This window comes from Streptomyces sp. LUP30, assembly GCF_001746365.1.
Classification (GTDB): Bacteria; Actinomycetota; Actinomycetes; order Streptomycetales; family Streptomycetaceae; genus Streptomyces.
The window spans coordinates 1-55,537 of record NZ_MJAJ01000016.1; the positions used below are offsets into that span (position 1 = coordinate 1).

Sequence of the window (55,537 nt, forward strand, 5' to 3'; positions counted from 1 at the left end):
GGGTGCCGCGGGCGTCCCCCGGCAGCCCGCCGCACCCCTCGCTCCCGTCGCCCCGGCCACCCCGGTCGCCCCCGCAGGCCCCGGTGGCGGGCAGCCCTCCTGGGCGCAGCAGGTGCACCGGCTCGCGGGGGCCGAGGACGGGCCCGTCGCGCCCTGGAAGCCGCCGGTGGACGACATCTTCCAGGCGGCGGCCCGGCGTCAGGCCTCGGCCCGTCCGGCGGGCCTCGGCAAGCGGCTGGTCGCCCGTCTCGTCGACACGCTGGTCCTCGCGGCCGTCACCGGCGCGGCCGCGGTACCGCTCGGTGTGCGGGCACTCGACCACGTCCACCAGAAGATCGACGCGGCCAAGCTGACCGGGGAGACCGTGACCGTCTGGCTGCTCGACGGCACGACATCGGTGTACCTGGGGATCGTCCTCGCCGTCCTGCTGGTGTTCGGGATCGTGTACGAGGCCCTGCCGACCGCCAGGTGGGGCCGCACGCTGGGCAAGAAGCTGCTCGGTCTCGACGTGCGGGACATCGAGGGCGGCGAGCCCCCGACCTTCGGGGCGGCCTTGCGACGCTGGCTCGTCTACAGCGTTCCCGGTCTGCTCGCCGTCGGCGTCGTGGGCGTCGTCTGGGGCCTGTTCGACAAGCCGTGGCGCCAGTGCTGGCACGACAAGGCGGCGCACACGTTCGTCGCGGGCTGACCGCACACCCGGCCCCGCTCGATCCGCCTCGGCCCTCCCGGGCCCCCGCCCCGGGACCGCGCTTTGCGCGCCCTCCCGCCCGCGCGCCCTCCCGCCTGTGCCGGGTACCCCGTACGGCCGCTCGCCGGATGCGGAGCGCGGGGGTTCGGGGTCGACTCGGGGGCATGACCACCGAACCGCCCCCCGGCTCCGGCGGCGGCGAGCCGCCGGAGGACGACCCGTTCAGGAAACGGCCGCCGCAGCAGCCCCCGCAGGGCTCGCCGTACGATGCCCCGCAGGGTCCGCAGGGTCCGCAGGGGCCGTACGGCGGAGGCGCCGGGCAGCCCCCGCCCCCCGGCGGAGGCCCGTACGGCGGAGGCCCGTACGGCGGTGATCCCTACGGTGGTGACCCGTACGGCGGCCGTCCCACCGACCCGCTCGCCGGGATGCCCCCGCTCGCCGAGAGCGGCAGGCGCACGCTCGCCCGGATCATCGACATGGTCATCGTCTTCATCGTCGTGACGCTGCTGGCGTGGGCCTTCGGGGTCGCGCAGTACACCATGAACGCGGACAAGATCGAGTTCGGCAAGACCTTCGGCCGGGAGCTCCTCGCCGTGATCCTGTACGTCGCGTACGACACGGTCCTGACCGCCAGATCGGGCCGGACGCTGGGCAAGAAGTGGCTCGGCATGCGCGTGGCCGACCTCGACAACGGTGCGACGCCCTCCGTGCAGACGTCGCTGATCCGCGCGCTGGTGCTGTGGGTGCCGTTCGCGTTCTGCTGCGCCTGTCTGTGGACGGCGATCTGCGGCGGCTGGAGCTACTTCGACAAGCCGTACAAGCAGGGCCTGCACGACAAGGCGGCCAAGACGGTGGTGGTCAGCACCGGCTGACGTACCGCCGACGACGGCGCCCGTCCCCCTGCGCCGCCGGGTTGGCCGAAACCTCAACTACCGTCACTCGAAACACAGTTGATGTGCATCCCCCTGGTTGGCAGACTCGCCCCGCCGGCGTGCCGAGTCAGTGGCGTCGGCAACGGGTCACTCCATCTCTCAGGGGGACGTCAATGTCACTCAGCACGCCCGAACGCGCCGTGGCCCGCACCGCGGCCGTCCTCGTACTGGCCCTGGGCATGGCCACCGGCACGACCGGCCTGCTGTCCGGCGCCGAGGCGCACGCCGTGCCCGTCACTCAAGGATCCTTCAGCTTCGGGGGCGACGAGGGGGACTACATCAGCGGCGGGAGGTCCTACGCCTACACGACCGCGTCCCAGGACCGTATGAGCATCTCCGCCGACGGCGCCGACAACGCGGTCCACCTCCAGGCGGACGGAGCGAACGGCGACTGGTGGTCGCTGGACCTCGCGGCGCCCTCCGGCGAGGTCCTCGCGCCGGGCACCTACACCGGCGCCACCCGCCACCCGTTCAACACGCCGACCGAACCGGGGCTGGACCTCAGCGGCAACGGGCGTGGCTGCAACACGCTCACCGGCCGATTCACCGTCCTCGACGTGGAGTTCGGCCCGCAGGGCTACGTGAAGAAGCTGGACGCCACCTTCGAGCAGCACTGCGAGGGAGGCGCGGCCGCGGCGCGCGGTGAGGTCCACATCGACAACCCGGCCCCGCCGGCCGAGCTCGGCCTCGGCCTCGCGGTGGCACTGGACGGCACCGCGTCCACCCTGAACGGCAAGGCCGCCCTGCACGGGACGGTGAGCTGCAGCAAGCCGGTGAGGGTGGACGTGTCCGGCAACGTCACCCAGGTGAAGAGGCAGAAGCTCATCCGCGGCTCCTTCACCGCGTCGGTGTCCTGTAGGCCGGGCGCGCCCATGGCCTGGAACGCGACGGCCGTGCCCACCGGGGACACCCCCTTCCAGCGCGGAGACGTCGAGGTGGAGGCGCGGGCCACGGCGACGGACCCGGACTACGCACAGCCGGTCACCGCGGCCGAGACGGTGGCGGTCCACCTCGAGCGCGCCTGAGCCGGGGGCCACGGTCCGGGGCCGCCCGCACCCGGGGTCCCCGGACCGTCCGCTCCGGCGCGTGCCGTGAGTGGGCGGACACGCCGACGGCCCGCACACCCCCGAGGGGGCGTGCGGGCCGTCGGCACGCAGGCTTTCGGTGTCTCGTCGGTCAGGGAGCGGTGTGCTCCCTGACGGGTTCGGACGCCGAGGCGACCGAAGCCGGCACGGGCGCCTGCAGGGGCGTGTGCGCGGGAACGGTGACAGGGACGGCGACGGGGACGGACCGGGGCCGGCTCGCGGCAGTGCTCGCGGCGGAACGGGCCACAACGATCCTCGACGGCTTCGACGTCGGCACCGTCATGGCGACGAGCACGCCGAGCGCGACCGCGGCGACGACGATGACGGCGATCCCGGGGCCCGAACTCGTCTGTGACAGCAGCAGCATGGCGAGCGTCGAGAAGATGACGGTGCAGGAACCGTACGTGAGCTGTGCAACAGTCGGACGAGGCATGGCAATCGTGTCCTCGGAAGCGGGGGCGGTCTCGACTTCTCTTCGCCTGCATGCCCGAGTGGGACGAGCGGTAAGCGTGACCTAACCCACGGTGCCGGTGCACAGGGGGCGCACGGAGTCATGGCGTCCATCAGGTGGACGGTCCCGCGCGCCCGCCGCCGTCCTTCATGGTCCGTCATGTTGCCGTCATATGTCCGCAATACGAACACCGGCTCCCGATAATGCATTTGACTTGTCCAAGTCAAGGTCTGTCTTTTCTCGCAAACCAGTAGTCAAATGGCGTCACTTGACTACACGCGTATAACAGCGCGCGGACCTTCCTTGACAGGGATCCCCCCTTTCCGCGCGCACGGGCGCGTGCGTGGGAGGACATCAAGTGAGCAGTAGATCCTGGACGTATCGGACGGTCGCGACCGTCGTCGCCCTGGCCGCGGCCTCGGCGACGTACACCACGTTCGCCGTGGCGCAGGCCGCCGAGAACGGCGCGGCCAAGGCCCCGGCGGTGGACCGGCGCGACCCGCAGCCGGCCAAGGCCAAGGAGCACGACTTCGACGGGCCGATGAGCAAGACGCAGGACGCCCAGCGCGAGGAGGCGCTCAAGCAGGTCATATCCGGCAAGGCGTCGGTCAAGGACCGTAACGGGTCCAAGGTCGTCCAGCTCAAGAGCCGCAAGGGCGACAGCAAGTACGTCGAGCTGGGACGCGAGAAGACCGACAAGATCTTCACGATCCTGGTCGAGTTCGGCGACCAGGTCGACTCCCGCTACGGCGGCACGGCCGGCCCGCTGCACAACCGGATAGCCGCGCCGGACCGGGCCAAGGACAACTCCACGGCCTGGCAGGCGGACTACAACCAGAAGCACTTCCAGGACCTGTACTTCGGCGCCGGCAAGAACACCGAGTCGCTGAAGAAGTACTACGAGAAGCAGTCCTCGGGCCGCTACTCGGTTCAGGGCGAGGTCACCGACTGGGTCAAGGTCCCCTACAACGAGGCCCGTTACGGCTCCAACAAGGCCTCCACCGGCGCCTGGTACGCGGTCCAGGACGGCGTCAACGCCTGGGTCGCCCAGCGCAAGGCCGCGGGCGCCACCGCCGCCCAGATCAAGACGGAGCTGGCCCAGTTCGACCAGTGGGACCGCTACGACTACGACGGCGACGGCAACTTCAACGAGCCCGACGGCTACATCGACCACTTCCAGATCGTGCACGCCGGCGAGGACGAGTCCGCGGGCGGCGGCGCGCAGGGCGAGGACGCCATCTGGGCCCACCGCTGGTACGCCTTCGGCACCGACGCCGGCTCCACCGGCCCGGACACCAACAAGCTCGGCGGCACCCAGGTCGGCGACACGGGCATCTGGGTCGGCGACTACACCATCCAGCCGGAGAACGGCGGACTCGGCGTCTACGCGCACGAGTACGGCCACGACCTCGGCCTGCCGGACGAGTACGACACCTCCGGCGGCGGCGAGAACTCCACCGGCTTCTGGACGCTGATGTCCTCCGGTTCCTGGCTCGGCACCGGCAGGAAGGCCATCGGCGACCTGCCCGGCGACATGAACGCCTGGGACAAGCTCCAGCTGGGCTGGCTGGACTACGACGTCGCCGCGGCGGGCCGCAAGTCCAGCCACACGCTGGGCGTCGCGGAGTACAACACCAAGAACGCCCAGGCCCTCGTGGTCCAGTTGCCGGAGAAGAAGGTCACCACCGAGGTGGTCGCCCCGGCCGAGGGCGCCACGCAGTGGTGGAGCGGCAGCGGCAACGACCTGCGCAACACGCTCACCCGCGACGTCGACCTGACCGGCAAGTCCTCCGCCGCCCTCACGATGGACGCCTGGTGGGACACCGAGAAGGACTACGACTACGGGTACGTCGAGGTCTCCACGGACGGCGGCGCCAACTACACGCCCGTCGACGGCACGCTGGCCGACGGCACCGCGATCCCGCGTGACGGCAGCGGCAAGCCCGCGCTGACCGGCACGGTCGCCTCGTACCAGAAGCTGACGTTCCCGCTGGACGCCTACGCCGGCAAGAAGATCAGCCTGCGCTTCCGTTACGCCACCGACGGCGGCGTGGCCCAGAAGGGCTTCACGGCCGACGAGATCAAGGTGACGGCCGACGGCGCCGCGCTCTTCTCCGACAACGCGGAGAGCGCAGACCCGGCCTGGAAGGCGACCGGGTTCTCCCGCATCGGCGGATCCGTCAGCGACGACTACGCGCAGTACTACATCGCCGAGAACCGCCAGTACGTGTCGTACGACAAGACCCTCCAGGTCGGCCCGTACAACTTCGGTTTCACGACGACGCGCCCCGACTGGGTCGAGCACTACGCGTACCAGAACGGCCTGTTGATCTGGAAGTGGGACACCTCCCAGGCGGACAACAACACCAGCGCGCACCCGGGCGAGGGCCAGATCCTTCCGGTCGACTCGCACCCGACCCCGCTGAAGTGGGCCGACGGCACCGCGATGAACGCCCGTCTGCAGAGCTTCGACTCGACCTTCAGCACGTACCGGACGGACGCGATCACGCTGCACAAGGCGGACGTCGCGGTCAAGATCAAGTCCCGTCCGGGCGTCCCGGTCTTCGACGACGGCAAGTCGACGTACTACGACGCCTCGACCCCGCTGTCGGGCGTGAAGATCACTGACACCAACACCTCGATCAAGATCGTCAGCGAGCCGAAGAGCGGCTCCACGATCAAGGTGAAGGTCGGCCCCTCGGCGAAGTAGCCGACGTTTTAGCAGGTCAGACGCGTATCGGCGGCAACCCCTGGCGGGTTGCCGCCGATCGTGTTTAGGTGCCTCCTGTGCCCTACTTATTGACACCGACCTCGACACCGACGCGCACGGGGGTGTGACCGCATGGCCGCAGGAGGCTTCTGCAAGCTGCCCGACGGCATGGTGGTGGTGGCGCTGAACCTGCCCCGCCCCGCCGCCCGAGAGGGCCTCCCGGGCCCCGCCGCGGACGTCCGCGTCCTCGTCCACGCCCAGAACCGGGCGCGCGCCCTGACCAGGCTGCGCAACCTGGGCCTGCGCGCCGTCTACCTGCGCGGCAACGCGGCCCCGCCGACCCCGGACGAGATCACCGCGGTCCTGCACCATCCCGACGGCCTGATATGGCGCACCCCGCCCGACAACGGCGTCCCGGCGGGCGTCACGGCCGGCCCGGAGCTGTGGCGGCCCATCAGGGCCCTGCTGAGGAGCGCGGCCGCGTAGGGCCGCTCAGTACGCCTCGACGACGCGCACGTCCTCCTCGGTGACCTCGCCGTCCAGGATGCGGAACGAGCGGAACTGGAACTCGCCGAGGCCGTCGGTGTCGGCGGTGGAGACCAGGACGTAGTGCGCGCCGGGCTCGTTCGCGTACGAGATGTCCGTGCGGGACGGGTACGCCTCCGTCGCCGTGTGGGAGTGGTAGACGATCACCGGCTCCTCGTCGCGGTCGTCCATCTCGCGGTAGAGCTTGAGCAGGTCGCCCGAGTCGAACTCGTAGAACGTGGGGGACATGGCCGCGTTCAGCATCGGGAGGAAGCGCTCGGGGCGGTCCGTGCCCGCCGGGCCCGCGACGACTCCGCAGGCCTCGTCGGGGTGGTCCTTGCGGGCGTGGGCGACGATCTGGTCGTGCAGGGCCCGGGTGATGGTCAGCATGGTCGCCAGGATAAGCAACCGGCGTGGCGCCGCGCGGCGGCGTTCCGTCGGCGGGACGGCCAGCGAGCGGCGGGCCGCCCCGCACCGGTGGACGGTACGGAACGGCCCGCGTGGCGGACGTCCTGAGCGGCCGCCGGAGGGGGCGCCACGAGTGCTCCCTGCGGCCGGACGCCCCGGGGGTGGCCGGCGAACGGTCAGCCGACCTTCTCGAGCTCCGGCTCGCGCCGGTCGGCGATCTGCGGGTTGCGGCGCTTGAGGACCGCCCAGCCGACGCCGAGGGCGGCGGCCCAGCCCGCCATCACGTACAGACACACGCGCGAGTCGGCGTCGTAGGCGATCAGGCCGGTGACGAAGAGCAGGAACACGATGGCCACCCAGCTGAACGCGGAGCCGCCCGGTGCCGGGAAGCTGGACGCGGGCAGCCGGCCCGCGACGACCGCGCGGCGGTACAGGATGTGGCTGATCAGGATCATCAGCCAGGTCCAGATGCCGGCCGCGGTGGCCACCGAGGTGACGTAGCCGAACGCCTTCTCCGGGACGACGTAGTTCAGGACCACGCCGATGCCCATGAACAGCACGGAGACCGTGATGCCGAGGGCGGGCGTCTTCGTCGACGACAGCTTCCGGAAGGCCGCGGGCGCCTCGCCGCTGTCGGCCAGGTTCCGCAGCATGCGGCCGGTGGAGTACATGCCCGAGTTGCAGGAGGACAGGGCCGCGGTCAGCACGACGAAGTTGACGATGCCGGCGCCGGCCGGGATGCCGATCTTCGCGAACGCCTCGACGAAGGGCGAGACGCCCGGTGCGAACTCGGTCCACTTCACCACGCACAGGATGACGGTCAGCGCGCCGACGTAGAACAGCGCGATCCGCCAGGGCAGCGTGTTGATCGCCTTGGGCAGGGTCTTCTCGGGGTTCTCGGACTCGCCCGCCGTGACACCGACGAGCTCGACGGCGAGGTAGGCGAACATGACGCCCTGCAGGGTCATCAGGGACGAGCCGACGCCCTTGGGGAAGAAGCCGTCGAAGGCCCAGAGGTTGGAGACCGCGGCCGTGTCGCCGGCGCTGCTGAAGCCGAAGGTGAGCACGCCCAGGCCGATCACGATCATGCCGATCAGGGCGGTGACCTTGACCATCGAGAACCAGAACTCCAGCTCGCCGAAGAGCTTCACGGAGATCAGGTTGACCCCGAAGAGGATCACCAGGAAGACCAGGGCGGTGACCCACCGCGGGACGGCCGGGAACCAGTAGTTGACGTAGATCGCGGCGGCCGTCAGTTCGGCCATGCCGGTGACGACCCACATCAGCCAGTACGTCCAGCCGGTGAAGTAGCCGAAGAACGGCCCGAGGAACTCCCGCGAGTACTCCGCGAAGGAGCCCGAGACCGGGCGGTAGAGCAGCAGCTCGCCCAGCGCCCGCATGATGAAGAAGATGATCCCGCCGGCGAGGGCGTACATCAGGATGAGACTGGGGCCGGCCTTGGCGATGTTCGCCCCGGCGCCCAGGAACAGCCCGACGCCGATGGCGCCGCCGATCGCGATCATCTGGACCTGGCGGCTGCCGAGTCCGCGTTCGTATCCCTCTTCGGGAGTGTCGGTGACAGCGGTGTCGGTGACCTTCTCAGAGGTCATGTGTGGTGCGCCTTTCTCCATGCCGAACCGGGCCTCTCGTCGGCCGCGGATCGGGTTTCGATCCCCCCGGATTGATGGAGCGATGCCTGGCCGGCGATCAACCGGCTCGGTGGCGCACCCGGCCGAACATACGGGTGGTGTTCGCCGGGCGGTCGTGAAGATTTATCACGCCCGCCATACTGATCAACCGGCGGCCGTGTGGCGCACGACACAAGAAGAAGTGGATGAACGAGACACAAAGAGGACACTCCCGGCCGCCGCGGTAATGCGATCGTTATCCGGATTTGAGCGTCCTCTGAGCGAACAAGAAGGCGGACGAACTACGGCATAAGGGTCGCGACGAGGGTCTCCTGAAGCCCGCCCAGCCACAGATACGCCATCACCATCGGCTTACGCGGGTCCTCGTCCGGCAACCGGTAGAGAAGATCGGTGTCGTCCTCGTCGGTGATCTCCAACCGGGAGCCGATCGCGAGCCGCAGGTCGTTCAGCGCCCGCAGCCAGGCCTGTGACTCCTGCGGCGACAGTTTCAGCACCGCCCCGCCCGCGTCGGCCGCCTCCGCGGCCAGCGCGTCCAGCGAGCGGACCACCGTGAGGGCGTTGTCGCGCTTGCCGGCCCGCAGGTCGTTCTCGGTGTAGCGGCGGAACTCGGCGGAGTGCGCCTTCTGCTCGTCCGCGCCCTTGGCGCCCGAAGCGCCCTCCGGGGCGGTGTAGGCGTCCGGGAAGAGCCTTCTGAGCACCGGGTCGGAGGGCGGCTCGCTCGGTCCCTCGGCGAAGAGCTCGGCGAGCGGATCGTCGGAGGCGTCCTCGGCGGGGCCGGGGCCGATCAGCTCCAGGAGCTGCACGGCCAGCGACCGGATGATGGAGATCTCGACGTCGTCGAGCGCGACGGCCGCGCCGCCGCCGGGGAGCGGTTCGAAGTGTCCAGGCATAGGAGGGCAGGCTACTTCCGGTCCTGCTGGAGGGTGGCCCACAGGCCGTAGCCGTGCATGGCCTGCACGTCGCGTTCCATCTCCTCGCGGGAGCCGCTGGAGACGACCGCCCGGCCCTTGTGGTGGACGTCCATCATGAGCTTGGTGGCCTTGTCCTTGGAGTACCCGAAGTACGTCTGGAAGACGTACGTCACGTAGCTCATGAGGTTGACCGGATCGTTGTGGACGATCGTGACCCAGGGGACGTCCGGCTCGGGTACGGCGAAGACCTCCTCCGCCGACTCGGTGCGTTCGATCTCAAGGGGAGCGGGTGACGTCACACCGTCCATGCTGCCACGCGCCATGGAAATCGTCACACCGACGAAAAGGGAGTAGCATCCCTTGCCATGCTGCACGCACCGGGGGACGGCCCCCGGACCCCTGGCCGCGCCCGGGGTAACGGAGAGTCACGGACAGGGTGAGGCAAGTGGACGTAGCGGACCTTGGGCTGCCGGTGGAAGTTCCGTCGACGGCGCTCTTCACGGACCAGTACGAGCTGACGATGCTGCAGGCCGCGTTGAAGGCGGGCACCGCCGAACGGCGCAGCGTGTTCGAGGTCTTCACCCGGCGGCTCCCGGACGGCCGGCGCTACGGCGTCGTCGCGGGCACCGGGCGGGTCCTGGACGCGGTGGAGAACTTCCGCTTCGACGCGAACGTCCTGCGCTTCCTGCGCGAGCGCGACATCGTCGACGAGGAGACCCTGGCCTGGCTCGCCCGGTACCGCTTCTCGGGTGACATCTGGGGCTACCCCGAGGGCGAGGTCTACTTCCCCGGCTCGCCGATCCTGCGCGTCGAGGGCTCCTTCGCCGAGTGCGTCCTGCTGGAGACCGTGATCCTCTCCATCCTCAACCACGACTCCGCCATCGCCGCCGCCGCATCCCGGATGTCCTCCGCCGCGGGCGAGCGCCCCCTGATCGAGATGGGCGCCCGCCGCACCCACGAACTCGCCGCGGTCGCCGCCGCCCGCGCCGCCTACGTCGGAGGCTTCACCACCACCTCCGACCTGGCCGCCGGCTTCCGCTACGGCATCCCCACCGTGGGCACCAGCGCCCACGCCTTCACCCTCCTGCACGACAATGAGCGGGACGCCTTCCGCGCCCAGGTCGAATCCCTCGGCCGGGGCACCACCCTCCTGGTGGACACCTACGACGTCACCGAGGCCGTCCGGCTCGCCGTGGAGGTCGCCGGCCCCGAGCTCGGCGCCGTCCGCATCGACTCCGGCGACCTCCTCCTCGTCGCCCACCGGGTCCGCCAGCAGCTCGACGAGCTCGGCGCGACCGACACCCGCATCATCGTCACCTCCGACCTCGACGAATACGCCATCGCCTCCCTGGCCGCCGCCCCCGTGGACGCCTACGGCGTCGGCACCCAGCTGGTCACCGGCTCCGGACACCCGACGGCCTCCATGGTCTACAAACTGGTCGCCCGCGCCGAGTCCGACGACCCCGAGGCGCCCCTCGTGCCGGTGGCGAAGAAGTCCACCGGCGGCAAGACCTCCGTCGGCGGCCGCAAGTGGGCGGCACGCCGGCTGGACGCGTACGGCGCCGCCGAGGCCGAGGTCGTCGGCACCGGCGCGGTGCCCGCCGGACTGACCGACGGGCTGCTGCTCGTCGAGCTCGTCAAGGGCGGCGCCGTCGTCGCCCGCGAGGCCCTGGACGTCGCCCGCGACCGGCACGCCGCCGCCCGCGCCGGCCTGCCCCTGTCGGCGACCCAGCTCTCACGGGGCGAACCCGTCATTCCCACGGAGTATGTCCACGACGGGTCGGGTAGCTAGGGCGTATGCCCGGCGACCGCCGGGCGCCGCCCCCTCCCGCCCGACCGGCAAAGTCTCTAGGCTCGATTACTTCACCTCCCCCGCGACCGACAGAGCCGGGGGACCGCCATCGAAGGACACCGCCCATGCGCCGCGCCTTGATCGTCGTTGACGTGCAGAACGACTTCTGCGAGGGAGGCAGCCTCGCGGTGACCGGCGGCGCCGACGTGGCCGCCGCGATCACCGAACTGATCGGGCAGGCCCCCGCCGGATACCGGCACGTCGTCGCCACCCGCGACCACCACATCGCGCCCGGCGGCCACTTCGCCGACAACCCCGACTACGTCCACTCCTGGCCCGCGCACTGCGTCGCCGGCACGGAAGGCGTCGGCTTCCACCCCAACTTCGCCCCGGCCGTCGCCTCCGGCGCCGTCGACGCCGTCTTCAGCAAGGGCGACTACGCGGCCGCCTACAGCGGCTTCGAGGGCGCCGACGAGAACGGCGTCACGCTCGGCGACTGGCTGCGGTCCCGCCAGATCGACGAGGTGGACGTCGTCGGCATCGCCACCGACCACTGCGTACGCGCCACCGCCCTGGACGCGGCCCGCGAAGGCTTCCGCACCCAGGTCCTGCTGGACCTCACCGCGGGCGTCGCCGAGGGCACCACCGTCCGGGCCCTGGAGGACATGCGCGCGGCGGGCATCGAACTGACGGGAAAACCAGTCGTCTGACCCACCCCCCGACCGGTTACCGTCTCCGGAAGCGCACCCACAACTCGCCCCCACGGAGACGGTGTTGATCCCGAGCTCGCCCGCACGACGCCCCACGCTCGACGACGTCGCCCGGCGGTCGGGAGTCTCCAAGTCCACCGTCTCGCGGGTGATCAACGGGGAGGCCCGGGTCCGGGCGGAGGTCGTCGACCGGGTCCGCCGTGTCGTCTCCGAGCTGGGATACGTCCCCAACCAGGCCGCCCGGCAACTGGTCACCCACCGCACCGGCGCCGTCGCCGTGGTCGCCGCCCAGCCCGAGAACCGGCCCTTCCTCGACCCCTTCTTCGACCTCCTGCTGCGCGGCATCCGCCGCGAACTCGCCCTCCACGGCGCCCAGGCCGTCCTGCTCTTCGTGGACGAGCCCGACGACTACCCGCGCGTGGCCGACTACCTCGGCGGCGGCCATGTCGACGGCGCGATCCTGTTCTCCCTGCGCCCGGGCGACCGGCTGCACGAGATGACCGGCCGCCTCGGCCTGCCCGCCGTCTTCGGCGGCCGCCCCCTCCTGCGCGACGGCGACACCGTCCGCGGCCACGCCTACGTCGACGGCGACAACCGAGGCGGAGCCCGCCAGGCCGTCCGGCACCTCGTCTCCCTCGGACGCCGCCGGATCGCGACCGTCACCGGGCCCCACGACCAGGAGAACTCCGCGGCCGACCGGCTCGCCGGCTACCGGGACGTCCTGCCCGACGCCCCGGCCGACCTCGTCGAGCGGGCCGACTACACCCGGGAGGGCGGAGCCGGCGCCATGACCGCGCTGCTGGCCCGCCGCCCCGACCTGGACGCCGTCTTCGTCGCCTCCGACCTGATGGCGTCCGGCGCGCTGCGGGTCCTGCGCGAGCACGGCCGCAGTGTGCCGGACGACGTCGCCGTCGTCGGCTTCGACGATCTCGTCTCCATCGCCGGGACGACCGACCCGCCCCTGACCACCGTCCACCAGGACGTCCCCGAGATGGGCCGGCTGATGGCGCGTCTGCTCATGCGGCAGAGCGCCGCGCAGCCGCCCACGGCGATCGTCCCGACCCGCCTGGTGCGCCGTGCGTCGGCCTAGGCCCGCGAGCCCCGACCACCGCACGCGGGCCGGCATCCGGGCCGAGCCGGCCGGGCCGGGCCGCGCCGGGCCGCGACCGGTCGGCAGCCGGGGGCATCTCACTCACCGACCGGAATACGTCCATCATGTGGGATCACATTCCGGAAGACGGACCGGGAATCGATACGATGAGCCCATGGTTCTGAACGACGTGAGCACGAAGACGCCGGGCGCACTGCTCGTGGCGCGGCTGCACGTCGACCTGTGCAGGCTCGCCAGCGCCATCTGTTGACGCAGGCCCTGCCGCCGCACGGCCGTGAGCCGCGGCGCCTCACACGCACGTATCCGCGCTGCCCACACCATCCGACAGGAGCCCACAGCCATGGCCATCGAGGTCCGCATCCCGACCATCCTCCGCCAGTACACCGAAGGTCAGAAGGCGGTGGAGGGCAGCGGTGAGACCCTCGCCGACCTGTTCACCGACCTCGAGACCCGGCATGCGGGCATCCACGCCCGCATCGTGGACGACGGCAAGCTGCGCCGCTTCGTGAACGTGTACCTCAACGACGAGGACGTCCGCTTCGTCGACGGCATCGACACCAAGCTGACCGACGGCGACACCGTGACGATCCTGCCGGCCGTGGCCGGCGGCATGGCCTGATCGGCCGCCGACCCCGATGCGCTACGACTCCCCGCTGGCCGCGGTGGGCAACACCCCTCTGGTGCGCCTGCCGCGGCTCTCGCCGTCCTCCGACGTCCGCATCTGGGCGAAGCTGGAGGACCGCAATCCCACCGGCTCGATCAAGGACCGGCCCGCCCTGCACATGGTCGAGCAGGCGGAGAAGGACGGCCGCCTCACCCCCGGCTGCACCATCCTGGAGCCGACGAGCGGCAACACCGGCATCTCCCTCGCCATGGCGGCGAAGCTCAAGGGCTACCGCATGGTCTGCGTGATGCCGGAGAACACCTCCCAGGAACGCCGGGACCTGCTCGCCATGTGGGGCGCCGAGATCATCCCCTCCCCGGCCGCGGGCGGCTCCAACACCGCCGTGCGCGTCGCCAAGGAACTCGCCGCCGAGCATCCCGACTGGGTGATGCTCTACCAGTACGGCAACCCCGACAACGCCGGCGCCCACTACGCCGGCACCGGCCCGGAGATCCTCGCCGATCTGCCGTCGATCACCCACTTCGTCGCCGGCCTCGGCACCACCGGCACCCTGATGGGCGTCGGCCGCTACCTGCGCGAGCACAAGCCCGACGTCAAGATCGTCGCCGCCGAGCCGCGCTACGACGACCTGGTCTACGGCCTGCGCAACCTCGACGAGGGCTTCGTGCCCGAGCTGTACGACGCCTCCGTCCTCACCACCCGCTTCTCGGTCGGCTCGGCGGACGCCGTCACCCGCACCCGCGAACTCCTCCAGCAGGAGGGCATCTTCGCGGGCGTCTCCACGGGCGCGGCCCTGCACGCCGCGATCGGCGTCGGCAACAAGGCCGTCAAGGCGGGGGAGAGCGCCGACATCGTGTTCGTCGTGGCGGACGGCGGCTGGAAGTACCTGTCGACCGGCGTCTACACCGCGACCACGACCGAGGAGGCCATCGAAACCCTGCAGGGCCAGCTCTGGGCCTAGGCGAGCAGGGGCGCGGGACCGACAGCGCGCGGGGGCCGACCAGCCCGGGCGACTCGATCCCCCGAGCAGGCCCCGCACCCCGCCCTCCACCGGGAAAAACCTGCACCCCGCCCTCCGGCGGGCTGGGCCCGCTTCGGCCGGGTCTCCCGGGCCGGCTCGGTCACGGCCGGTCGGTCGTCGGCTGGGCCCGCCCGTCGGCCGGTGGTCGTCCGCCGTGCCGGCCTCGTCTCGGTCGGGTCTTCGCAGGGCTGGGCCCGCTTCGGCCGGGCCCTCGCCGGGCCGGCTCCGTCACGGTGAGTCGTGCGCCGGGCTGGGCCCGTCCAGCCCGGCCCTCCGTCCGCCCCGCCTTGGTGAGTCGTACGCCGGGCCGGGCCTCGCCTCGGCCGGGCCGGTTCCGTCTCGGCCGGGCCGGGTCTGTCTCGGCTTGGTCTCAGGCGGGTCGGCCCCGCCTCAGCCGATCACTCCGTCGGCCCCGCCTCGGCCGATCACTCCGCCGGCCCCGCCTCGGTCGGTCGTCGTCGGCCCCGCCTCGGTCGGTCGTCCGTCGGGACGGGGTCCGTCTCGGCGCGTCTCAGGTGGCCAGGTGCCGGACCTGGTCCCACAGGGCGCGGTCCACCATGCCCACCCGGCGCCGGAAGTCGCTCAGGCGCACCTGGCGCAGCTCGTCCGTCTCCAGATAGCTCGGCCGGCCGCGCGCGTCGCCGACGGCGCCCGGCGGGAGGGGGATCACCCCGGGCCGCTCGTCGTGGTACTTGCTGGTGATCTTCACGACCGTCACCCGGTCACCGCGCACCACCAGCACCAGACACGGCCGGTCCTTCGCGCCGGGCCCGTCCTCGAACGGCACGTCCGCCCACCAGATCTCCGCGGGCCGGGGCCGCCCGGGCGCGCCACGACCGCGAGCCGGCCGCCCCGTCGGACGATCCGTCGAACGGCCTGTCGGGCGGCCCGTGCGCCGACCGGGCGGCCTGGTCCCGGGGCGCCGCGGTCGCCGCCCCCGTCCCCAGCCGTCCACGAGCGCCGCGACCAGCGCGAGCAGTACCACGGCCGCGAGCGCGAGCCACCAGGACGTGTGCATACGACGACGTTACCGGGCGCGCGCTTGCCGCTGCGCGCCCTCTCCACACCTCACGAGCCCCGGGTCCAGCCGAACCGGTGACACCACAGGTGAGTTCGCCCACAACAGCCCCTGGTGGAGGAGCGACCCGAGGTTTTGCGCCTTACGCTCGACGGACCGCACGACCCCTGTCGCCCCATTTGACGATCATTCGTTCCACGGTCCGCCCCACGGATCCCTTCCGGTACATCTCGGTCACCCGCCAGCGGAGGATTCTGCTTTATGAAGCTCACCGTCGTCGGCTGCTCGGGGTCGTTTCCGTCCGCGGAATCGGCCTGCTCGAGCTACCTCGTCGAGGCCGACGGCTTCCGGCTGCTTCTCGACATGGGCAACGGCGCCCTGGGCGAGCTGCAGCGCCACTGCGGTCTGTACGACCTCGACGCGATCTTCCTGAGCCATCTGCACGCCGACCACTGCATCGACATGTGCGCGTACTTCGTCGCGCGCTACTACCGGCACGACGGCGGGCGCTGCGACCCGATCCCGGTCTACGGTCCCGAGGGCACGGAGCACCGCCTCACCACGGCCTACGCCGACACGCCCTCCGCCTCCTCGATGAGCGAGGTCTTCGACTTCCACACGGTCAAGCCGTCCACCTTCGACATCGGCCCCTTCACCGTGCACACCGAACGCGTGGCCCACCCGGTGGAGGCCTACGGCATCCGCGTCGAACACGGCGGCCGGTCGCTGACCTACTCCGGAGACACAGGCGTGAGCCCCGCCCTGGAGGAACTCGCCCGCGACAGCGACCTGTTCCTGTGCGAGGCAGCCTTCACCCACGGCAAGGAGAACATCCCCGACCTGCACCTCAACGGCCGCGAGGCCGGCGAGGCGGCGAGCCGGGCGGGCGCACGCAAGCTCGTGCTGACCCACATCCCCCCGTGGACGGACCCCGAGGTCAACCTGACGGACGCCCGGACGGCCTTCGCCGGCCCGGTGGAACTGGCCAGACCCAGGGTCACGTACGAGATCTAGCCGCATCCCGCGCACCCGATCCACAGGCCGTACGAGGTTCAGGCGCACGGCACGCGAAAGGCCCCCGGAATTCGCCGACTCCGGGGGCCTTTCACGTGGGTGGGCGCGAACGCCTGCGCCTACGCCTTGGTGAGGTCGTCGACCTCCTCCTCGGGCTCGCGGCCCGGGGTGGGGAGGTTCCACTTGGTGATCGCGAAGCGGAAGACCACGTAGTAGATCGCCCCGAAGACCAGACCGATCGGAATGATCAGCCAGGGCTTGGTGGCCAGGTTCCAGTTCAGCGCGTAGTCGATGAAGCCCGCGGAGAAGGTGAAGCCCGCGTGCACGCCGAGCGCCCAGGTGATCGCCATGGACAGGGCGGTGAGCACCGCGTGGATCGCGTACAGCAACGGGGCGATGAACATGAACGAGAACTCGATCGGCTCGGTCACACCGGTCACGAAGGACGTCAGCGCGAGCGAGATCATCATGCCGAGGACGGCCTTGCGGCGCTCGGGACGAGCGGTGTGGGCGATGGCGAGCGCGGCGGCCGGGAGACCGAACATCATGATCGGGAAGAAGCCCGACATGAACTGACCGGCGGTCGCGTCACCGGCGAAGAAGCGGGTCAGGTCACCGTGCACGACGGCGCCGGCGGAGTCCTTGAAGTCACCGATCTGGAACCAGGCGACGGAGTTCACGAACTGGTGCATGCCGACCGGGATCAGCGCGCGGTTGATCAGGCCGAACAGACCCGCGCCGAAGGCGCCGAGACCGGTGATCCACTCGCCGAAGTTCGATATGCCCTCGCCGATCGGCTCCCAGACCAGACCGAAGAAGACGCCCATCGCCGTGCCGAGGAAGGCCATGATGATCGGCACCAGGCGGCGGCCGTTGAAGAAGCCGAGCCAGTCCACCAGCCGCTTGCGGTGGTACCGCTGCCAGACCACGGCGCTCAGCAGACCCATCAGGATGCCGCCGAGGACGCCCGGGTTGTTGTAGGTGGCGGCTATGTCCGCACCCGCCTGGACCTTGGCCTCGGTGACCGGGAACGCCTTCAGGACGTTGCTGTAGACCAGGAAGCCGACCAGCGCCGCCAGGGCCGTGGAGCCGTCCGCCTTCTTGGCGAAGCCGATGGCGACGCCGATGCAGAAGAGCATCGGAAGGTTGTCGAAAATGGCGCCACCGGCCGTGGCGAACACCGCCGTCACCTTGTCGGGCAGGTTCAGCTTGTCGTGCACATCCTGCTGGCCGAAGCGCAGCAGCAGGCCCGCCGCCGGCAGCACGGCGATCGGGAGCTGAAGGCTTCGGCCGACCTTCTGCAGGCCCTGCAACAGGCCGGATCCCCGCTTCTTCTCGGGGGCCGCCGTGGGCGCGGTGGCGGTGCTCATAGACTTCCTCCATCGGTGATGGTCTACACCACTCAGTGGTGTAGACCATGTTGTAGCACGATGAAGGTGGCATAAGGAACCCGCGATTCCTGTGTTCCTGGGACTACGCTGGGCTACGCCTTCGTGACGTCCTCCCGCTCCTCCTCCGGCTCCCGGCCCGGCGTCTTCAGATCGAACCGCGTGATCGCGAACCGGAACACCGCGTAATAGACCACGGCGAAACCCAGACCGATCGGGATCATCGCCCACGGCCGCGTCGCCAGATTCCAGTTGATGACGTAGTCGATCAACCCGGCCGAGAAACTGAAGCCGTCATGCACCCCCAGCCCCCACGTCACCGCCATCGACGCACCCGTCAGCAGCGCGTGCACCGCGTACAGCAACGGCGCCACGAAGAGGAACGAGTACTCGATCGGCTCCGTGATGCCCGTGACGAACGACGTGAGCGCCACCGACAGCATCAGCCCGCCGACCTCCTTGCGCCGCCCCGGCCTCGCGCAGTGCGTGATCGCCAGCGCGGCCGCCGGAAGCGCGAACATCATGATCGGGAAGAACCCCGAGGTGAACTGACCCGCATGCGGGTCGCCCGCCAGAAACATGTTGATGTCACCGTGCACCTCCGTCCCGTCCGGCTTCGTGTACGTGCCGAACTGGAACCAGATGGGCACGTTCAGGAACTGGTGCAGCCCGATCACCAGCAGCGCCCGGTTCGTGAGACCGAAGAGGCCCGCACCCCACGAACCCAGCCCGCTCAACCAGTCGCTGAAGTTCTCCAGCCCGTCACCGATCGGCGGCCACACCCACAGACACAGCGACGCGAACGCGATCGCCACGAACGCCATGATGATCGGCACCAGCCGCCGCCCGTTGAAGAACCCGAGCCAGTCCACCAGCTTCGTCCGGTGATACCGCTGCCAGAGGAACGCCGTCAGCAGACCCATCACGATCCCGCCGAACACCCCCGGATTCTGGTACGTGAAAGCCCCCACCGTGCTGTCCGTCGCCTGACACCCGATGTTCGGGATCACCTTCGAACCCGGCCCGCAGTCCTCCGGGAACTGCCGCAGCACGTTGTAGTAGACAAGGAACCCGGCGACCGCCGCCAGCGCCGTCGAACCGTCCGCCTTCTTCGCCATCCCGATCGCCACACCGACGCAGAACAGCATCGGCAACCCCAGCGAACCGTCCAGCAGCGCCCCGCCCGCACCCGCCATCACCCGCGAGACGTTCGTCCAGCCCAGCCCGTCGTCCCCGAACACATCAGGCTGACCAAGGCGGTTGAGGATGCCGGCCGCCGGCAGCACGGCGATCGGGAGCTGCAGACTGCGCCCCATCTTCTGCAGACCCTGGAACGCGCTCTGCCACCGTCGACGTGCGGGACCGACCTCGGCCCCGGCGCTCTCGGCACTCATCGTTTGGCGACCGCCTGTCAGGTGGTGTAGACCAGCTACGGACGATTGGGCTGCTGTGACGTCATCCTCGGACACACACCGCGCAATCGCTCGCGAAGTTGGGCCAACTGTGGGTTACTGCGACAAAGCGGTTCGGCAGAGAATTGCGGCGCGCATCAGGGAATTCAGGGAGACGGAACATGGCCACCAAGGCTGAGAAGATCGTCGCCGGACTCGGCGGCCTCGACAACATCGAAGAGATCGAAGGCTGCATCACCCGCCTGCGCACCGAGGTCAACGACCCGTCGCTGGTCGACGAAGCCGCCCTGAAAGCCGCCGGCGCCCACGGCGTCGTCAAGATGGGCACCGCCATCCAGGTCGTCATCGGCACCGACGCCGACCCCATCGCGGCGGAGATCGAAGACATGATGTGAGTGAGCCCCGCGCTCACCCCTAGGGGCTCCTCTCCACCGCGGGAGGAGCCCCTTCCGCAGGTACGGCTAGGCTCAGCGCCATGTCTCGAATCGACGGCCGCACCCCCCAACAGCTCCGCCCCGTCACCATCGAACGCGGCTGGAGCAAGCACGCCGAAGGCTCCGTCCTCGTCTCCTTCGGCGACACCAAGGTCTTCTGCACCGCCTCCGTCACCGAAGGCGTCCCCCGCTGGCGCAAGGGCAGCGGCGAGGGCTGGGTCACCGCGGAGTACTCCATGCTCCCCCGCGCCACCAACACCCGCGGCGACCGCGAGTCCGTCCGCGGCAAGATCGGCGGCCGCACCCACGAGATCTCCCGCCTCATCGGCCGTTCCCTGCGCGCCGTCATCGACTACAAGGCGCTCGGCGAGAACACCATCGTCCTCGACTGCGACGTCCTCCAGGCCGACGGCGGCACCCGCACCGCCGCCATCACCGGCGCATACGTCGCCCTGGCGGACGCCGTCTCCTGGGCCCAGGGCCGCAAACTCGTCAAGGCCGGCCGACAGCCCCTCACCGGCACCGTCAGCGCCGTCTCCGTCGGCATCGTCGACGGCATCCCCCTCCTGGACCTCTGCTACCAGGAGGACGTCCGCGCCGAGACCGACATGAACGTCGTCTGCACCGGTGACGGCCGCTTCGTCGAGGTCCAAGGCACCGCCGAAGCCGAGCCGTTCGCCCGCGACGAACTCAACTCCCTTCTCGACCTCGCCGTTTCCGGCTGCGCAGAACTCACCGCCCTGCAGCGCACGGCACTCGACGCGGTCCTGGAAAAGTAAACGGGACGCCAAGAACGAGGGCGGGCACGGGCAACCGGCCCGCCCTTCGGCGCGTCTTGGCCAGTGCACCGACAGGGGCCTCCTGGGCCTGACAAGGGGAGGAACCCGCTATGTCCACGGCCGCGAGCCGACGCCCGAACCGGCGTCGCCGTACCCTCATCGCCGCCGCCACCGCGGCCGTCGCCCTCACCGTGGCACTGACGGCGACCGGCTGCGACGCGGTCGACAAGGCCCTGGACTGCGTCCAGACCGCCGACTCCATCGCCGACAGCGTCACCGACCTCCAGCAAGCCGTGCAGAACGCCGCGAACGACCCGACGCAGACCCAGGCCTCGCTGACCTCCATCGAGAACGACCTCGACAAGATCGGCGACAAGTCCGACAACGCCGACGTCGACAAGGCCGTCGACCACCTCCGGACAGCCGTGGCCAACGTCCGCACCGCCGTCAAGAACGGCGACCAGACCCCCGACCTCAGCCCGGTCACCGACGCGGCGGGCGAGCTCACGAAGGTCTGCACGCCGTAAGGGACGGGCGGCGGCACTGGGGATACTGGGCGCATGACCCGCCTGATCCTCGCCACCCGCAACGCCGGAAAGATCACCGAACTCAGGTCGATCCTCGCCGACGCAGGCCTGCCCCACGACCTCGTCGGCGCGGACGCCTACCCCGACATCCCCGACGTCAAGGAAACCGGCGTCACCTTCGCCGAGAACGCCCTGCTCAAGGCGCACGCCCTCGCCCAGGCCACCGGCTTCCCGGCCGTCGCCGACGACTCCGGCCTCTGCGTGGACGTGTTGAACGGCGCCCCCGGCATCTTCTCGGCCCGCTGGTCCGGCCGCCACGGCGACGACCGGGCCAACCTGGACCTGCTCCTGGCCCAGCTCTCCGACATCGCCGACGAACACCGGGCCGCCCACTTCGCCTGCGCGGCAGCCCTCGCCCTGCCGGACGGCACCGAGCGCGTCGTCGAGGGCCGGCTGACGGGCGTCCTGCGCTTCGCACCCGAGGGCACGAACGGCTTCGGCTACGACCCGATCCTCCAGCCGGACGGCGAGACCCGCACCTGCGCGGAACTGACGCCGCAGGAGAAAAACGCCATCAGCCACCGAGGCAAGGCCTTCCGCGCCCTGGTCCCGGCGGTACGGGAACTGCTGGGCTGAGCGGACAGGAAAAGGGGGCCGCCTGGACGGGCGGCCCCCTTGGGGAGTGTGCGGCCGATGGGAGTCGAACCCACATGGGCAATGCCCCGAGGCACCTAAAACCTCTGCTTATACCATTCAGCAACGGCCGCCGGCCCAGCCATCGTAGCGGGCGGACGGCCGTCGCGCGGCAGCCGTTCTAGCCCTGGCGCCGTCGCTGCCCACTCCGGCACCACGTGCTGGTGATCGCATGGCAATTGGGGCACATGTAGCGCAGGTTCGCCGCACGGTTGTCCCGCCAGTCGCCATTGACGTGGTCGATCTGCAAGGTGACCGGGCGACCCCGCCACTCGCCGGGATTGCCGCATTCGGCACAGGCGTACGGCACTCCGATCTCCTTCAGCGCCCGGTGCAGCCGGTCCCTGTTGGTCCGGCCAGCCCGGTCCGGCAGGACGACCAGTACGCGATGTGCGATCGGCGCAGGGGCGGGACGCTCGGGCCGCCCCCAGGGCCGGCGGGTGAAGTGGCCGGTGTCCAGGCCGAAACGGGAGGCGGCGCGTCGCACGCGCCGGTGATTGGTGTCGTCGACCTCCATGCCGAGCCCGCGCATGACCTCGGCGTAGCTGGTGCAGACGGGTACGAGGTCGCGCAGCCGGTCCTCGGGGATCGGCGCGCGGCGATGCGAGAAGTGGGCGACGTCGATCTCGAGTGCTGCCAGCATGCGAGCGAGTGCCGACCGGGAGCGGCTGTCGTCGGGGACGCCCAGGGCGCGCGCCACGCCGCGCACGCTCGAGGCCGAGGCCGCGGCCGTCCGGAGCTCCTCCGGGGTGAAGGGCAGAACCACGCCGGCACGGTCGATGCCCGGGAAATGACTGACGTCGACACCGGCCGCGTCGAGGAGGCGCCGGATGTGGGACAGGGTTCCGGTGGCCGGTGCGGCCCCCAGCTTCAGGGCGACCTCCCGGAGCGACGACGAGGAGGCGGCGGCTTCCGCGATGGCGGCGTCCGGGTACTTGCGCCATGGGCTGCGCTTGACGAAGTGGCTCGTGTCGAGTCCATGGCGCGCGACGTGCTCTTGCAGCACCCGGCGTTGGCCGCCGCTCGGCTTGAGATCGAGCCGGCGCATGAGGTCGGCCCAGCCGCGAGCCTCGGCGACTTCCCGCGCGAGCCTCTCCCTGCCGTAGACGCTCGCCCGTGCCCCTGCATTCGGCATGCCCATGCCCCTCCGTTCCCCGACCACCCGTTCGTGGTCTCGTACGGAGTAACGAACCGTTTATCGGACAGTCACGCGCGGGATGTGGAGCGGCCCGGGTCGGGGGTCCGACTCGGGCCGTCTGTGCGGGGGAGGGGGTCTCAGATGCCCAGGTCCTTGATGATCTTGGCGACGTGGCCCGTGGCGCGGACGTTGTACAGGGCCCGCTCGACCTTGCCCTCCTCGTCCACCACGATCGTGGAGCGGATGACGCCCATGTACGTCTTGCCGTAGTTCTTCTTCTCGCCGAACGCGCCGTACGCGTCGAGCGCGGTCTTGTCCGGGTCGGCCAGGAGGGTGACCTTCAGGGACTCCTTGTCGCGGAACTTCCCCAGCTTCTCGGGGCTGTCCGGGGAGATGCCGAGGACGTCGTAGCCGGCGCCCGTCAGGAGGTCGAGGTTGTCGGTGAAGTCGCAGGCCTGCTTCGTGCAGCCGGGGGTCAGCGCGGCCGGGTAGAAGTAGACGATGACCTTGCGGCCCTTGTGGTCCGACAGGGAGACCTGGTTGCCGTCGGCGTCGGAGAGGGTGAAATCGGGGGCCACGTCCCCGGGCTGGAGTCGTTCGCTCATCGGGCCAGCCTAACCGGGGGTCCTGACAGTGCGGCGGTGGACGGAGCTGACAGACTGTCCAGAACAAGCATCGCCAGAACAAGAATCGGCTGACTTCGGAGGCCTTACCGTGGCGGAGACGTCGGACACCAGAACCCCGGCGCAGATCGAGGCGGACATCAGGGCCCGCCGCGAGGTGCTGGCGGAGACGCTGGACGAGATCGGGGTGCGGGTGCACCCGAAGACCATCGTCGGGGACGCCAAGGCCAAGGTCGTCGCCAACGTCGATCACACCTTGGGCAGGGCATATGTGCAGGTCAATCGGGTCGTGAGCGAGGTGCGCGGGCAGTTCGTGGGCGAGGACGGCGCGCCCCGGCTGGAGCGGGTGGTGCCGGTGGCGCTCGTCGTCGTCGGCGTCGTGGGGCTGCTGGCCCTGGGGATCCGTCGTCGCCGGGGGTGATCCTGCCCGGGGCGGCCCCGGACCCGCCCGCTCACGGATCGGCTTCGGGCAGGTAGGTTCAGTGCTGTGAGCGCCAAGAGAGACGACCTGGATCCCCGGCACGACAAGCTGCCCATCCGGATGCTGCACGACCGTGTGCTCGTGCGGCAGGAGACCGGCGAGGGCGAGCGGCGTTCCGGTGGCGGCATCCTGATTCCCGCCACCGCGGCCGTCGGTCGCCGGCTGGCGTGGGCGGAGGTCGTCGCCGTGGGTCAGAACGTGCGGACCGTGGAGCCGGGGGACCGCGTGCTGTACGACCCGGAGGACCGGGCGGAGGTGGAGGTGCGGGGCGTGGCGTATGTGCTGATGCGGGAGCGCGATCTGCACGCCGTCGCCGCGGACCGGTTCGAGGGGTCGGAGGACTCGACGGGTCTGTACCTCTGAGACGTCCGGGCCTCCGTGAAACGGTGGCTCGAAGGGCTGGTGACCATGGTCACCAGCCCTTTTCGCGGTCTGTGTGCACGGACGGCGGGATCGTCGCGGGCAGGGTGCGGTCGGCTCATGGACGGCGGTGACCGGGGGACGCCCGCGTGACGGGCGCCTGCCGCGACCGGGCGTCAGCCGTGACGGGCGTCGGTCGGCGCGGACGCGGCTGGGACGGACGTCATTCGCGGCGGGTGGCCGTGAGCTGGGGGCCGACGGTGGTGCCCCCCGAGTTGCCGGGGTCGCCGGTGGCGCCGCCGTCGGTGGTTCCGGACGTGGTGCCGCCGTCGGTGCCGCCGGAGTCGGCGCCCGAGGTGGTGCCCCCCGTGGTGGGGCTGCCGCCGGTGGCGCCGGTCGAGGTGTTGCCGGTGGACGCGCCGCCGTGGGTGCCGGTGCCGGCGGCAGTGTTCCCGGTGGCGCCGCCGGTGGTGTTGCCGCCGCCCGTCTGGCCCTGGGTCTGCCCCTGCGCCTGGCCCTTGGTGCCGTTGCCGGACGGGGTGCTGCCGGCGGACTCGTCGTCGCTGGGCTCCTCCGAGGAGGGCGGGGCGGACGGGTAGGCGGACTCCTCGCCGCCGTCCTGGATCTGGAGGTTGAACTCGGAGGCCGGGGTGCCCTTGAGGGCGTTCCTGGTGAACTGGGCCCAGATCTGGGTGGGCGCGCCGCCGCCGTTGATGCGGGCCAGGCCCATGGCGCCCTTGAGGGACTTGTGGTGGGCTGTCTCGGGGTCCTGGCCCATGACGGCGACGACGGTGGCGAGGTCGGGGGTGTAGCCGGCGAACCAGGCGGCCTGGTCCTCTTCCGCGGTGCCGGTCTTGCCGGCGGCGGGGCGGCCGGCGGCGAGGGCTTCGGTGGCGGTGCCGTTCTCGACGACGCTGCGCAGGACGGAGGTCGTGGTGTCGGCGGCTTCGCGGCTGACGACCTGGTCGGGCTTGAACGCGGGGAGCTCCATCACGTCGGAGCCGTTCTTGGTGACCTTGCTGATCAGGGTGTAGGTGCCGTGCCTGCCGTGGTTGGCGAGGGTGGCGTAGGCCTCGGCCATGTTCAGGACGCTGGCGTTGGCGGTGCCGAGGGCGATGGAGGGGTAGGGCTGCAGGTCCGGGGTCGCGGCGGGCAGGCCGAGGTCGACCGCGGTCTGCTTGACCTTGGAGGGTCCGACGTCGACGGCCATCTGTGCGTACACCGAGTTGACGGACTTGTCGGTGGCGGTGCGCACGTTGATGTCGCCGTAGTTGACGTAGTCCTCGTTCTCGGGGGCGTAGGAGGGGCCGGACCAGCCCTGGACGGGACGCTTGTTGGTGCCGCTGTAGATCGTGTTGGGGGTGATCTGGCGGCCGTCCTGGGTGGTGGAGTCGTTCTGGACGGCGGAGGTGAACACGAACGGCTTGAAGGTGGAGCCGACCTGGAAGTCCTGGCGGGTGGCGTTGTTGGTGTACTGCTTGACGTAGTCGACGCCGCCGTACATGGCGAGGATCTTGCCGGTCTTGGGGTCGACGGCGGCGCCGCCCGCGCGGACGTACGAGTCGACCTTGCGCTTCTTCGGCTCGAGCTTGGACATGAGCTTGTCGTTGACGGCGTCGACGAAGGCCTTCTGCTTGCTCTTGTCGAGGGTCGTGGTGATGCGGTAGCCGCCGCTCTCCAGCTCGTCCGAGGTGACGATCTTGTTGTTCTTCAGGTAGTCCTTGATCGCGTTGACGAGGTAGCCGCGCTGCCCGGACATGCCGTTGTCGGCGCCGGAGGTCTCCTTGGGCGCGGGGAACTTCATACCGTTGCGCGCGGCCTGGCTGAGCCAGCCCTTGGTGACCATGCCGTCGAGGACGTAGTTCCAGCGGGCCTGGGCGGCGGCCTTGTTCTCGGGGTGGGCGATCACGTCGTACTCGCTGGGCGCGTTGACCAGTGCGGCGAGGTAGGCGCCCTGGGCGGGGGTGAGCTTGGCGGCGTCGACGCCGTAGTAGGCCTTGGCGGCGGCCTGCATGCCGTAGGCGTTGCGGCCGAAGTAGCTGGTGTTGAGGTAGCCCTCGAGGATGTCGTCCTTGGACTTCTCGCGGTCGAGCTTGATCGAGATGAAGAATTCCTTGAACTTGCGCGTGACGGTCTGTTCCTGCGCGAGGTAGTAGTTCTTCACGTACTGCTGGGTGATGGTGGAGCCGGACTGCTTGCCCTTGCCGGTGGCGGTGTTCCAGCCGGCCCGCAGCATCGCCTTGGGGTCGATGGCGGTCTCGGTGTAGAAGTCGCGGTCCTCGGCGGCCAGGACGGCGTGCTGGGCGTCCTTGGAGATCTGGGAGAGGTCGACGTTCTCGCGGTTGACGGTGCCGTCGCGGGCGATCTCGGTGCCGTCGGCGTAGAGGTAGACGTTGGACTGCTTCATGGCGAGGGCGTTGGCCGGCGGGATGTTGACCATCGAGTAGCCGAGGAAGAAGAGGCCGGCGACGAGCAGGATTCCGAGCACGAACGTGGCCAGCACCATCCGCCAGGTGGGCAGGAGGCGGCGCCATCCGGTGCGCTTGGGTCGCTTCACCTTGTTCTCGCTTCCCCCGTCACCCGCCTCGGGCTTTCCTGGTGCCCAGCCCTCGGTCGGCTGCTGCGGCTGCGGATCGTCACTCATGTGTTGCAGGACTCCTGATTTCGCCTAGGTACGTTCCCGTACGCCTCGTAAGCCTCGTACGCCTTCTGCGCCCCCTGTTAGAGACTCTCGCACCAAGCGTTCCGTTCCCGACAATCGGTGCGTGTTGTGCCGGAAATCGCGTGGCACGCGACGGCACGGGCGCACTAAGCTCCTGCGCTTCGGTGTCGAAGGGGGTTACCAGGGGTGACTCGTGGGCGAGGAGGAGGGTTGCCTTGGGATCGGCGCGGTTGTACGCGGCCGTCGCAGTGGGGAGTTTCAGAAGGTACGCGACCTACCGGGTGGCCACGGCCGCGGGGGTGTTCACCAACACCGTTTTCGGCCTGATCCTCGTCTACACATACCTGGCGTTGTGGGACGAGCGGCCGCACCTGGGGGGCTACGACCAGTCACAGGCGGTGACCTATGTGTGGCTGGGGCAGGCGCTGTTCGCGACGCTGGCGATCCAGGGCGGCGGTTTCGAGACGGATCTGATCGAGCGCATCCGCACGGGGGACGTGGCCGTGGATCTGTACCGGCCGGCCGATCTCCAGGCGTGGTGGCTGGCGCTGGACGTGGGGCGGGCGGTGTTCCAGCTGGCGGGGCGCGGGGTGATCCCGTTCGTGTTCGGGGCGTTGTGCTTCCCGACGGCGTTGCCGAGTGATCCGGCTCTGTGGTCGGCGTTCCTGGTGGCGGTCGCGCTGGCGATGGTGGTGAGTTACGGGATCCGGTTCCTGGTGGCGTTGACCGGGTTCTGGACGCTGGACGGGACGGGGGCGTTGCAGGCGCTGGTGGTGACGGGGATGTTCTGTTCGGGGATGGCGTTGCCGTTGAACGCGTTTCCGCAGCCGTTGGGCGACATCATGGCGGCGTTGCCGTGGGCGGCGTTGTTGCAGATGCCGGCGGACGTGCTGATGGGCGTGGTCGATCCGTGGTCGGCGTTCGCGTTCCAGGCGGCGTGGGCGGTGGTGTTGCTGGCGCTGGGGCGGTCGGTGCAGCGGGCGGCGACGCGGCGGGTGGTGGTGCAGGGTGGGTGAGGTCGGCAGGGTGGCGGAGGGTGTGCGGGCGTACCGGCTGATCGCGGGGATGTGGATCCGCTCGACGTTGGCGTATCGGGTGTCGTTCCTGATGACGGCGGTGGGCGGTCTGCTGGTGACCGGGCTGGACTTTGTCGCGATCTTGCTGATTTTCTCGCAGGTCGACGTGCTCGGCGGATACTCGCTGCCGGAGATCGCGTTTCTGTACGGGTTGTCGGCGATGTCGTTCGGGTTCGCGGATCTGGTGATCGGCTCGGCGGGCCGGCTGGGGACGCGGGTGCGGGACGGGACGCTGGACACGCTGCTGGTGCGGCCGGCGCCGGTGCTGGCCCAGGTCGCCGCGGACCGGTTCGCGTTGCGCCGGGTGAGCCGGATCCTCCAGGGGACGGCGGTGTTCGGGTACGCATTGGTGGCGACGGACGTGGTGTGGTCGCCGCAGAAGGTGCTGCTGGTGCCGGTGATGCTGATGAGCGGTGGGTTGATCTTCGCGTCGGTGTTCGTGGCGGGCGCGGCCTTCCAGTTCGTCGCGCAGGACGCGGCGGAGGTGCAGGCGGCGTTCACGTACGGCGGTCAGACCTTGTTGCAGTATCCGCCGACGGTGTTCGGCACGGAGCTGGTGCGGGGGGTGACGTTCGTGTTCCCGCTGGCGTTCGTCAACTGGGTGCCGGCGTCGTATGTGCTGGGGCGGCCCTATCCGTTGGGTCTGCCGCAGTGGGCGGCGTTCGCGCCGCCGGTGGTCGCGTCGGTGTGCTGCGCGGCGGCGGGGCTCGCGTGGCGGGTCGGACTGAGGTCGTACCGGAGCACGGGGAGTTGAGGGTGACGGTGTCGGAGAGTGCGTTCATCGAGCTGGACCGGGTGGAGAAGGTCTTCGACGTGCGTCGCAGGACCGGATTCCTGAAGCGGGAGCTGCGGCAGGTGCGGGCGGTCGACGCGATCTCCTTCCGGGTGGCGCGCGGCGAGATGGTCGGCTACATCGGGCCGAACGGGGCCGGGAAGTCGACGACGATCAAGATGCTGACGGGGATCCTGACGCCGAGCGGGGGCCGGTTGCGGGTCGCCGGGATCGATCCGTCGCGGGAGCGGACGCGGCTGGCGCATCGGATAGGGGTGGTGTTCGGGCAGCGTACGACGCTGTGGTGGGACCTTCCGTTGATCGACTCGTACCGGTTGATGCACCGCATGTACCGCATCCCGGACGGGCGTTACCGGGAGAACCTCGACCGGCTGGTCGAACTTCTGGACCTGGCGGCGCTGCTGGAGGTGCCGGTGCGTCAGCTCTCGCTCGGGCAGCGGATGCGCGGCGACATCGTGGCGGCGCTGCTGCACGATCCGGAGGTGCTGTATCTGGACGAGCCGACGATCGGTCTGGACGTGGTCTCCAAGGCGCGGGTGCGGGAGTTCCTGCGCGAGCTGAACGCCGAGCGCGGCACGACGGTGCTGCTGACCACGCACGATCTGCAGGACATCGAGCAGTTGTGCTCGCGGGTGATGGTCATCGATCACGGCCGGCTGGTGTACGACGGTGCGCTGGCCGGGCTGCACGAGGCGGGTGAGAGCGAGCGGACGCTGGTGGTGGACCTGGAGCGGGAGCTGCCGCCGATCGAGGCGGGGGAGGCGGCGCGGGTGGTGAAGGTGGAGGGTCCGCGTCAGTGGCTGGCGTTCCCGGCGTCGGCGTCCGCGGCTCCGCTGGTGGCGCACATCGCGGCGCGGTACCCGCTGGTGGACCTGTCGGTGCGGGAGCCGGACATCGAGGCGGTGATCGCGAAGATGCTGTACGCGCCGGGGGGTTCGGGTGAAGGCCCGCCGGAGCGGCAGACCGTAGTGCCGGGGGCCGGGAACTCGTAGGCTGCTGGTATGACCGACGACGCAGTCCCGGACCTTCCGACTTCTGCGGACCTTCGTGCCTCCGACGCTGATCGTGAGCGGGTCGCCGAAGTGCTGCGGGACGCCCTCGCCGAGGGCCGTCTCGACATGGCGGAGTTCGAGGAGCGGCTGGAGGAGACGTACAAGGCGCGCACGTACGGGGAGTTGGCGCCGATCACCCGGGACCTCCCGGTGGCCGGCGTCGTCCCGCCGCCTGTCGTCTCGTTGCGGAAGGAGTCGTCGCAGGACGGGGGTTGGGCGGGGCGGATGGTGGGCGGCGACGGTTCGTCGTCGTGGGCCGTGGCGGTGATGTCGGGCTTTCAGCGCAAGGGCCGCTGGACGGTTCCGCGGCGCTTGACCTGTGTCGCCCTGATGGGCGGCGGTGAGATCGACCTGCGCGAGGCGGACTTCTCGGCGGCCGAGGTCGAGATCAACTGCGTGGCGATCATGGGCGGGGTGCAGATCGTCGTGCCGCCGGGCGTGGAGGTCGTGGTGCGCGGCGTCGGGGTGATGGGCGGCTTCGACCAGGAGGAGAGCGCGGTTCCGGGGGATCCGGGCGGGCCGCGGGTGGTGGTCACCGGGTTCGCCTTCTGGGGCGGCGTGGGTGTCGAGCGCAAGAAGACGCGGGCGGCCCGGCAGCAGGAGAAGCGGGACCGCAGGGCGGCCCGGCGCGAGCTGCGCTCCGCCTTCCGGGACGAGGTGCACGAAGCGCACCGCCGGAGACTGGAGAGCCGCACGGATCCGCTGCACGACCACGGCCGCCGTCGGGACCGGCAGCGGGAGGAGCGCCGGGACCGGTGGGAAGGGCGGGGCCGGCACTTCGAGGACTGACGGCCCGGCGTCCGCGCGGTCGGGGCGGCCCCGGAGTGCGGGAACTCCCGGGAGCGCGGGGCTCGTCGCGGGGCGCGGACGGCCGCTACAGCCGGGCCGGCGCGGAGCCGGACAGCTTCTCCAGGTCGAGGGTCTGCGCCATCCTGCGGTAGCCGGGGTCGCTGGGGTGCAGATGGTCGCCGGAGTCGTACTCCGGGCGCAGGCTGCGCGGGTCGTACGGGTCGCGCAGCGCCTGGTCGAAGTCGACGACCTCGTCGAACAGGCCGTCCGTGCGGATCGCCCGGTTGACCTGCTGTCGGACGTTCTCGCGGGCGGCGCTGTAGCCGCGGTGGCCGCGGAACGGGGTGAGGGTGGCGCCGACGACCTTGACGCCGTGCGCGTGGGCGCGGTCGGCGAGGGTGCGCAGGCCGGCCACGATGGCCTGCGGGTCGGCGAGCGTCCTGTTGCGCAGGATGTCGTTGATGCCGAGATCGATGACGACGGCCTTCACGCCGGGCCGGCCGAGGACGTCGCGTGTGAAGCGGTTCAGGCCGGAGGCGCCGCGCCGGGGGTCGTCGGCGAGGAGCTGGTTGCCGCTGATGCCGGCGTTGACGACGGCGTAGCGGGGTGCGGCGCCGTCGGCGGCGAGGGTGGCCCGCAGCCGGTCGGCGAGGGCGTCGGGCCAGCGGCGGTTGGCGCCGGGGGTGGAGGTGACGCCGTCGGTGATGGAGTCGCCGAGCGCGACGACGGTGCCGTCGGCCTCGTCGCCGAGCACGTCCAGCGCGGTCAGGTAGCGCCAGTAGGGGGTGGTGTCGGTGAACGCGGCGCCGCCGGCGTCCTCGGTGGCCTCGCCCTCGGCGACGTAGCTGGTCTGCCGGGCGCGGGGGTGGTAGGTGACGGGCCCCGCGGAGGTGGGGGAGTAGATGCTGACGAGGACGTCCGCGTCGTGCGGGACGGTGACGGCGACGGTGTCGCTGACGGTCTGTCCGCCGGCCGGGACGACGACGGCGGTGGCGCCCCCGAAGGTGAGACGGCGCAGGGTGTCGGGGTCGGCGGCGGGGCCGTCGTGGTGGGCGGCGACCGCGAGCGTGGCGTGGGTGACGGTGAGGGGGCGGTCGCCGTAGAGGTTGGACAGGGTGACGCGGGCCGCGCTTCCGCCGACGCCGGTGTGCACGACGTTGCGGACCGTGCGGCCCGCCATGCCGTCGGCCGCGGTGCCCGGTTCCGCGCCGGCCGGGGCCGCCGCCCAGGCGCCCACCCAGACGCCGGTGGACACGGGGGCCGCGTGGTACGGGCCGGGGTTCGCGACGACGGCGTCCCCCGCGCGGCGGTGACGGGGCCCCTGTTCGGCGGCGGCCGTGACGTAGATCGCTGCGGACAGGCCCATGACGAGGGCGACGATCGCCGACAGCAGGGCATAACCATGATGCTTGGCGGTCATGCGGGTGCGTGTCTCCTCATGCGCGGGGAGCCCGGGGCTCCGGATCAGTGCAGGAGTTCACCCTTGACCTCCCCGCTCTGACAGACGACGGGAACTCTTGTTCCGTTCCAGGAGTCGGTCAGGAAGGGACAATGTGTGCGGGATCACCGAACGGGTGGAGCAAATGGAACGTACCGAAGCGGCAGCACCGGACGCGGCCTCGTCCTACCGGGCGATGACCTCTTTCACCCCCGCGGACGAGGAGAAACAGCGCGGGGTGCGTCAGATGAAGCTCACCGCGGCCGGGCTGCTGCTGTTCGTGGCCGTGGTGTACGTCCTCGCCGAGTGGGCCTCCCATCGGGGCGCGGGCGCCTGGGCCGGTTATGTGGCGGCGGCCGCGGAGGCGGGCATGGTGGGCGCGCTCGCCGACTGGTTCGCGGTCACGGCGCTGTTCCGTCACCCGCTCGGCCTGCCCATCCCGCACACGGCGATCATCCCGAACAAGAAGGACCAGCTGGGCGTCTCGCTGGGCGAGTTCGTCGGCGAGAACTTCCTCTCCGAGGACGTGGTGCGCCAGCGGCTGCGCGCGGTGGGCATCGGCACCCGGCTGGGCGTCTGGCTGGCGGATCCCGCGCACGCGGACCGGGTGACGGCGGAACTCGCGACGGCGTTGCGGGGCGCGCTGACGGTGCTGCGCGACTCGGACGTCCAGGCGGTGGTGGGGGAGGCGATCACACGGCGCGCCGACGCCCAGGAGATCGCGCCGGGCATGGGGAAGCTGCTGGAGCGGATCGTCGTGGACGGCGGCCACCGGCGCGCCGTCGACCTGGTGGTGGCCAGGGCGCACGACTGGCTGGTGCTGCACGCCGACTCGGTGATGGACGCCGTGCAGGGCGGCGCGCCCGGCTGGACCCCGCGCTTCGTCGACAAGAAGGTCGGCGAGCGCGTCTACAAGGAACTGCTGCGCTTCTGCGCGGAGATGCGGGACATGCCCTCCCACCCGGCCCGGGGCGCCCTCGACCGGTTCCTCACGGACTTCGCCGCCGATCTGCAGTCCGACACGGACACCCGGGCGCGGGTGGAGCGGCTCAAGGGCGAGGTGCTGGGCCGGGGCGAGGTGCAGGATCTGATCGCGTCGGCGTGGACCGCCGTCCGCTCCATGATCGTCGCGGCGGCGGAGGACGAGCGCAGCGAGCTGCGTCTGCGCGTGCGGGCCTCGCTGCTGTCGCTGGGGGCCCGGATGGCGACGGAGCCCAAGGTGCAGGAGAAGGTCGACAGCTGGGTCGAGGGCGCTGCGGTGCACGTCGTCACGACGTACCGGAAGGAGATCACCTCGCTGATCACCGACACGGTGGCGAGCTGGGACCCCGAGCACACCACCCGCAAGATCGAGGCGAACATCGGCCGGGATCTGCAGTTCATCCGCATCAACGGCACGGTGGTGGGCTCGCTGGCCGGGCTGCTGATCTACACCCTGGCGCGGGCGCTGGGGGCTTAAAGGCACTGGTCGCGGGAACACGGACCGCGTTCCGCTCGACGAGGAGCGTGTGCCGAGGAGGGAGCCCATGACCAGCGCCGAAGCTGCCGTGCCGGCCGAGAGAGACCGCACGATCACCACAGACATCCCCGCCCGCCTGGACCGGCTGCCCTGGTCGCGCTGGCACTGGACCATCGTGTTCGGACTGGGCACCGTGTGGATCCTGGACGGCCTGGAGGTCACGGTCGTCGGGAACATCGCGAGCCGGCTGTCCGAGCCGGGCAGCGGCCTGCCCATCACCTCCGGGCAGGTCACCGGCATCGCGGCCGCGCTCTATGTCGCGGGCGCCTGTGTCGGCGCGCTCTTCTGGGGCCGGCTGACCGACAAGTGGGGCCGCAAGAAGCTGTTCATGATCACCCTCGCGGTGTATCTGGCGGCCACCGCCCTGACCGCCGTCTCCTTCGACACCTGGTGGTTCCTGCTCTTCCGCTTCCTCACCGGCTTCGGCATCGGCGGCGAGTACGCGGCCATCAACTCCGCGATCGACGAGCTGATCCCGGCGCAGTACCGGGGGCGCGTCGACCTCATCATCAACGGCAGCTTCTGGCTGGGCGCGGTCGCCGGGTCGCTGCTGTCGATCGTCGCGCTGAACACGGACATCTTCGCGGCCGACGTCGGCTGGCGGCTGACGTTCGCCCTGGGCGCCGTCCTCGCCCTGGTCATCCTCCTCGTGCGCCGGCACGTCCCGGAGAGCCCACGGTGGCTGCTGATCCACGGCCGTGACCGCGAGGCCGAGGAGATCGTCACGTCCATCGAACGGCAGATCGAGGAGGACAAGGGGGAGCGGCTGCCGCGCGCCGAGGGCGAGCTCACCATCCACCAGCGGCGCAGCGTCTCCTTCGTCGAGATCGCCCGCACGGTGTTCTCCGAGTACCGGCGCCGCGCGATCCTCGGCTTCTCCCTCTTCATCGGCCAGGCCTTCCTCTACAACGCGATCACCTTCGGCTTCGGCGCGATCCTGACGAAGTTCTTCGACGTGCCGAGCGGCAACACCGGCTACTACTTCGCCGTCATCGCGATCGGCAACTTCTGCGGTCCGCTGCTGCTGGGCAAGCTGTTCGACACGGTCGGCCGCCGGGTGATGATCTCCTCGACCTACCTGCTGTCGGGTGTGCTGCTGTTCGGCACGGCCTGGCTGTTCGACCAGGGCTCGCTCAACGCGACGACGATGACGGCCTGCTGGTGCGCGGTGCTGTTCTTCGCTTCGGCCGGTGCGTCGAGCGCCTATCTGACGGTGTCCGAGGTCTTCCCGATGGAGACCCGCGCGATGTCCATCGCCTTCTTCTACGCCCTCGGCACGGCCGCCGGCGGCATCAGCGGCCCCCTGCTGTTCGCCGACCTCACCGACACGGGCAAGGTCGGCGACACGGTCCTCGCCTTCTGCATCGGCGCGACGCTGATGTGCCTGGCGGGCCTGGTCGCGGCGTTCCTGGCGGTCAACGCCGAGCGACGCTCCCTGGAGGACATCGCCAAGCCCCTGACCGCGGCGGCGGCGAAGGCGAAGGGAATGGCCGGCCGCGGAACGAAGCCGGCATAGCGGCCCGGGGGTGGGTGTCGTCATCCACCCCCGGTCGCCCCGTCGCCTCGGCTGCCCGGTCGCCTCGGCTGCCCGGCCGTCAGGTCGCCGTCGGTCGCCTACGCCCCTGTCGTCGACCCCGGCCGGACGATCATCAGGACCGTCACCGTCGCCCACAGCAGGTTGAACACCCCGGTGAACATGGCGAGTCGGACGGTCGTCCCGTGCTCCCCCTGTCCCTCGACGAGCACCTCCTGCCCGGGCAGCACGAGGAGCAGCAGGACGGCCGCGGCAAGGACGGTCAGCACGATCGACGCGATCAGCCAGGGGTCGCCCATCACCCCCATCGCGCCCGCGGTGGCGAACCCGAAGACGGGAACGGCGATGCCGACGGCCGCGTACACCTGGCAGATGCGGTGCAGCAGCCGTACGGTCCCGGCCGCGCCCGCGTCCCCGGGCGCGGCCAGCGCCTTGCGCGCGGCGGGCGGGAACATGCTGGCGGCGACGGTCACGGGCCCGACGGCGACGATCGCGGCGAGGACGTGGACGGCGAGGAGGAACTTGGTCACGCACCGACGCTAGAGGGCGCGAAGATCACGCGGAAGCGGCGGGAATGCCAGAGGCCGACGGATTCCCGCCAGGACTTCCGCACCCCTTTCGGACTGCGGTGTTCGCGTACGACCGCAGACGCCTGCCGTATCCACCCCAGCGGCCGCCGCTTTCCCCGGCTGGGCGTGATCCCGTCGGCTGTCTAGGATCTCGCCATGCACACCGTCGCCGTACTGGTCCTGGACGGGGTCGTCCCCTTCGATCTGTCCGCCCCGATCGACGCCTTCGGCTGGGCGCGGCTGCCCGACGGCCGCCCCGCGTACCGGGTGCGGGTCTGCTCGCCGTCCCCCTCCGGGGAGGTGAGCGCGGGGGCCTTCACCGTGCGCGCGCCGTACGGCCTCGAGGCGCTGGCCGAGGCGGACACGATCATGCTGCCGGGCGTCGCGGACCCGCCGCACGAGCTGCCGCCCGGGGTCGCCGAGGCGCTGCGCGAGGCGGCGGCGAACGGCACCCGGATCGCCTCCGTGTGCGTCGGCGCGTTCCTGTTCGCCGCGACGGGCCTGCTGGACGGGCTGCGCGCCACCACGCACTGGTTCGCGGCCCGCGAACTCGCCCTGCGCTACCCGAAGGTGGAGGTCGACCCGAACGTCCTCTACGTCGACCACGGCCGGTTCCTCACCTCGGCGGGCGCGGCGGCGGCCCTCGACATGTGCCTGCACATGATCCGCAGCGACTACGGCTCGGCGATCGCCGCGCAGGCCGCCCGGATGTCGGTCATGCCGCTCGAACGGGAGGGCGGCCAGGCCCAGTTCATCGCCCAGGACCTGACGCCCGCCCCGACCGGCTCGACCCTCGAACCGCTCCTGGTCTGGCTGGAGGACAACTGCGCCGACGATCTGACGCTGGACCGGATCGCCGAGCGGGCCGGCATGAGCACCCGCAGCCTCAACCGCCGCTTCCGCGAGCAGACCGGGACGACACCGCTGCGCTGGCTGCACCGGGCACGGGTGCGACGCGCGCAGTACCTGCTGGAGTCGACGGCCTACCCGGTGGAACGGATCGCCGCCCAGACGGGCTTCGGCTCCCCGACCGCCTTCCGGGAATGCTTCCGCAAGGTCGCCGGAACGAGCCCACAGGGGTACCGCCGCGCGTTCCGGTCGAAGGAGAGCACGGGGGGTTCGATGTGAACCCCGGAAGCGGGCGCGTCCAGAAACTCGGACCGCCACGATCCGGTCCGGCGACTACTGGCCGTAGGCGAAGAGAGAGGCGTGACGGTGCAGGTTTTGCGCGGTGACTCCACCGGGGAGCTGGAGCTCTCCGGAACCCGCTCCGAACTGCTGGCCCTCGGGCGGGAGTTGCGGAACGGGCACGGGGATCTTTCCCTTGGTGAGGTCTCCGGTCCGTCCCCCTGCAGCAGGTCGTTGTCACGGATGAGTGTCCGGCGAACAAGCGGGAAGATCATGATCTCGTCGTCCGGAGACAGCGGATCCCTCGATGTCCAAGGCGGAGAAGAGGCCCTCGCGCTTCTCGCCGACAACATCGAGGGCTTCGCCTCGGAGGCGGACGGGGACGACCACCTTCATGTGGACTACTACCCGGACCACGACTATCTGGCCGAGGGGTCCGGATCGCTGGTCGTCGCCCTCGGTTAGCCGCCGGACCGCTCGCCCGGTCACGAACGCCCTTGCCCGGCCCGTTCTCCACGGGCCGGGCAAGGGCGTTCTCGACGGCCGGCAACCTCGGCCGGAACAAGTCCGCGCGGCCGCTGCGAGACGTGCGGGCTAGCTCCGCCCGGCGCGGCGGCGGCCGCCGGGCTCCAGCCCTCGCTTGTCGACGACGGCGCGTTCCAGCACGGCCGTGGACTCGGAGACCGTCCCCGCCTTGTCCCGCCCGGTGTCCCGGCTGAAGACGGTGCGCTCGCCCAGGTAGTCCAGAGTGCGCCCGTCGAAGATCCACTCGGTGCGGGTGCCGTGCCGGACGTCCTCCCGGGCGATGGCGATGCCGTGCCGTCCGACGGCGTCCACCGCGTCGTCCACCTCGGTGACGCCGGGGATGCGGGCGGTGGCCTTGAAGAAGGCGGCGGCCGTCGCGGGCGGCATGATCTGCTCCGTGATCAGATTCCCGATCTCGTTGAAGACCTCCTGGTCGCGGTCGTCGCCCTTCTCGACGGGGGTCTCGGCGTAGAGCCGCTTCAGCAGGTGCCCCGGTTCGGTGGGCAGCGAGGCGAGCCAGGCGTACGTGGGCCGCTGGACGCCGGCCGGTACCGCGGAGTCCCTCGGGTTCGTGCCGTCCGGCACCCCGACCTCGATCGGCCAGTCCTGGCCGTCCTCACGGATCAGCCCGACGTCGACCACGGGCCCCTGCTGCTGTGAGAACCACACCTGCCGCTCGTGCAGCGGCCCGAGCTTCACGGGCTTCCCCCACTCGCCCACGTTCTCGGCCACCCGGCTGCGGGCGTAGACGAACTGGTCCTCCCGCACCGGCTGCACATCGGTGTTCATGGCGACGGCGGCCATCCGGTCGAGCGTGACGACGGCGCTGCGGCTGCCGGCGGAGGGCGTGCCGGGCGCGCCCGCCCGGGCGTCCCCACCCCCGCCGTGCCGCCCCGCGCCGATGCCGACGGTGAGCCCGGCCGCCAGCGCGACGGCGACGGCTCCGGCGACGAGAGCGGACCGGGCCGGCCGGTAGAGGCGGCGGGGCGTCGGCGAAGGGCGGGCGCCCTCCGCCTCGTCACGGCGATCACGATCGATGAGCTGCATCAGAACGTCCTTGTGATGGGAACGACGCCCGGGAGGCAGCACCTGCTCGACGGGACCGGCCGGCAACAGCCGTGCCAGTTCCCCCAGTTCGTCGAGTTCCGCGCGCTCACCCTGCTCGGATCCGGCCGGAGTGGCGTTCATCGGGCTTCCTCCTGAAGGGGCAGGACCGCGAACGCGGTCTCACTCTCTACCTCTCCGCGACGGGACCGCGGTTCCATAAAACCCGTATGCGAGAAATGCGGCGTACGTCTCTCGCGCTCCTCCCGGTCCACGAACTCCCGCAGCCGCGCCCGCGCCCGCGACAGCCGAGACCGCACCGTCCCGACGGGAACGCCGAGCGCCTCGGCGGCCTGCGCGTAGTCGAGCCCGCCCCACACGCACAGCGCGATCACCTCCCGCTCATGCCGCCTCAGCCGCCCGAGCACCCGCTGTACGTCGGCGAGCCGCCGGGCGTCGTCCACCCGGCCCGCGACGTCCTCGGCGAAGTCACCGACCTCCTGCACCCCCGGCGCCCGCCGGGCCAGAAAGGCGAGCCGCCGCCGCAGACTCCGGTCGGCGTTGCGCGCCTTGTTGGTGGCGATCCCGAACAGCCAGGGCCGCAACGACCCACCCTCGACGGCCACGTCCTCCCGCCCCCGCCACGCGGCGAGGAACGTCTCCGACATCACCTCCTCGGCGACCGACCAGTCACCGGTGAGCCGCAGGGCATGGTTGTAGACGGCGGTCGCGTACAACTCGTAGAGCTCCCCGAACGCAGCCCGCTCCCCCCGCCGAACCCGCCCCCGCAACAGCTCCCCGTCATCGTCCCCGCCCGCCGCCTCTTCGCTCTCTCCGTTGGACCTCACACCCTTACCTCTCCGAACCGGGGAGGCGGTTCCGGTGGCGTGGATCACAACCTTCCGCGACTACCAGGACAGCGTCATAGCGGCGCCGAAGCGCCCACCAGTCGGGTCGCTGGGACCCGTCTGGGCCAGGCGGACGATGATCTCCTGCGCCCTTCGGCTCGGACGATCGAGTCCGCCACGTCCCTACCACCCCAAGGCAGACCCCACCACCTTTGACTGCGACGTCCTCACCGTCACCGGCAGCGTGACCGCCGCATCCTGCTTTGCAACAGAACCGGTCATACAGGACGCGCGGTGCCTCGAACTGCTGGGTTCATGAGGGCCAAGCAGTTGGTGGGGGAGGGGGAGGGGGAGGAACGGATGGGCAGCGACGTTCTAAAGGCGTCATGTCGTCAAAACGAGTCAATGCCAGCGGCTGCCGTTGGGCCACACGTCTAGTGCGTACCCTGCCAACCTGGCTTGACGGGCCTTGATTCCCTCAACTCGCCATGCAGACCTCTGGCCGTCCCACAACGCATCGACCTCCGTCTGCGCGGATACGAGAAGGGCGGAGCCGGTGTAGAGGTGAGCTTTCTCCGGGTAGGAGAGACTGGCCAGGGATTGGTTCCGCCTTCCTGTCAGGAGCGTAAGATTTCCCAACTTGCTGACCCAATCCTGATGGTCGTCGAGGAGTAGATCCCTGCTCGGTTTCTGTGGATATATGTAATCCACATGAGCCTTTCCATCCCCCATCGCCAATTCCTCGTATACTCCGTTCTCCAGGCGTAGATGCTGCTCAATTTTTGCCAAAAGATACCGAGCTTGAGACTGTTTTGGTATCGAGGCTTCAAGGAAGTCTGCCTTGAAGGTCTCATCATCCGGAATCCACCCGGAGACCTTCTGCAGCACGCCGTCTAGGCTGGCCCCTCGGGAGAACTCCTTGGCGGCGCTGAACACGTTCTCCTCGAGAAGCGTGGACTCCCTACGTCCAACGACTGTCCAGCGTACGTAGTAGCTTATGGAAGCCTCGATGAGGGTCTGTAGCTGCGGATACGAATTACGTCCCGAAGCGGACAGTAGGAGAGGGTAAAGCGCGTCCGCCCCCATGGCTTTTATCTCGTTCAGGGAGACGTCGAATTCGATGTCGCCGGTGTTTCCTGTGATCAACTCCGCATACCGGCCGGCCGCTCCTTCCAGTTCGGCAGAAAAGGCGCCGACTCCGTACGATTGAGGACGTTTGTCGAAGTGTGCGCTCAGGTCCTTCCTTATGGTTGCATAGAGGCTGTGTGACTTTACGTCACCGTGCGTGGAGACCCAGAAGTGACGCAAAAACTTTTCGATCTCCTCTCGGCGTTCGAATCCGTCTAGGAGAGATCGCCAGGCATCGTTTACTCGTGTCTTCTCGTGCTCGCTCCTGGCTTTCTCCATCAAGAAATTACGGACTAGGTCTACCGTGGACAGGTCTTTCCCGCGAGAGTTGATGGTCTCGAAGACTTCATTGGCATCGCCTGACGACGGGGTCTGGATCTCGACGAACACCAGGCCATTTATCAAGCATTCACGCAACGCGTCGAGATAGTCCATGCGCGCTTCGTCCTCGACGTGGGCTTGCAATCGATTTCCGATCTTAGAGCGGAAATTGTTGTACGCGTCCAGAATAAGGTGGTGTGAAGGTCGACCAGGCTTCTCGATCTTGGTGCAGGAGCCTGTGATCTCGCTCCAATCCTGGATGTGATCTCGAAAGAAGTCGCGATCAAAGAGCGAGAGGACGAGGAAGTATTCCATCGGCTCCTTGCGGCCCGATTTGCGTGCGATGTAGTCTCGCTGAATGTTGTTGGCGCTCGATATCCCTTCAGGGGATCTCATCCCCCAAAGTATGTCTCTGATCGCCGCGATGAGGATCGTAGAGGTCGTGAGCCGCTGCTGACCGTCAAGCAGTGAGCGCCCCTGCTTAGAATCGCCAGTGATGGTCACCACCGGGCCTATAAAGTACTCCGCCGACGACTCACGCCCACTTTCGCGGGACTCCTTGAACTTCTCGATATCGGCCCAGAACACATCGACTTCTTTTTTCGTCCAGGCGTACTGGCGTTGACTGTCGTCGGGTACGGTCACAATGGGGTTGTTTGCGCCGATCAGCTGGCCGAGCGTTTGCCGCTGTGCCTGTTTGATGATGGCCACGAGACTCCTCACGGGCGACTAGGGGAAGGCGAGCGTACCTCCGCCCTGTGACGAGGCGGTGGGATCTCGCCAGACTGACGCGTAACCGGCCGCGTACGTCGAGCTACGGCTGGGCTGCGAACCGCTCCCGCTGCTACATTCTGCGTTCAGCAGCTCCGACATGCGCGACCTCGGGCAGGGGATATGAGTTTTTCGAACGAAAACACCGCGGCGCACCAGTTGCACGTTCTGATATCGCGTGTTCGCTCATCAGCAGAGACTGATGCTGCTTCGGCCTGGTCTGAGGTCCTAGGCGCTGAGTGGGGGAGTCATGAATTCGCCCGTCGGCACTCCGAAGTCGTCACTCTTCTGCAAATGACAATTCGACAGGTGAGCGCACTTCCAGAGAGGGCGCGCACCCGATGCGAGCGTCACGTCGATGCGTGGTGGAATGCGGTGATGCAGCCGACGATAAACTGGCGGGACCAGAACCGTTCGTTGCAGTCGATCATCGATGACGACAAGCTGGATCACCTGGAATCCACAGCAGACCTGATATCGGGAAACCTCGTTGGTTCCGATGCGGCGCCCCGCAGCGCGGATCTCAGTGAGATGGTCGACCGTTGCAATGACTGGATCGAACTTCTTGCGTCCTTGAGCGAGATCGAGATCAGCGGCCCAGTGAGGGATCAGTTGATCTCCCAGCTTCGCCACCTCGTCTGGCTCGTCGACAACGCGGGCCTCTTTGGCGCAGCAAGAGTAGCGGAGGAGGCCAGTACGGTCATCGGCTCCCTAGCGCAGACCGGAGCTTCGTTGGTAAACATACGCGACGAGAACGTCAATCGTTGGAAAAAGGCCCTGTTGGCGTTCGTGACGGCATGCGTTGTCTTCAACCAGGCGTCGCCCATCCTCCAACAGTCGATTAGTGCGGGAGAAAGCCTCGTCAGGGATATCGCTTCAGTCGTCGAAGATATTCAAGACGAAGCTTGATCGAGAATCCAAGCCTCGGAACCGACTGTTGCCAGCAACTCCCGTAGAGATGCGGGAGTGCGCCAGGACTCTCCCGGTCGGGTCCTGTGACACATGCGGTGGCAGTTGGCGCACACGCAGGCCAGGTCGTCGAGTGCCGTCTCACGGTTGCCGGAAACGTGGAGGGGGGTGACGTGATGCACTTCGATGTACCCATCGCCCAGGTCTCCGTATGTGCGAGCGAAATCGAAGTCGCATACCTCGCACCGGAGCGGCCCTCCGTCTTGGCGTACTCGAGCGATTTTCTGAGCGCGAAGCTTCGAGTTGCGTTCGCGAGAGAGGGCCCAGCGAGCGAGTAGACGTCCTTCGACGGCGCTGACACCGGTCTCGTCGACTTCGTCGGGTTGAGGGGGAATGCGATGCAACTCGCCCGATCCGATGCCCTCTTCGATAGTTTTTGCGGCCTGAAGCATCACAGCCTCGCGCTCGGTAAAGGCATCGATCATGACCAGCGTGGGTTTGCCACAGCGCGTCGCCTTACCGGGATAGGACTGATGATTGGTCATGAAGTCAGTGGTCTTACGGCTGACGCTGTCAGGGGAGCGGAAGCTCGGCAGTGCAAGCACGTCAGACCTGTGAATGGGAAGTGAGCGGAGAAGATCCGACAACTCATGCACCCTGGGGTCGCTGGTGCGCAACTCGCGCCAGGCGTTCTTCACAACTAGGGCCCCGGCCAACACGAGTTCGTCTTCTGTCCACGCTGGTATTCGCATGAGGCAGATCGTACGAGCCTCGGGGGAGGCAGGTACCGGAGACCTTAAAGCCTTACAGGTTCTCAGGCAGCAAAATCATCAACGACTTGTCCGCCTCGGCCTGTTCGATGCGCGAGTTGTACTCGGTGAGCAGTTCTCGAAGCCGGTCCCGTACGCCGCTCTTCGAGAAGCCTCCGATTTCCTCGATGTTCGTCCCCACGAAATCCTCGATGGACTGGATGGCGACGCGTTCGGCCAAGCCGTAGTTCTCGGCGAGTTGGGCGGCTGCGGCGACGCGGGCCTCGGGGACAAGCACACGAGGGCGGTAGCCGTGGTTGAGGTTGTCGACGCAGCGGTCGAGGAAGACTTTCTCACCAGGGGACATGGTGACGTGGATGGCGGTGTCACCGATCTGGTAGTCGCCTGCGCGTCCGGTCTGGACGTCGGCGGTGGTGTAGCTCTCGACGTTCACGTCCTCGTCGGGAAAGCGAATCTTGAGCTTTGCGCCGACGAGATGTTGTGCGATCGCGCCGGCCGTGTTGCCTCCGCGTAGGCGGCCCGCCTCTATGAGGGCTGCGACGGTGGTGCGGACGGGGTTGTCGGGGTTGATCTCGGCCTCAATGCGCTTGCGCCCGAAAAAGTCCTCGCGGACGCGTTCGACGAACCAGGCCTGGAGGAGCGCGGCCAGCGCGGCACGCTCGATGTCCGTGACATCGTTCAACCCAGCCGTGTCTCCCGCGGAGTTCAGGAGTTCGGCCAAGGCGTCGGCGTGGTTGAGGGTGGCGCGCGAGGTGCGGCCGCCTTCGCTGGTGAACTTGCGTGCCTCACCGTGTTGGGCGAGCAGCTTCTGGGCCTGCGGGCCGCTCGCCGTCTTCACCTGGGACGGGGTTCTGTAATGCTCGGGTTGGAGAGGGAAGTGCCCAGCAAGGAACTCCGTCATGTAGAGCCCTGCGCACATGACGTTGGAGTTGACGTTGCCCTTACCGTCACGCTGCTGCTCGTACCAGGTCCCAAGCGCAGCTGCGAGCGCGTCCGCAGCCGTTTCCACCGGCTCGGTGACGGCGTGAGGTGACGGTGGAAGGACCATGGGTGCCTCCTGGCATAGGCAGACGAAAGTGTTGGGGCGGCGTAGGGCGGAACCTGCCGCAGGGAGGAAGACGAAAACGTCGAGGTCGTTCCCAGTTGCATGCCCGGTCTATGGCGAGGAAGCGCCCCGCTGAGTGGGGAGTGCGTCAAGGTCCCGGGCCGCGGCGAGCAGCGGGCGGAGATAGTGCTCCGCGAGCCAAGCCACTGCGTCCACGCACACCGCGTCCCCGAATCCCATGATCGCCTGGTTGCGCTTCACGGGCAGGGTGTAGTCCGGGGCACCCATGAGCTTGGCGTACTCCCGCGCTGTCATCCAGCGGACACGTAGCGGCTCGCCCTTCTGCAGGCGGACGACGGCCTGCTTCGAGGAGCCGCCGCGGGCGGTGCGCAGGCAGCCTGCTACGTCGTCGCCGCGGATCTCCCATGCAGGGACGCCGTTCCGAGTGCGACGGTACGCGGTTCGATAGGAAGGCTCGGGCTCACGTCTGAGCTGCTCCACGCGGGCCTGGTTGAGTCCCGAGAGCTGGCCTTCGAAGTGGAGGACTCGCTTCTCGTCCCACCACTCGACGTAAGGGTCGTCGTCGGGGTCGACGAGGTCGGTCCATCCGGCGGTGCGGAAGGCAGGAGGGTCCTCGTCGAGGAGAGTGCGGTGGGTCGTGAGGCTCACATCGTCGAGGACCTGGTCGAGCCAGGACGGGCGCAGCTCAGTGTTGCGGCGCTCGTCTGCCGGGAGCGTTCTCCCGAGGCTGGCGACGATGAACAGGCGCGGTCTTGACTGCGGCACGAAGCGACGGCCGTCCAGCGTGACGACGTCAGCCCAGTAGCCAAGGTCGTTCAACCGCTTGATGGCGGCCTTCATGTCGGCGCCCCGGTGACTTGTGGCGAAGCCGTTCACGTTCTCCAAGGCGATCACGGAGGGCTTCTCGTCGTCGCGCTCACCCATGGCTGCGATCACATCGGTGAAGTCCCAGAACGTACTCGAGTGCTTGCCGGCGAGTCCCGAGCGCCCCCCGGCGAGCGAGAGGTCCGTGCAGGGGAAGGATGCCCAGGCGAGGTCGACCCGGCCAGGCGCCAGCTCGGAACGGATGTCGGTCGCGATCTCACGGATGTCCCGCAGGACATAGTGGTCCTCGGCGTCGGCGAAGTGTCCCTTGTACATACTGTGTTTTTGGGCGTCCAGATCGTTGGCCCAGGTGACCTTGAACCCTCCCGCCCGCTCCAGTCCCAAGCGGGCGAGGCCGATCCCGGCGAAGAATTCAGCGACCTCGTAGGGCGGGGAGGCGGCCGTCGAGGCGGTGGAGTCAGGATCAGAGGGGAGCACTGTGGTCACTCGGCGATGGTACGGGAGGGCACCGACAATCACGGTGTGCGGACGGTATCGAGGGATCTCCCGGGACGGATGCGGCGCGCCCGCATTACGGTGTTGTCATGGATGGGGAAGAGTCCGAGGCCGGTGAGAAGGGCACGATGGCCGAGAGGGGATCCTGGGCCTCCTCCGATGCCGTACGGGCCAGCATGCGGGCGAACAAGAGCCGCGACACGAAACCGGAGCTCGCCCTGCGGCGTGCGGTCCACGCGCGCGGGCTGCGCTATCGGGTCGCCGCCCGCCCGATCAAAGAACTGCGGCGAACCGCGGATCTGCTGTTCACCAAGGCGCGGGTCGCGGTCTTCCTCGACGGGTGCTTTTGGCACGGCTGCCCGGAGCACCACACCGTCGCCGTGCGCAACGGCGGCTACTGGGCATCGAAGGTGGAGCGCAACCGGGCACGGGACATGGACACGGACCAGCGGCTCAGCGAGGCCGGCTGGGCGGTCGTACGGGTATGGGAGCACGAGGACCCCGTTCAGGCGGCGGTTCGAGTCGAGAAGGCCGTCACCGAGGCGAGACGGATTACTCTGCGCCACACTGCGCCTCCCCCGGAAAGCTAGGCGTGCGTCTGATCGCGGCGGGGCCGCCGTCCTGCCTCCTGGCGGGGCAGGATTCGGCCTCGCAGGCCAGGCGCGCTGAAGTCTGGGGCAGGCTTCAGGCCGGCGGACTCCCAGGCGGTCGTCGGCGGGGTGAGTAGGGCGGACTGATCCCAGACGAAGGCGCGCGTGTCCTCGGGCACGAGGTCGCGCAGGACCCGCGGAGTGAGCTGCAGCACGTCGACGATGTGGCTGGGGTCCAAAACGTCGGCGGTAAACGCCGACGGGTGGAAGACCACCTGGACGAGACGCCAGGAGTCCGGGCGGCGCTGGGAGGTCTCGAACTCGTGGCGTGTGAGGTGGAAGCCTCCGCGCGTCTCGGGCCCAGCTCCCTTCACCTCGATCTGCTTGGGCGGCGGGTCGAACACCTCCACGTCGTAACCGTAGGTGTCCGAGACGAGAGACACTTGCGCGACCTGGCGGCCCGCTCGCCGCAGAGCGGAGACGACGACGGCCTCCGCGGCCGCTCCCAGACGTTCGCGCCAGGCCTCCTCTTCCGAGTTGCGGCGCTGGACGGCGGCGTCGAACAACAGAGCGTCCAGATCAGGCTCCAGCCAGGCGAGCGCCGCGAGGTCGGCCGAGGGAATGTAGTCGCGCACGACGACTCCTGAGCGGACAGCCGATGCCAGCCAGGATGGAGGAGACGCCGCCAGCAGCACCCGCGCTGTCGCCTTCGGGGCGCCGTAATCCTGGAGAGCGAGGGCGCGCAACTGCTCCGCCGCCTGCATGCCGTCGTCTGTTTCCTCGGCGAGACCGTGCAGGACAAGCGTGCGCACAATCGTGCGCAGGTCCAGTGACCGAGCCCAGAAGGGCGCCTGCTCCGTGGCTGCTCGCGCCCATTTCTCGGCGTCGTATCGCGGTGCCCTGACGGCCGCGTGGGCCAGGAGCAGCACGCCGAAGGTCAGGCCGTGGCTGGGCAGCAACCTCATGGCCGGAGCTGCAGCGCTCGCAGGAGCGCAGTGGCGTCGTCAGCCGCGACTGCCGGGACGCTCTCGTCGGTGTCGGGTTCAGGCAGGGCGGCCCTCACCAGGCCAGGATCGTTCATCAGCTGGGACAGTACGACGATCTTCTCCCGAAGCCTGCTGTTCACCGTCTCGTCGATGCTGTCCTGGCTGAGCAGAAGCGTGAAGCGGGTGACGACGTCTTCGCGGAGCCCGAGACGATGGATGCGGTCCTGACTCTGAAGAAAGTGACCGGCGTTGAAGGTCCGGTCCAGGTAGACCGCGTTGTGGCACCAATGGTGCAGGCTGACGCCCTCGCCGCAGGCCGCGGGGTTCGCCAAGAGCACATGGCAGGCGGGATCGTTGCGGAAGCGGTCGAACTCCGCGTCTCGGGTCAGTGCACCGGGCGGCGCCCCGTCAGCGGGGCGCACTCCGCCGTGGACGACCGCCGGGTTGAACTCCTTCAGCTCGCCGCTCAAAAGCTTCAGGTTCCGCACGAAGGTCGACCACACCAGGACCTTCTCGCCGCGGTCGGCCGCCCCCGACACAATCTGCCGGACTCTGCCGTATTTCCAAGGGGACTCGTACGCGGCGTACTGACGTAGGAGATCGCCGAGTGCCTCGTCGCCTCGTACTTCGAGCGGAGGATGGGCGAACTCCGACTGGTCGTGTTCATCGGAGCCGGCGACCAGCAACGAGGGGTTCGTGGCGGCCTCGAGCAGGTACATCATGATCCGACCGAGTCTACTGAAGTCGCGCCGGTCTTTCGTGGCCAGGGAGAACTCTCCCCGATAGCGGCCTTCCAACGCCTCGTAGATCGCCTGCTGAATGTGCCCCATCGGCTCGGCGACGATCTCGAACTCGGTTGGAGGCAGCCCCAGCCTGGACTTCGGAGTACGGACGAAGTACCGCTGGATGGCCGCGCTGGTCTCTGATACGACGACGGGGTCCCGCCCATTGGCCTCGGTGTATGCGCCGCGTGGAAGGATCTTGCGGTCCTGCCCGGGATAGAGGAAGCGCATGGGCGCCACGAGGTCGTTCGCGCCCTGCGGCGCTGGGGTCCCAGTGAGCACGTCACGTCGGCGAGCTGCGAAGGCGAGGTCAAGCACGGCACGGCCGTGCACGCCCGCCTCCCCCTTCTTGATGCGGTGAGCCTCATCTAGCACGACCTGGGTGGGGCGGCGGCTGATATACGCGCGGATACGATCGTAGTCCGAGGCCACTCGGTTGTAGTTGGTGAGCAGGATGTCCAGATCCTCTCGCAGCAGGGTCCGCGATCCGGTGTGGACTTCCAGAACGGGCACCGGACTGAGACAGGCGGCCGCATCCTCCTTCCAAGCCTGGAAGGCGGCGATCGGGCCGATCACCAGCAGCTGCTCGACGTCGCCGCGTGCCCGATTGAGTGCGAATCCGGCCAGTGCGACCGTCGTCTTGCCCGCGCCGGGCACCGAGAAGTCGGCACCGTGCGGAAGGCTCGTCAACCGGGCCAGGTTCTCCATCTGGAACGGCTTCAGCTGGCGTCGGAACCCGGTCGCGGCGAGTTCCGACGCCAGCGCGTCGGGGTCCATGGCAGACGTGTCCCCCAGGACCCTGTCTCGCTTCTTGCGATCCTCGGCGAGCGCGCGCAGCTGCCGACCGAGCTCGTCTCCGAACTCGATGGGCTGACGAAAGCGACGCCGAGCGTCGACGACGGCCTCCAACTCGGAGAAGAAGACGTCCACGCGGGCCTCGATCACGTCATGCGATCCGCCCACGACGCCCCGGTGCAGCGCCTCCTGCAGCAAGGCCCATGCGCCGGGGTTCGCTCCCTCGTGTCGACGTAGGACTACGACGGGGCGAACATGCAGCTCCAGTTCGGCGGAGATCACGAAGAGTCCCGAAGCTCGGAGACGAGCTTCGTGATCCGGTCGATCTCGCTCTGGAACGCCTCTTCGTCCCAGGCAGGGTGGGCGCGGCCCTTGCTGAGCAGCGACGGGATGCGCTCAAGTTCCTTGAGCGCCTTGTCCACTCGCTGCAACGGGGCGTCCACGGTGTTCTGCTCGCGGTTGCGCTCCTCCGCCTCACGGGCGGCGGCGTTCACCGCTCCGGACAGACTGCCCAGCACGCTCTTCATGGGCACGGAGGAGCCGTCGGGTAGCTTGACGACGGCCTCGGGCCGTCGGGTGACAACGAGGCTGAGGACGTCCTCGACTACTGACATCTGAGAGTCGTCTTCTCCCAAGAAGTCACTCAGCGGGTCGTCCTCATCCGTCGTGTGCTCCGCGCTCTTCGCAGTGGCGAGCACCCCCGCGAGAGCGGACTCGCCCAGGAGCTCCCTCTCGACCAGCGTCTCCGCGTCCTCGCACCGAAGATGTCTCAGCTGGCGATAGTTCGCTCCGGCGAGTATGCCCAGGAAGTAGCTCTTCTTGACGCTCTCGGCCTCCTCGCGAGGCTTGTTGCGGATGTGCTTAGCCAGCTCCTCGAAGGCGGATTCGTTCTCGGTGAAGTCGATGGGCAGACGAGTTCCCTGCGATTGGTTTACCAACTGGTGTACCAGCAAGAGCTTTTCGTACTGTCCCTGTACATCCCGCTTGGCTCGGTGCATGCGCTGCGCGGTCTTGTCCCAGTCGCAGCCTGACAGCTCGTAGATCTCTTCGATCATCATCGCCTCGTTGATCCAGGAGTAGTCCTCCCGGAAGTCTCGAGCGACCTGGAGCTCGGCCTCGAGGATCAGGATCTCCTCGGGAGTCGCGTCTGAGGGCAGAACGAGGCAGCGCACGTAGGCGAAGTCCGGGTGCTTTTCGCGTGTGAGCGCGCGCAGGGCGGCAGTCCTGCGGTTCCCATTGATCAGCACGCCATCAGCCGTGACGATCGCTGGCTCCTTCTGACCGCGCGCCAGGAGGTCGTCCTTCAGCTCGTCGAACTTCGATTGCCGAGCGAGGATGAGGAACTGTGCCTCCTGCGCGGCCGAACCGAGAGGGTCGGACGTGAACAGGTCTTTCTGTCCACGCTGTTGGGCTTCTCGTTGTTGTTCGGCCTTCGTGCGATGGTTCTGCGTCGAGAACCGGACCCAGTCGACGGGAAGTTCGACGAGGGGCATGTTCTTGTTCGTTCGCGGCCAAGCCGACAGGGGGACGTCGCCGTCGGCCTGACGCGCGGCCAGGAAAGCACGGCGGTCGGGGTCTACCAGGGAAACGCTCACAGCTCAGCTCCTGAATGTCGTGACTTGAGCGGGGCCGAACCGCGAGGTGATCACCGTGCGCTTGGTCTTACGCTCGCCAGCTTGGAACCCCACGTGGCCGGTGAAGAGAGCAGCTTTCTCGGCTGGAACGCCGAAGGCGCCGAGCAGCAGTTCAGGGAACCGTCGCTGCGTGGCTCCGTCCCAGTTCCAGGATGACCCGTTCGGCGAGTCGTCCGGCATCACGTAGATGCACGGCGGCGGCACGGCTTGGCCGTCGAAGTCGGCGGCGTACTGCGACTTCGGGCATCGCCGGCTGACAGTGCCGCACAAGCCGCTCTGGAAGATGACTCCGTCCAGCATCTTCCGGGGTTCCGAGAAGAACACCTTGCGCAGGCGGCCGACGCCCTTGACGACGTCGCTGCCCGGGTTACGAGTCATCCCGTCGTTGACCCACCACAGATAGGCCTCCTGCGCCCACTCGGGAACCTTCCAGTTCACGCTGCTGTGTGTGCCGTCCGGGGCACCCTTCTGGATGACGGCGACGTCCCCGAGACCCTTGACCGTGAGTCGGTAAACGGTCCCGTCCCCCTGCTTCGGGATCTCGAGCGCCGTGGCGATTCCCCGGTCTACGAGCCCTTGCAGCATCGTCGCCACGAAGTCGCGACGAGGGGAGTTCTTGGCGCTTTTGCGGCCCCTGATCTGCTCGATGGCGGTGGGAAGGGCGGCGGAGAACTCCTGTTGCGTCAAGCCGTGTTGCATCAGGAGTGCCGGATGTCCGCCCAAGTCCTGGATGAGCCGGACCACTGCGTCCACCACTGCTTCCGGCGGCACTCCCGCGTGGCGGCAGGGCGCGGCGTCGTCGGTCTCCATACTGTTCAATCCCCCCTGTAGTTCTGGGCCGTGACGTCTCCCACGAGTCATGTCGGCCGTTGTGCGCACGCAGGCACATGAACTTGCCTGCGCCCCTCCATTCTGGCTCTTCTTAGCATTCTGCGGAGCGCTCATGAACCAGTCACGCGCAAAGCGCCAGGCAAAGCGGTGCGGCCTCTGGAGACCGGGCCTCAGACGGCTTCGGGCCGCTGAACCGTACGGCCGAAAGCACCAACCGAGGCGGTCGACCTCCCCGGCTCTGCCCTGTGCTTAGGCGGTCCCCGCCCCATGGCACTCCCCGTAGCTTCGCCCCGACCCGCACCAGCACTCCGCCCCCCGCTCCGGCGGCCACCCCACTGCCCGTCCCCGGGCTGCCAAGGTCGTCGCGTACTGGGGGAGGAGGTCTGCGTCCGCCGGAGACGAGGCCTCCGAGGCTGCGAAGGCTTCGTAGGAGGGGACCGTGCCGGTGACGATGCCGAGGTTGGGCGTGCCCGAGGCGGACAGCTCGCGCAGGGACGCCTCTATCGTCGCCAGGTGCTCCTCGTGCGAGGGGTACTCGTCCGACAGCGTCGGGTAGGCCGCGACCAGCTCCGCCAACTCCCCCGTCGGCCAGTGCAGGACCGCCACCGGGAACGGGCGGGACAGTTCCTCACGGTAGGTGCCGAGCTCGGCGCGGAGGCGGGAGATCTCCGCCTGCAGTTCGGCCGGGTTGTCCGAGCCCAGGGACCAGACGCGCTTGGGGTCGTGCAGCTCGTCCAGGGGGACGGGGGAGGAGTGGAGGGTGTCGGCCAGCACGTCCCAGTCGTCGTGGGCCGCTCCCAGCATGCGGCGTACGCGGTGGCGGCCGAAGAGGAGGGGGTGGGAGGAATGCGGCGGGGGCTCCGGCACGTCCCCGAGGAGCAGGGTCACGCCCTCCGTGAACGTCTTCTGCGCCGCTTCCAGCTCGTCGTGGGCCTCCAGGGACTCGGCGACGATCACCCAGGGGGCCGGGTCGCGGGGGGCGGCGGCCCGGATGCCGTCGATGATGGCTCGGGCCTCGGCCTCGTGGCCGTACTCCCACAGGTTCGCGGCCTTCAGGGCGCGGATCAGGTGGGGGTTCTCCAGGCTGTCCGAAGACGACAGCAGGCGGTCGTACAGGGTCGTCGCGGCGGGGCGGTCGCCGGCCAGTTCCAGGTGGGCCGCGGACTGCAGCAGCAGGGCTTCCGCGTCCTCGGGATACAGGCCGGCGGTCCGCTCCAGGCGTGCCGCTTCGGCGGTGTGGTCGACGTTCTCGGCAGGCGTGTCGGGGCGCATGGATGACACCGTAGCGCCGCCCGCTGACGAAAAGGAGATATCTGCAGGCCAGGGGGCGCGGATCGCGGGTCAGCCCGTAGGGGTGTCCAGGGACTGGACGGCGTTGTCGATCCGGCCTGCCGGGCCGGCATCGGCCCCGCCGACGCCGGCCCTCCGCCGTCTGTCTAGATCGTGACCCCGTCCACCTGAAGGGTCTGCACCGCGCCCGCCGCGAACGGCACGCTGATCGTCTTGCCGCTCAGGTGCGTGTCCGAGTGGGACGCGTAGAGGTCGCCCGAGCCGTTCGTCACCGTGTTCCAGCGGGGGACCAGGCCCGACGAGCCGCCCGTCACCGTCGTGAAGCGGGACAGGTCGAAGGTCAGGGTCTGGGCCGAGGACGACGTGTTCGCGGCGACGATGACCAGGCGCTTCGCGGTCCTGTCCAGCGCCGCCGCCGCGTAGCTCACGCCCGTGTCGAGGATCGTCATGCCGGGCCGGATATGACGACTGAACTGGGCCATCACGTAGTACTTCGTGGTGACCGCGCCGGCCGCCAGGGTGTTCGCGTCGTACGCGATCATCGCCCAGCCCGACGACGGGTCCATGACCTGCCAGTAGACCCACGCCGTCGGGTGGAGCCAGCGGAAGTCGGAGAGCAGGTTGCTCGCCATCGTGAGACCCGTGCCGTCCTTGTCGCCGGTCTCGGAGTTCCACAACGCCTTGCCCGCCGTCGTCACCACGTCGGTGTAGAGCAGGTCGCGGCGGCCGCCCGAGCCCTGGTAGCCGTGGACGTTGACCCGGTTGACGAATCCCTTCGTCGTCGAGGAGAAGGAGTTCCAGGTGGTGCGGGCGAGGTCGTAGTTCGTCTCGTCCGAAGCCGAGATTCTCGTCCCCGTCAGACCGCGCTTGTCCAACTCGCTGCGCAGATAGGGGAGTACGGCCGCCTGGACGGTTGCGTCCATGTGGCAGCCCTCCTGCGTCCCGGTCGCCGTCCACCAGGACGACGACGGCTCGTTGAAGGCGTCGACCGTCGCGAAGTTCACGCCCCAGTTCGCCTTCGCGTACGACGCGACCGCCGCCAGGTGGGAGGCGTGCTGACGGTAGTTCCAGGACTGGAGGTTGTTGCCGCCGCCCGAGGCGCCGGACGGGTTGTGGTTCAGGCACATCCACCACATGGGGGAGTTGGCGAACAGCTCCGTCGTCGCGCCGCGGGCCACCGCCTTCTGGAGCATCGCGCGCTGGGTCGCGTCCGCGGTCCAGTCCCACGCGGAGGACGTCGGGTCCTCGTTGTTCCAGTCCTGCCAGTAGCCCTCGATCTGCTTGAAACGGGGGATGTTGGGCGAGACCGCCATGGACGTGCCGCCCACCGAGTTCCAGCTGCACGCGCCCAGGTTGTAGCGGGCGATGTTGAGGCCGAGGCCGGGGAGGGTCCTGCCGTTGTAGGACACCGACTTGGTCGTGAAGAAGATGTCGGCGAAGTCGTCCCGGGCGCCGAAGACGTTTGCCCACCAGGCCAGGGAGGTGCCCCAGCCCTCCCAAGTGCCGTACGTCGTCGAAGGGTTGACGGCGATGGTGGCATCGGCCCGGGCGGTGCCCGTCGCGAGGGCGCTTCCGAGGAGCGCGCCTCCGGTGGCCGTCAGCAGTGTCCTGCGTCGGATCATGGCTTCTCCGCTTCGTGACAGCGATCGACCGCCGGTCTCGTCCGGACCCGGCGTCGTCGGATGCGTCAGCGCACTGGTGTCCGCGGTGCGTCAGCGCGTCACGAAGCATCGGGTGTGCCCCGTGGTGTTGTCGAGAGTTCTGACAGCCCTTTCTCCAACCTGTGGAGGAAGGGCGGGGACGGGTTCGAGCGTGCGAACGGTCTGGAGACCTCGTCCCCCTCCGCCTATCGTGCCCGCGTGCGGATTCCCCTCGTGCAGCACAGCACCCGGCGACGGCGCGCCCGGTACCGGCGGGTGCTCTGGAGCGGCGCCGAAGTCCTCGTCACCGCAGGGGTGCTGGTGCTGCTGCTCGTCGTGCATCAGCTGTGGTGGACGAACCGGGAGGCCAAGGAGGGCGCCGAGCGGCGGGTGGAGGCGCTGGAGCGGGAGTGGGGGGACGGCGGCGGCGCGGGCGGCTCCGGTCCCGGAACGGGCACGGGAACCGGCTCGGGGCCGGGCTCGGACGACGGCTCCGGTTCCGGCTCGGGCGTCGACGGCGGGCTCGGGCGATCGGGCGTCGGCAGTGCGAAGGCCTCGTCGTCCGGCGGCACGCCCCGCTCCTCGCAGGCGTACGCCGTTCTGCGCATCCCGCGCCTCGATCTGCGGGTCCCCGTCGCCGAGGGCACGAGCAAGCGGGACGTCCTCAACAAGGGATACGTCGGCCACTACACCGGCACTCAACAGCCGGGCCAGGGCGGCAACTTCGCGGTCGCCGGACACCGCAACACCCACGGTGAGCCCTTCCGGCGCCTGGACCGTCTCCGGAGCGGCGACACGGTGGAGGTGGCGACGCGGAACGCGATCTACACCTACGTCGTCGACAAGATCCTGCCACAGACCTCATCGCGCGACGCGGGCGTCATCCGGCCCGTGCCCCGGTCCCTCACCCGGCCCGCCTACGGCTACGACGCTCCCGGCCGCTATCTCACCCTCACCACCTGCACGCCCGAGTACACCTCCCGGTACCGCTTGGTCGTGTGGGGCAAGCTGGTCGGGACGCTTCCGCGCGGATAGCGCGGTGGTCCTCGCGGGGGCCGTCCCGCCGAGTCCGTCCCACCGGGTCCTTCCCGCCGAGCCACCCCCTCCCAGGGGTGGTCAGGAGCCTTCCTCCAGGGCGTCACGGACGGCGGTCAGGACGGCCTCGGTGTCGGCGCCCAGGGCGCGGGCGGAGGCGGTGAAGTCACGTGCCAGCGTGGCGAGCTGGACGGGATCGGGATGGGC

56 protein-coding genes and 1 tRNA gene (1 of these 57 cut by a window edge) are annotated in these 55,537 nt (G+C 69.3%); 29 read left to right on the forward strand and 28 right to left on the reverse strand.

Annotation, left to right across the window (positions count from 1 at the left end):
- The 3 genes from BG482_RS15340 to BG482_RS15350 all read left to right on the forward strand — a co-directional run.
- Positions 1–688 (forward strand): RDD family protein (locus tag BG482_RS15340; protein ID WP_256096380.1); only part of this gene is annotated, 688 nt, incomplete at its 5' end.
- Between the two features lie 164 nt (positions 689–852).
- On the forward strand, positions 853–1,560 hold the full coding sequence (locus tag BG482_RS15345; protein ID WP_069769581.1) for an RDD family protein: 708 nt from the start codon (positions 853–855) through the stop codon (positions 1,558–1,560).
- Positions 1,561–1,733: 173 nt separating this feature from the next.
- Entirely contained in the window at positions 1,734–2,645 is a 912-nt protein-coding gene (locus tag BG482_RS15350) for a hypothetical protein (RefSeq protein ID WP_069769582.1), read from the forward strand.
- A gap of 151 nt (positions 2,646–2,796) precedes the next feature.
- Here the strand turns inward: BG482_RS15350 and BG482_RS15355 are convergent, their stop codons facing one another.
- Positions 2,797–3,138, reverse strand: a complete 342-nt coding sequence (locus BG482_RS15355; protein ID WP_069769583.1) for a hypothetical protein — start codon at positions 3,136–3,138, stop codon at positions 2,797–2,799.
- A gap of 376 nt (positions 3,139–3,514) precedes the next feature.
- Between BG482_RS15355 and BG482_RS15360 the strand changes: the two genes are divergently transcribed.
- Together BG482_RS15360 and BG482_RS15365 are read left to right on the forward strand one after the other, a co-directional pair.
- Positions 3,515–5,866 (forward strand): immune inhibitor A domain-containing protein, encoded by a 2,352-nt coding sequence (locus tag BG482_RS15360; protein ID WP_069769584.1) that lies wholly within the window; start codon positions 3,515–3,517, stop codon positions 5,864–5,866.
- 132 nt (positions 5,867–5,998) lie between these two features.
- On the forward strand, positions 5,999–6,352 hold the full coding sequence (locus BG482_RS15365; RefSeq protein ID WP_069769585.1) for a hypothetical protein: 354 nt from the start codon (positions 5,999–6,001) through the stop codon (positions 6,350–6,352).
- 6 nt (positions 6,353–6,358) lie between these two features.
- On the opposite strand, the gene BG482_RS15370 is transcribed toward BG482_RS15365, so the two are convergent.
- The 4 genes from BG482_RS15370 to clpS form a co-directional block, all read right to left on the reverse strand.
- On the reverse strand, positions 6,359–6,781 hold the full coding sequence (locus BG482_RS15370; protein ID WP_069769690.1) for a Mov34/MPN/PAD-1 family protein: 423 nt from the start codon (positions 6,779–6,781) through the stop codon (positions 6,359–6,361).
- A 194-nt stretch (positions 6,782–6,975) separates the two neighbouring features.
- A complete protein-coding gene (locus BG482_RS15375) occupies positions 6,976–8,409 on the reverse strand; it encodes an amino acid permease (RefSeq protein WP_069769586.1) in 1,434 nt (477 codons plus the stop codon).
- 320 nt (positions 8,410–8,729) lie between these two features.
- Positions 8,730–9,338, reverse strand: a complete 609-nt coding sequence (locus BG482_RS15380; protein ID WP_069769587.1) for a DUF2017 domain-containing protein — start codon at positions 9,336–9,338, stop codon at positions 8,730–8,732.
- A gap of 11 nt (positions 9,339–9,349) precedes the next feature.
- Entirely contained in the window at positions 9,350–9,667 is a 318-nt protein-coding gene (clpS, locus tag BG482_RS15385) for an ATP-dependent Clp protease adapter ClpS (RefSeq protein WP_069769588.1), read from the reverse strand.
- Between the two features lie 137 nt (positions 9,668–9,804).
- Here clpS and BG482_RS15390 point away from each other — a divergent pair, with 137 nt between their 5' ends.
- From BG482_RS15390 to BG482_RS15410, 6 genes are all read left to right on the forward strand, one after another.
- A complete protein-coding gene (locus tag BG482_RS15390; RefSeq protein ID WP_069769589.1) occupies positions 9,805–11,151 on the forward strand; it encodes a nicotinate phosphoribosyltransferase in 1,347 nt (448 codons plus the stop codon).
- Between the two features lie 125 nt (positions 11,152–11,276).
- Positions 11,277–11,861: a nicotinamidase gene (locus BG482_RS15395; RefSeq protein WP_069769590.1), complete on the forward strand. Its 585-nt coding sequence runs from the start codon at positions 11,277–11,279 to the stop codon at positions 11,859–11,861.
- A 64-nt stretch (positions 11,862–11,925) separates the two neighbouring features.
- Positions 11,926–12,951, forward strand: a complete 1,026-nt coding sequence (locus BG482_RS15400; protein ID WP_069769591.1) for a LacI family DNA-binding transcriptional regulator — start codon at positions 11,926–11,928, stop codon at positions 12,949–12,951.
- Between the two features lie 175 nt (positions 12,952–13,126).
- Positions 13,127–13,222: a putative leader peptide gene (locus BG482_RS46170; protein ID WP_319301368.1), complete on the forward strand. Its 96-nt coding sequence runs from the start codon at positions 13,127–13,129 to the stop codon at positions 13,220–13,222.
- 90 nt (positions 13,223–13,312) lie between these two features.
- A complete protein-coding gene (locus BG482_RS15405) occupies positions 13,313–13,591 on the forward strand; it encodes a MoaD/ThiS family protein (RefSeq protein WP_069769592.1) in 279 nt (92 codons plus the stop codon).
- A gap of 16 nt (positions 13,592–13,607) precedes the next feature.
- Positions 13,608–14,558 (forward strand): PLP-dependent cysteine synthase family protein, encoded by a 951-nt coding sequence (locus BG482_RS15410; protein ID WP_069769593.1) that lies wholly within the window; start codon positions 13,608–13,610, stop codon positions 14,556–14,558.
- 571 nt (positions 14,559–15,129) lie between these two features.
- Here the strand turns inward: BG482_RS15410 and BG482_RS15415 are convergent.
- Positions 15,130–15,636 carry a type II toxin-antitoxin system PemK/MazF family toxin gene (locus BG482_RS15415; RefSeq protein WP_069769594.1) on the reverse strand — a complete coding sequence of 169 codons (507 nt, stop codon included), beginning with the start codon at positions 15,634–15,636 and terminating at the stop codon, positions 15,130–15,132.
- Positions 15,637–15,897: 261 nt separating this feature from the next.
- Between BG482_RS15415 and BG482_RS15420 the strand changes: the two genes are divergently transcribed.
- A complete protein-coding gene (locus BG482_RS15420; protein ID WP_069769595.1) occupies positions 15,898–16,650 on the forward strand; it encodes an MBL fold metallo-hydrolase in 753 nt (250 codons plus the stop codon).
- Between the two features lie 119 nt (positions 16,651–16,769).
- Here the strand turns inward: BG482_RS15420 and BG482_RS15425 are convergent, their stop codons facing one another.
- Both BG482_RS15425 and BG482_RS15430 read right to left on the reverse strand, forming a co-directional pair.
- Positions 16,770–18,020 carry a PTS transporter subunit EIIC gene (locus tag BG482_RS15425; RefSeq protein ID WP_069769596.1) on the reverse strand — a complete coding sequence of 417 codons (1,251 nt, stop codon included), beginning with the start codon at positions 18,018–18,020 and terminating at the stop codon, positions 16,770–16,772.
- A gap of 113 nt (positions 18,021–18,133) precedes the next feature.
- Complete coding sequence (locus BG482_RS15430) at positions 18,134–19,432, reverse strand: PTS transporter subunit EIIC (RefSeq protein ID WP_069769597.1); 1,299 nt, start codon at positions 19,430–19,432, stop codon at positions 18,134–18,136.
- A gap of 179 nt (positions 19,433–19,611) precedes the next feature.
- On the opposite strand from BG482_RS15430, the gene BG482_RS15435 reads away from it, so the two are divergent.
- The 4 genes from BG482_RS15435 to rdgB all read left to right on the forward strand — a co-directional run bounded on the left by BG482_RS15435 (position 19,612) and on the right by rdgB (position 21,826).
- Positions 19,612–19,845 carry a glucose PTS transporter subunit EIIB gene (locus BG482_RS15435; RefSeq protein WP_009298733.1) on the forward strand — a complete coding sequence of 78 codons (234 nt, stop codon included), beginning with the start codon at positions 19,612–19,614 and terminating at the stop codon, positions 19,843–19,845.
- An 80-nt stretch (positions 19,846–19,925) separates the two neighbouring features.
- Positions 19,926–20,663, forward strand: a complete 738-nt coding sequence (rph, locus tag BG482_RS15440) for a ribonuclease PH (protein ID WP_069769598.1) — start codon at positions 19,926–19,928, stop codon at positions 20,661–20,663.
- A gap of 110 nt (positions 20,664–20,773) precedes the next feature.
- Positions 20,774–21,190 (forward strand): hypothetical protein, encoded by a 417-nt coding sequence (locus BG482_RS15445; RefSeq protein WP_069769599.1) that lies wholly within the window; start codon positions 20,774–20,776, stop codon positions 21,188–21,190.
- A 33-nt stretch (positions 21,191–21,223) separates the two neighbouring features.
- Positions 21,224–21,826, forward strand: a complete 603-nt coding sequence (gene rdgB / locus BG482_RS15450) for an RdgB/HAM1 family non-canonical purine NTP pyrophosphatase (RefSeq protein WP_069769600.1) — start codon at positions 21,224–21,226, stop codon at positions 21,824–21,826.
- 49 nt (positions 21,827–21,875) lie between these two features.
- Here rdgB and BG482_RS15455 read toward each other — a convergent pair.
- From BG482_RS15455 to bcp, 3 genes are all read right to left on the reverse strand, one after another.
- Positions 21,876–21,957 (reverse strand) — tRNA-Leu (locus BG482_RS15455).
- 47 nt (positions 21,958–22,004) lie between these two features.
- Entirely contained in the window at positions 22,005–23,018 is a 1,014-nt protein-coding gene (locus tag BG482_RS43950) for an HNH endonuclease (protein ID WP_069769691.1), read from the reverse strand.
- Between the two features lie 140 nt (positions 23,019–23,158).
- Positions 23,159–23,626 carry a thioredoxin-dependent thiol peroxidase gene (gene bcp / locus BG482_RS15465; protein ID WP_069769601.1) on the reverse strand — a complete coding sequence of 156 codons (468 nt, stop codon included), beginning with the start codon at positions 23,624–23,626 and terminating at the stop codon, positions 23,159–23,161.
- Between the two features lie 109 nt (positions 23,627–23,735).
- Between bcp and BG482_RS15470 the strand changes: the two genes are divergently transcribed.
- Together BG482_RS15470 and BG482_RS15475 are read left to right on the forward strand one after the other, a co-directional pair.
- On the forward strand, positions 23,736–24,065 hold the full coding sequence (locus BG482_RS15470) for a DUF3618 domain-containing protein (protein WP_069769602.1): 330 nt from the start codon (positions 23,736–23,738) through the stop codon (positions 24,063–24,065).
- A 120-nt stretch (positions 24,066–24,185) separates the two neighbouring features.
- Complete coding sequence (locus BG482_RS15475; RefSeq protein WP_236052880.1) at positions 24,186–24,488, forward strand: co-chaperone GroES; 303 nt, start codon at positions 24,186–24,188, stop codon at positions 24,486–24,488.
- A 220-nt stretch (positions 24,489–24,708) separates the two neighbouring features.
- Here the strand turns inward: BG482_RS15475 and BG482_RS15480 are convergent, their stop codons facing one another.
- Positions 24,709–27,129 (reverse strand): transglycosylase domain-containing protein, encoded by a 2,421-nt coding sequence (locus BG482_RS15480; protein WP_069769604.1) that lies wholly within the window; start codon positions 27,127–27,129, stop codon positions 24,709–24,711.
- A gap of 233 nt (positions 27,130–27,362) precedes the next feature.
- Here BG482_RS15480 and BG482_RS15485 point away from each other — a divergent pair, with 233 nt between their 5' ends.
- The 4 genes from BG482_RS15485 to BG482_RS15500 are packed head-to-tail and all read left to right on the forward strand — an operon-like array spanning position 27,363 to position 30,857.
- Positions 27,363–28,163, forward strand: coding sequence for an ABC-2 family transporter protein (locus tag BG482_RS15485; protein ID WP_069769605.1), 801 nt, complete (start codon positions 27,363–27,365; stop codon positions 28,161–28,163).
- Positions 28,164–28,212: 49 nt separating this feature from the next.
- Entirely contained in the window at positions 28,213–28,977 is a 765-nt protein-coding gene (locus BG482_RS15490; protein ID WP_079141842.1) for an ABC transporter permease, read from the forward strand.
- 8 nt (positions 28,978–28,985) lie between these two features.
- A complete protein-coding gene (locus BG482_RS15495) occupies positions 28,986–30,008 on the forward strand; it encodes an ATP-binding cassette domain-containing protein (RefSeq protein ID WP_069769692.1) in 1,023 nt (340 codons plus the stop codon).
- A 9-nt stretch (positions 30,009–30,017) separates the two neighbouring features.
- Positions 30,018–30,857: a DUF1707 domain-containing protein gene (locus BG482_RS15500; protein ID WP_069769607.1), complete on the forward strand. Its 840-nt coding sequence runs from the start codon at positions 30,018–30,020 to the stop codon at positions 30,855–30,857.
- Positions 30,858–30,942: 85 nt separating this feature from the next.
- Here the strand turns inward: BG482_RS15500 and BG482_RS15505 are convergent, their stop codons facing one another.
- A complete protein-coding gene (locus BG482_RS15505) occupies positions 30,943–32,277 on the reverse strand; it encodes an SGNH/GDSL hydrolase family protein (RefSeq protein WP_069769608.1) in 1,335 nt (444 codons plus the stop codon).
- Between the two features lie 163 nt (positions 32,278–32,440).
- On the opposite strand from BG482_RS15505, the gene BG482_RS15510 reads away from it, so the two are divergent.
- Together BG482_RS15510 and BG482_RS15515 are read left to right on the forward strand one after the other, a co-directional pair.
- Positions 32,441–33,754, forward strand: a complete 1,314-nt coding sequence (locus BG482_RS15510; protein ID WP_370745792.1) for a DUF445 domain-containing protein — start codon at positions 32,441–32,443, stop codon at positions 33,752–33,754.
- Positions 33,755–33,821: 67 nt separating this feature from the next.
- Entirely contained in the window at positions 33,822–35,330 is a 1,509-nt protein-coding gene (locus BG482_RS15515) for an MFS transporter (protein ID WP_069769610.1), read from the forward strand.
- Positions 35,331–35,428: 98 nt separating this feature from the next.
- On the opposite strand, the gene BG482_RS15520 is transcribed toward BG482_RS15515, so the two are convergent.
- Positions 35,429–35,878, reverse strand: a complete 450-nt coding sequence (locus BG482_RS15520) for a hypothetical protein (protein ID WP_069769611.1) — start codon at positions 35,876–35,878, stop codon at positions 35,429–35,431.
- A gap of 195 nt (positions 35,879–36,073) precedes the next feature.
- On the opposite strand from BG482_RS15520, the gene BG482_RS15525 reads away from it, so the two are divergent.
- On the forward strand, positions 36,074–37,045 hold the full coding sequence (locus BG482_RS15525) for a GlxA family transcriptional regulator (protein WP_069769612.1): 972 nt from the start codon (positions 36,074–36,076) through the stop codon (positions 37,043–37,045).
- Between the two features lie 54 nt (positions 37,046–37,099).
- On the opposite strand, the gene BG482_RS45190 is transcribed toward BG482_RS15525, so the two are convergent.
- On the reverse strand, positions 37,100–37,228 hold the full coding sequence (locus tag BG482_RS45190; protein WP_256096381.1) for a hypothetical protein: 129 nt from the start codon (positions 37,226–37,228) through the stop codon (positions 37,100–37,102).
- A gap of 90 nt (positions 37,229–37,318) precedes the next feature.
- Here BG482_RS45190 and BG482_RS43455 point away from each other — a divergent pair, with 90 nt between their 5' ends.
- A complete protein-coding gene (locus tag BG482_RS43455; RefSeq protein WP_141746599.1) occupies positions 37,319–37,510 on the forward strand; it encodes a hypothetical protein in 192 nt (63 codons plus the stop codon).
- 129 nt (positions 37,511–37,639) lie between these two features.
- Here the strand turns inward: BG482_RS43455 and BG482_RS15535 are convergent, their stop codons facing one another.
- The 3 genes from BG482_RS15535 to BG482_RS15545 form a co-directional block, all read right to left on the reverse strand.
- The gene (locus tag BG482_RS15535; RefSeq protein WP_069769614.1) at positions 37,640–38,758 is read right to left on the reverse strand and encodes a CU044_5270 family protein; all 1,119 of its coding nucleotides are present in this window, start codon (positions 38,756–38,758) and stop codon (positions 37,640–37,642) included.
- Positions 38,755–39,405, reverse strand: coding sequence for an RNA polymerase sigma factor (locus tag BG482_RS15540; RefSeq protein WP_069769693.1), 651 nt, complete (start codon positions 39,403–39,405; stop codon positions 38,755–38,757). Before BG482_RS15540 ends, BG482_RS15535 begins: the two co-directional genes overlap by 4 nt.
- Before the next feature lie 459 nt (positions 39,406–39,864).
- Positions 39,865–41,622, reverse strand: coding sequence for a DUF262 domain-containing protein (locus tag BG482_RS15545; RefSeq protein ID WP_069769615.1), 1,758 nt, complete (start codon positions 41,620–41,622; stop codon positions 39,865–39,867).
- Between the two features lie 369 nt (positions 41,623–41,991).
- Between BG482_RS15545 and BG482_RS15550 the strand changes: the two genes are divergently transcribed.
- Positions 41,992–42,591, forward strand: a complete 600-nt coding sequence (locus BG482_RS15550; RefSeq protein WP_141746601.1) for a hypothetical protein — start codon at positions 41,992–41,994, stop codon at positions 42,589–42,591.
- Here the strand turns inward: BG482_RS15550 and BG482_RS41055 are convergent.
- From BG482_RS41055 to BG482_RS15560, 3 genes are all read right to left on the reverse strand, one after another.
- On the reverse strand, positions 42,576–43,343 hold the full coding sequence (locus tag BG482_RS41055; RefSeq protein WP_079141833.1) for an HNH endonuclease: 768 nt from the start codon (positions 43,341–43,343) through the stop codon (positions 42,576–42,578). The two genes, BG482_RS15550 and BG482_RS41055, sit on opposite strands and share 16 nt — an antisense overlap.
- A gap of 52 nt (positions 43,344–43,395) precedes the next feature.
- Positions 43,396–44,409, reverse strand: a complete 1,014-nt coding sequence (locus BG482_RS15555; protein WP_079141834.1) for a DUF4928 family protein — start codon at positions 44,407–44,409, stop codon at positions 43,396–43,398.
- A 108-nt stretch (positions 44,410–44,517) separates the two neighbouring features.
- Complete coding sequence (locus BG482_RS15560) at positions 44,518–45,738, reverse strand: DNA cytosine methyltransferase (RefSeq protein WP_218108791.1); 1,221 nt, start codon at positions 45,736–45,738, stop codon at positions 44,518–44,520.
- A 98-nt stretch (positions 45,739–45,836) separates the two neighbouring features.
- Here BG482_RS15560 and BG482_RS15565 point away from each other — a divergent pair, with 98 nt between their 5' ends.
- Complete coding sequence (locus tag BG482_RS15565; protein ID WP_256096382.1) at positions 45,837–46,337, forward strand: very short patch repair endonuclease; 501 nt, start codon at positions 45,837–45,839, stop codon at positions 46,335–46,337.
- On the opposite strand, the gene BG482_RS15570 is transcribed toward BG482_RS15565, so the two are convergent.
- The 6 genes from BG482_RS15570 to BG482_RS15595 form a co-directional block, all read right to left on the reverse strand.
- Entirely contained in the window at positions 46,334–47,302 is a 969-nt protein-coding gene (locus BG482_RS15570) for a DUF3883 domain-containing protein (RefSeq protein ID WP_079141835.1), read from the reverse strand. The two genes, BG482_RS15565 and BG482_RS15570, sit on opposite strands and share 4 nt — an antisense overlap.
- Positions 47,299–49,182 carry a DEAD/DEAH box helicase gene (locus BG482_RS15575; protein ID WP_141746603.1) on the reverse strand — a complete coding sequence of 628 codons (1,884 nt, stop codon included), beginning with the start codon at positions 49,180–49,182 and terminating at the stop codon, positions 47,299–47,301. The genes BG482_RS15570 and BG482_RS15575 overlap by 4 nt, the downstream gene beginning before the upstream one ends.
- Positions 49,179–50,495, reverse strand: a complete 1,317-nt coding sequence (locus BG482_RS15580) for a ParB N-terminal domain-containing protein (RefSeq protein ID WP_069769620.1) — start codon at positions 50,493–50,495, stop codon at positions 49,179–49,181. The genes BG482_RS15575 and BG482_RS15580 overlap by 4 nt, the downstream gene beginning before the upstream one ends.
- A 3-nt stretch (positions 50,496–50,498) precedes the next feature.
- Entirely contained in the window at positions 50,499–51,344 is an 846-nt protein-coding gene (locus BG482_RS15585; protein WP_069769621.1) for a hypothetical protein, read from the reverse strand.
- 270 nt (positions 51,345–51,614) lie between these two features.
- On the reverse strand, positions 51,615–52,637 hold the full coding sequence (locus BG482_RS15590; RefSeq protein WP_069769622.1) for an SEC-C domain-containing protein: 1,023 nt from the start codon (positions 52,635–52,637) through the stop codon (positions 51,615–51,617).
- A gap of 164 nt (positions 52,638–52,801) precedes the next feature.
- Entirely contained in the window at positions 52,802–54,277 is a 1,476-nt protein-coding gene (locus tag BG482_RS15595; protein WP_069769623.1) for a beta-1,6-galactanase, read from the reverse strand.
- 237 nt (positions 54,278–54,514) lie between these two features.
- Here BG482_RS15595 and BG482_RS15600 point away from each other — a divergent pair, with 237 nt between their 5' ends.
- Complete coding sequence (locus BG482_RS15600) at positions 54,515–55,330, forward strand: class E sortase (RefSeq protein ID WP_069769624.1); 816 nt, start codon at positions 54,515–54,517, stop codon at positions 55,328–55,330.
- Between the two features lie 81 nt (positions 55,331–55,411).
- Here the strand turns inward: BG482_RS15600 and BG482_RS15605 are convergent, their stop codons facing one another.
- Positions 55,412–55,537 carry the end of a GntR family transcriptional regulator gene (locus BG482_RS15605; RefSeq protein ID WP_069769625.1) on the reverse strand. The gene runs 258 nt beyond the window's last position, so only the last 126 of its 384 coding nucleotides appear in the window; its start codon lies off the right edge, out of view; it ends in the stop codon at positions 55,412–55,414.

Bases quoted from the DNA above. Each gene is read 5' to 3' on its own strand.
- BG482_RS15345 (WP_069769581.1), top strand. From the start codon at position 853: ATGACCACCGAACCGCCCCCCGGCTCCGGCGGCGGCGAGCCGCCGGAG.
- BG482_RS15350 (WP_069769582.1), top strand. From the start codon at position 1,734: ATGTCACTCAGCACGCCCGAACGCGCCGTGGCCCGCACCGCGGCCGTC.
- BG482_RS15355 (WP_069769583.1), bottom strand. From the start codon at position 3,138: ATGCCTCGTCCGACTGTTGCACAGCTCACGTACGGTTCCTGCACCGTC.
- BG482_RS15365 (WP_069769585.1), top strand. From the start codon at position 5,999: ATGGCCGCAGGAGGCTTCTGCAAGCTGCCCGACGGCATGGTGGTGGTG.
- BG482_RS15370 (WP_069769690.1), bottom strand. From the start codon at position 6,781: ATGCTGACCATCACCCGGGCCCTGCACGACCAGATCGTCGCCCACGCC.
- BG482_RS15375 (WP_069769586.1), bottom strand. From the start codon at position 8,409: ATGACCTCTGAGAAGGTCACCGACACCGCTGTCACCGACACTCCCGAA.
- BG482_RS15380 (WP_069769587.1), bottom strand. From the start codon at position 9,338: ATGCCTGGACACTTCGAACCGCTCCCCGGCGGCGGCGCGGCCGTCGCG.
- clpS (WP_069769588.1), bottom strand. From the start codon at position 9,667: ATGGACGGTGTGACGTCACCCGCTCCCCTTGAGATCGAACGCACCGAG.
- BG482_RS15395 (WP_069769590.1), top strand. From the start codon at position 11,277: ATGCGCCGCGCCTTGATCGTCGTTGACGTGCAGAACGACTTCTGCGAG.
- BG482_RS46170 (WP_319301368.1), top strand. From the start codon at position 13,127: ATGGTTCTGAACGACGTGAGCACGAAGACGCCGGGCGCACTGCTCGTG.
- BG482_RS15405 (WP_069769592.1), top strand. From the start codon at position 13,313: ATGGCCATCGAGGTCCGCATCCCGACCATCCTCCGCCAGTACACCGAA.
- BG482_RS15410 (WP_069769593.1), top strand. From the start codon at position 13,608: ATGCGCTACGACTCCCCGCTGGCCGCGGTGGGCAACACCCCTCTGGTG.
- BG482_RS15415 (WP_069769594.1), bottom strand. From the start codon at position 15,636: ATGCACACGTCCTGGTGGCTCGCGCTCGCGGCCGTGGTACTGCTCGCG.
- BG482_RS15420 (WP_069769595.1), top strand. From the start codon at position 15,898: ATGAAGCTCACCGTCGTCGGCTGCTCGGGGTCGTTTCCGTCCGCGGAA.
- BG482_RS15425 (WP_069769596.1), bottom strand. From the start codon at position 18,020: ATGAGCACCGCCACCGCGCCCACGGCGGCCCCCGAGAAGAAGCGGGGA.
- BG482_RS15430 (WP_069769597.1), bottom strand. From the start codon at position 19,432: ATGAGTGCCGAGAGCGCCGGGGCCGAGGTCGGTCCCGCACGTCGACGG.
- BG482_RS15435 (WP_009298733.1), top strand. From the start codon at position 19,612: ATGGCCACCAAGGCTGAGAAGATCGTCGCCGGACTCGGCGGCCTCGAC.
- rph (WP_069769598.1), top strand. From the start codon at position 19,926: ATGTCTCGAATCGACGGCCGCACCCCCCAACAGCTCCGCCCCGTCACC.
- BG482_RS15445 (WP_069769599.1), top strand. From the start codon at position 20,774: ATGTCCACGGCCGCGAGCCGACGCCCGAACCGGCGTCGCCGTACCCTC.
- rdgB (WP_069769600.1), top strand. From the start codon at position 21,224: ATGACCCGCCTGATCCTCGCCACCCGCAACGCCGGAAAGATCACCGAA.
- BG482_RS43950 (WP_069769691.1), bottom strand. From the start codon at position 23,018: ATGCCGAATGCAGGGGCACGGGCGAGCGTCTACGGCAGGGAGAGGCTC.
- bcp (WP_069769601.1), bottom strand. From the start codon at position 23,626: ATGAGCGAACGACTCCAGCCCGGGGACGTGGCCCCCGATTTCACCCTC.
- BG482_RS15475 (WP_236052880.1), top strand. From the start codon at position 24,186: ATGCTGCACGACCGTGTGCTCGTGCGGCAGGAGACCGGCGAGGGCGAG.
- BG482_RS15480 (WP_069769604.1), bottom strand. From the start codon at position 27,129: ATGAGTGACGATCCGCAGCCGCAGCAGCCGACCGAGGGCTGGGCACCA.
- BG482_RS15490 (WP_079141842.1), top strand. From the start codon at position 28,213: ATGTGGATCCGCTCGACGTTGGCGTATCGGGTGTCGTTCCTGATGACG.
- BG482_RS15500 (WP_069769607.1), top strand. From the start codon at position 30,018: ATGACCGACGACGCAGTCCCGGACCTTCCGACTTCTGCGGACCTTCGT.
- BG482_RS15505 (WP_069769608.1), bottom strand. From the start codon at position 32,277: ATGACCGCCAAGCATCATGGTTATGCCCTGCTGTCGGCGATCGTCGCC.
- BG482_RS15510 (WP_370745792.1), top strand. From the start codon at position 32,441: ATGGAACGTACCGAAGCGGCAGCACCGGACGCGGCCTCGTCCTACCGG.
- BG482_RS15515 (WP_069769610.1), top strand. From the start codon at position 33,822: ATGACCAGCGCCGAAGCTGCCGTGCCGGCCGAGAGAGACCGCACGATC.
- BG482_RS15525 (WP_069769612.1), top strand. From the start codon at position 36,074: ATGCACACCGTCGCCGTACTGGTCCTGGACGGGGTCGTCCCCTTCGAT.
- BG482_RS43455 (WP_141746599.1), top strand. From the start codon at position 37,319: ATGATCTCGTCGTCCGGAGACAGCGGATCCCTCGATGTCCAAGGCGGA.
- BG482_RS15535 (WP_069769614.1), bottom strand. From the start codon at position 38,758: ATGAACGCCACTCCGGCCGGATCCGAGCAGGGTGAGCGCGCGGAACTC.
- BG482_RS41055 (WP_079141833.1), bottom strand. From the start codon at position 43,343: ATGCGAATACCAGCGTGGACAGAAGACGAACTCGTGTTGGCCGGGGCC.
- BG482_RS15555 (WP_079141834.1), bottom strand. From the start codon at position 44,409: ATGGTCCTTCCACCGTCACCTCACGCCGTCACCGAGCCGGTGGAAACG.
- BG482_RS15565 (WP_256096382.1), top strand. From the start codon at position 45,837: ATGGATGGGGAAGAGTCCGAGGCCGGTGAGAAGGGCACGATGGCCGAG.
- BG482_RS15570 (WP_079141835.1), bottom strand. From the start codon at position 47,302: ATGAGGTTGCTGCCCAGCCACGGCCTGACCTTCGGCGTGCTGCTCCTG.
- BG482_RS15585 (WP_069769621.1), bottom strand. From the start codon at position 51,344: ATGGAGACCGACGACGCCGCGCCCTGCCGCCACGCGGGAGTGCCGCCG.
- BG482_RS15590 (WP_069769622.1), bottom strand. From the start codon at position 52,637: ATGCGCCCCGACACGCCTGCCGAGAACGTCGACCACACCGCCGAAGCG.
- BG482_RS15595 (WP_069769623.1), bottom strand. From the start codon at position 54,277: ATGATCCGACGCAGGACACTGCTGACGGCCACCGGAGGCGCGCTCCTC.